At 75.6% G+C, this 57,671-nt stretch carries 43 protein-coding genes (1 of these 43 running past the window's edge); 9 read left to right on the top strand and 34 right to left on the bottom strand.

The genetic code is table 11. The features are described 5' to 3' along the window. The 17 genes from leuA to ACWFNE_RS07245 all read right to left on the bottom strand — a co-directional run. Positions 1 to 419, bottom strand: the 5' end (the start) of a protein-coding gene (gene leuA / locus ACWFNE_RS07325; RefSeq protein ID WP_452121767.1) for a 2-isopropylmalate synthase. 1,324 nt of this gene lie to the left of the window's left edge; 419 of the gene's 1,743 nt are visible here — the first part of the coding sequence; the start codon lies at positions 417 to 419; the stop codon falls past the left edge of the window. Between the two features lie 163 nt (positions 420 to 582). Beyond that, on the bottom strand, positions 583 to 2,055 hold the full coding sequence (locus ACWFNE_RS07320) for an outer membrane protein assembly factor BamB family protein (protein ID WP_452121766.1): 1,473 nt from the start codon (positions 2,053 to 2,055) through the stop codon (positions 583 to 585). A gap of 9 nt (positions 2,056 to 2,064) precedes the next feature. Next, positions 2,065 to 3,633: a hypothetical protein gene (locus tag ACWFNE_RS07315; RefSeq protein WP_452121765.1), complete on the bottom strand. Its 1,569-nt coding sequence runs from the start codon at positions 3,631 to 3,633 to the stop codon at positions 2,065 to 2,067. A gap of 15 nt (positions 3,634 to 3,648) precedes the next feature. After that, positions 3,649 to 5,208: an outer membrane protein assembly factor BamB family protein gene (locus tag ACWFNE_RS07310; RefSeq protein WP_452121764.1), complete on the bottom strand. Its 1,560-nt coding sequence runs from the start codon at positions 5,206 to 5,208 to the stop codon at positions 3,649 to 3,651. A 10-nt stretch (positions 5,209 to 5,218) separates the two neighbouring features. Continuing rightward, a complete protein-coding gene (locus ACWFNE_RS07305; RefSeq protein WP_452121763.1) occupies positions 5,219 to 6,415 on the bottom strand; it encodes an RDD family protein in 1,197 nt (398 codons plus the stop codon). After that, positions 6,412 to 8,799: a transglutaminase family protein gene (locus ACWFNE_RS07300; protein WP_452121762.1), complete on the bottom strand. Its 2,388-nt coding sequence runs from the start codon at positions 8,797 to 8,799 to the stop codon at positions 6,412 to 6,414. The genes ACWFNE_RS07305 and ACWFNE_RS07300 overlap by 4 nt, the downstream gene beginning before the upstream one ends. Further along, positions 8,799 to 9,947, bottom strand: coding sequence for a DUF58 domain-containing protein (locus ACWFNE_RS07295; protein ID WP_452121761.1), 1,149 nt, complete (start codon positions 9,945 to 9,947; stop codon positions 8,799 to 8,801). Before ACWFNE_RS07295 ends, ACWFNE_RS07300 begins: the two co-directional genes overlap by 1 nt. Positions 9,948 to 9,949: 2 nt before the next feature. Further along, on the bottom strand, positions 9,950 to 10,906 hold the full coding sequence (locus ACWFNE_RS07290) for an AAA family ATPase (protein WP_452121760.1): 957 nt from the start codon (positions 10,904 to 10,906) through the stop codon (positions 9,950 to 9,952). A 173-nt stretch (positions 10,907 to 11,079) separates the two neighbouring features. Further along, entirely contained in the window at positions 11,080 to 17,226 is a 6,147-nt protein-coding gene (locus ACWFNE_RS07285; protein WP_452121759.1) for an Ig-like domain-containing protein, read from the bottom strand. Further along, entirely contained in the window at positions 17,223 to 18,899 is a 1,677-nt protein-coding gene (locus ACWFNE_RS07280) for a serine/threonine-protein kinase (protein ID WP_452121758.1), read from the bottom strand. The genes ACWFNE_RS07285 and ACWFNE_RS07280 overlap by 4 nt, the downstream gene beginning before the upstream one ends. Next, positions 18,896 to 20,554, bottom strand: a complete 1,659-nt coding sequence (locus ACWFNE_RS07275) for an FHA domain-containing protein (RefSeq protein ID WP_452121757.1) — start codon at positions 20,552 to 20,554, stop codon at positions 18,896 to 18,898. Before ACWFNE_RS07275 ends, ACWFNE_RS07280 begins: the two co-directional genes overlap by 4 nt. After that, positions 20,551 to 21,384, bottom strand: a complete 834-nt coding sequence (locus ACWFNE_RS07270) for a PP2C family protein-serine/threonine phosphatase (RefSeq protein ID WP_452121985.1) — start codon at positions 21,382 to 21,384, stop codon at positions 20,551 to 20,553. Before ACWFNE_RS07270 ends, ACWFNE_RS07275 begins: the two co-directional genes overlap by 4 nt. A gap of 108 nt (positions 21,385 to 21,492) precedes the next feature. After that, entirely contained in the window at positions 21,493 to 23,001 is a 1,509-nt protein-coding gene (locus tag ACWFNE_RS07265) for an alpha/beta hydrolase family protein (RefSeq protein ID WP_452121756.1), read from the bottom strand. Positions 23,002 to 23,066: 65 nt separating this feature from the next. Continuing rightward, entirely contained in the window at positions 23,067 to 23,984 is a 918-nt protein-coding gene (gene era / locus ACWFNE_RS07260) for a GTPase Era (protein WP_258723689.1), read from the bottom strand. Further along, a complete protein-coding gene (locus ACWFNE_RS07255; RefSeq protein ID WP_452121755.1) occupies positions 23,981 to 25,294 on the bottom strand; it encodes a hemolysin family protein in 1,314 nt (437 codons plus the stop codon). Before ACWFNE_RS07255 ends, era begins: the two co-directional genes overlap by 4 nt. Then, complete coding sequence (ybeY, locus tag ACWFNE_RS07250) at positions 25,291 to 25,743, bottom strand: rRNA maturation RNase YbeY (protein WP_452121754.1); 453 nt, start codon at positions 25,741 to 25,743, stop codon at positions 25,291 to 25,293. The genes ACWFNE_RS07255 and ybeY overlap by 4 nt, the downstream gene beginning before the upstream one ends. Continuing rightward, positions 25,740 to 26,741 (bottom strand): PhoH family protein, encoded by a 1,002-nt coding sequence (locus ACWFNE_RS07245; protein WP_452121753.1) that lies wholly within the window; start codon positions 26,739 to 26,741, stop codon positions 25,740 to 25,742. Before ACWFNE_RS07245 ends, ybeY begins: the two co-directional genes overlap by 4 nt. 268 nt (positions 26,742 to 27,009) lie before the next feature. Between ACWFNE_RS07245 and ACWFNE_RS07240 the strand changes: the two genes are divergently transcribed. Then, positions 27,010 to 27,546 carry a Gmad2 immunoglobulin-like domain-containing protein gene (locus ACWFNE_RS07240; protein WP_452121752.1) on the top strand — a complete coding sequence of 179 codons (537 nt, stop codon included), beginning with the start codon at positions 27,010 to 27,012 and terminating at the stop codon, positions 27,544 to 27,546. A 131-nt stretch (positions 27,547 to 27,677) separates the two neighbouring features. Here ACWFNE_RS07240 and ACWFNE_RS07235 read toward each other — a convergent pair whose 3' ends face one another. The 4 genes from ACWFNE_RS07235 to ACWFNE_RS07220 form a co-directional block, all read right to left on the bottom strand. After that, positions 27,678 to 28,514: a 16S rRNA (uracil(1498)-N(3))-methyltransferase gene (locus tag ACWFNE_RS07235; protein WP_452121751.1), complete on the bottom strand. Its 837-nt coding sequence runs from the start codon at positions 28,512 to 28,514 to the stop codon at positions 27,678 to 27,680. 4 nt (positions 28,515 to 28,518) lie between these two features. Further along, entirely contained in the window at positions 28,519 to 29,646 is a 1,128-nt protein-coding gene (dnaJ, locus tag ACWFNE_RS07230; RefSeq protein ID WP_452121750.1) for a molecular chaperone DnaJ, read from the bottom strand. Between the two features lie 40 nt (positions 29,647 to 29,686). Next, positions 29,687 to 30,718, bottom strand: coding sequence for a heat-inducible transcriptional repressor HrcA (gene hrcA / locus ACWFNE_RS07225; RefSeq protein WP_452121749.1), 1,032 nt, complete (start codon positions 30,716 to 30,718; stop codon positions 29,687 to 29,689). Between the two features lie 280 nt (positions 30,719 to 30,998). Then, complete coding sequence (locus ACWFNE_RS07220; protein WP_452121748.1) at positions 30,999 to 32,138, bottom strand: EAL domain-containing protein; 1,140 nt, start codon at positions 32,136 to 32,138, stop codon at positions 30,999 to 31,001. A 200-nt stretch (positions 32,139 to 32,338) separates the two neighbouring features. On the opposite strand from ACWFNE_RS07220, the gene ACWFNE_RS07215 reads away from it, so the two are divergent. Then, positions 32,339 to 33,205 carry a DUF3097 domain-containing protein gene (locus tag ACWFNE_RS07215; protein WP_452121747.1) on the top strand — a complete coding sequence of 289 codons (867 nt, stop codon included), beginning with the start codon at positions 32,339 to 32,341 and terminating at the stop codon, positions 33,203 to 33,205. Positions 33,206 to 33,290: 85 nt separating this feature from the next. On the opposite strand, the gene ACWFNE_RS07210 is transcribed toward ACWFNE_RS07215, so the two are convergent. Continuing rightward, positions 33,291 to 33,995, bottom strand: a complete 705-nt coding sequence (locus tag ACWFNE_RS07210; protein WP_452121746.1) for a hypothetical protein — start codon at positions 33,993 to 33,995, stop codon at positions 33,291 to 33,293. A gap of 187 nt (positions 33,996 to 34,182) precedes the next feature. On the opposite strand from ACWFNE_RS07210, the gene ACWFNE_RS07205 reads away from it, so the two are divergent. Both ACWFNE_RS07205 and ACWFNE_RS07200 read left to right on the top strand, forming a co-directional pair. Then, positions 34,183 to 34,554 (top strand): DUF4870 domain-containing protein, encoded by a 372-nt coding sequence (locus ACWFNE_RS07205; protein ID WP_452121745.1) that lies wholly within the window; start codon positions 34,183 to 34,185, stop codon positions 34,552 to 34,554. Next, the gene (locus tag ACWFNE_RS07200; protein WP_452121744.1) at positions 34,551 to 35,045 is read left to right on the top strand and encodes a DUF4870 domain-containing protein; all 495 of its coding nucleotides are present in this window, start codon (positions 34,551 to 34,553) and stop codon (positions 35,043 to 35,045) included. Before ACWFNE_RS07205 ends, ACWFNE_RS07200 begins: the two co-directional genes overlap by 4 nt. 108 nt (positions 35,046 to 35,153) lie before the next feature. Here ACWFNE_RS07200 and hemW read toward each other — a convergent pair whose 3' ends face one another. Both hemW and lepA read right to left on the bottom strand, forming a co-directional pair. Beyond that, positions 35,154 to 36,392 (bottom strand): radical SAM family heme chaperone HemW, encoded by a 1,239-nt coding sequence (hemW, locus tag ACWFNE_RS07195; protein ID WP_452121743.1) that lies wholly within the window; start codon positions 36,390 to 36,392, stop codon positions 35,154 to 35,156. Next, complete coding sequence (gene lepA / locus ACWFNE_RS07190; RefSeq protein WP_452121984.1) at positions 36,389 to 38,257, bottom strand: translation elongation factor 4; 1,869 nt, start codon at positions 38,255 to 38,257, stop codon at positions 36,389 to 36,391. The genes hemW and lepA overlap by 4 nt, the downstream gene beginning before the upstream one ends. A 102-nt stretch (positions 38,258 to 38,359) precedes the next feature. On the opposite strand from lepA, the gene ACWFNE_RS07185 reads away from it, so the two are divergent. After that, on the top strand, positions 38,360 to 39,058 hold the full coding sequence (locus ACWFNE_RS07185; RefSeq protein WP_452121742.1) for a maleylpyruvate isomerase family mycothiol-dependent enzyme: 699 nt from the start codon (positions 38,360 to 38,362) through the stop codon (positions 39,056 to 39,058). A 226-nt stretch (positions 39,059 to 39,284) separates the two neighbouring features. Further along, a complete protein-coding gene (locus tag ACWFNE_RS07180) occupies positions 39,285 to 41,399 on the top strand; it encodes a putative bifunctional diguanylate cyclase/phosphodiesterase (RefSeq protein WP_452121741.1) in 2,115 nt (704 codons plus the stop codon). Positions 41,400 to 41,482: 83 nt separating this feature from the next. Here the strand turns inward: ACWFNE_RS07180 and ACWFNE_RS07175 are convergent, their stop codons facing one another. Genes ACWFNE_RS07175 through ACWFNE_RS07165 form a run of 3 tightly spaced genes read right to left on the bottom strand, consistent with a single transcriptional unit; the run spans position 41,483 to position 44,810 of the window. Next, the gene (locus ACWFNE_RS07175) at positions 41,483 to 42,319 is read right to left on the bottom strand and encodes a transglutaminase family protein (protein ID WP_452121740.1); all 837 of its coding nucleotides are present in this window, start codon (positions 42,317 to 42,319) and stop codon (positions 41,483 to 41,485) included. Then, on the bottom strand, positions 42,316 to 43,245 hold the full coding sequence (locus ACWFNE_RS07170; RefSeq protein WP_258723709.1) for an alpha-E domain-containing protein: 930 nt from the start codon (positions 43,243 to 43,245) through the stop codon (positions 42,316 to 42,318). The genes ACWFNE_RS07175 and ACWFNE_RS07170 overlap by 4 nt, the downstream gene beginning before the upstream one ends. Next, the gene (locus ACWFNE_RS07165; RefSeq protein WP_452121739.1) at positions 43,239 to 44,810 is read right to left on the bottom strand and encodes a circularly permuted type 2 ATP-grasp protein; all 1,572 of its coding nucleotides are present in this window, start codon (positions 44,808 to 44,810) and stop codon (positions 43,239 to 43,241) included. The genes ACWFNE_RS07170 and ACWFNE_RS07165 overlap by 7 nt, the downstream gene beginning before the upstream one ends. A gap of 409 nt (positions 44,811 to 45,219) precedes the next feature. Here ACWFNE_RS07165 and ACWFNE_RS07160 point away from each other — a divergent pair, with 409 nt between their 5' ends. Next, positions 45,220 to 45,600 (top strand): type II toxin-antitoxin system PemK/MazF family toxin, encoded by a 381-nt coding sequence (locus ACWFNE_RS07160; RefSeq protein ID WP_452121738.1) that lies wholly within the window; start codon positions 45,220 to 45,222, stop codon positions 45,598 to 45,600. Positions 45,601 to 45,741: 141 nt separating this feature from the next. Then, positions 45,742 to 46,002 carry a 30S ribosomal protein S20 gene (gene rpsT / locus ACWFNE_RS07155; RefSeq protein ID WP_183294413.1) on the top strand — a complete coding sequence of 87 codons (261 nt, stop codon included), beginning with the start codon at positions 45,742 to 45,744 and terminating at the stop codon, positions 46,000 to 46,002. Between the two features lie 284 nt (positions 46,003 to 46,286). On the opposite strand, the gene ACWFNE_RS07150 is transcribed toward rpsT, so the two are convergent. Together ACWFNE_RS07150 and ACWFNE_RS07145 are read right to left on the bottom strand one after the other, a co-directional pair. After that, a complete protein-coding gene (locus ACWFNE_RS07150; protein WP_452121737.1) occupies positions 46,287 to 47,615 on the bottom strand; it encodes a helix-turn-helix domain-containing protein in 1,329 nt (442 codons plus the stop codon). Positions 47,616 to 47,752: 137 nt separating this feature from the next. Then, complete coding sequence (locus tag ACWFNE_RS07145; protein ID WP_412871090.1) at positions 47,753 to 47,893, bottom strand: hypothetical protein; 141 nt, start codon at positions 47,891 to 47,893, stop codon at positions 47,753 to 47,755. A 210-nt stretch (positions 47,894 to 48,103) separates the two neighbouring features. On the opposite strand from ACWFNE_RS07145, the gene ACWFNE_RS07140 reads away from it, so the two are divergent. Continuing rightward, on the top strand, positions 48,104 to 48,844 hold the full coding sequence (locus tag ACWFNE_RS07140; RefSeq protein WP_452121736.1) for an EAL domain-containing protein: 741 nt from the start codon (positions 48,104 to 48,106) through the stop codon (positions 48,842 to 48,844). 87 nt (positions 48,845 to 48,931) lie between these two features. Here the strand turns inward: ACWFNE_RS07140 and holA are convergent, their stop codons facing one another. The 5 genes from holA to leuS all read right to left on the bottom strand — a co-directional run bounded on the left by holA (position 48,932) and on the right by leuS (position 57,567). Beyond that, positions 48,932 to 49,960: a DNA polymerase III subunit delta gene (holA, locus tag ACWFNE_RS07135; protein ID WP_452121735.1), complete on the bottom strand. Its 1,029-nt coding sequence runs from the start codon at positions 49,958 to 49,960 to the stop codon at positions 48,932 to 48,934. Between the two features lie 187 nt (positions 49,961 to 50,147). After that, entirely contained in the window at positions 50,148 to 51,539 is a 1,392-nt protein-coding gene (locus tag ACWFNE_RS07130; protein ID WP_452121734.1) for a ComEC/Rec2 family competence protein, read from the bottom strand. A gap of 481 nt (positions 51,540 to 52,020) precedes the next feature. Further along, the gene (locus ACWFNE_RS07125) at positions 52,021 to 53,010 is read right to left on the bottom strand and encodes a helix-hairpin-helix domain-containing protein (RefSeq protein WP_452121733.1); all 990 of its coding nucleotides are present in this window, start codon (positions 53,008 to 53,010) and stop codon (positions 52,021 to 52,023) included. 559 nt (positions 53,011 to 53,569) lie between these two features. After that, positions 53,570 to 54,538: a DegV family protein gene (locus ACWFNE_RS07120; protein WP_452121732.1), complete on the bottom strand. Its 969-nt coding sequence runs from the start codon at positions 54,536 to 54,538 to the stop codon at positions 53,570 to 53,572. Between the two features lie 68 nt (positions 54,539 to 54,606). Continuing rightward, positions 54,607 to 57,567, bottom strand: coding sequence for a leucine--tRNA ligase (gene leuS, locus ACWFNE_RS07115; protein ID WP_452121731.1), 2,961 nt, complete (start codon positions 57,565 to 57,567; stop codon positions 54,607 to 54,609). Positions 57,568 to 57,671: the final 104 nt, after the last annotated feature.

The raw sequence follows: 57,671 nt of genomic DNA, 5'->3' as shown, positions 1-57,671 counted from the left end.
TACAGGTGCACGATCGCCTGCTTGGCGCCCGCGATCGCCTCGTACGTGCGCTCGATCAGGTGCTCGCGCGCCTGCGTCAGCACCTGGATCACGACGTCGTCGGGGATGCGGTCCTCCTCGATCAGCATCCGCACGAAGTCGAAGTCGGTCTGCGACGCCGACGGGAAGCCGACCTCGATCTCCTTGAAGCCCATGTGCACGAGCAGCTCGAACATCTGCAGCTTGCGCTGCGGGTTCATCGGCTCGATCAGGGCCTGGTTGCCGTCACGCAGGTCGACCGCGCACCAGCGCGGGGCCTTCTCGATGCGGCGGTCCGGCCACGTGCGGTCCGGGAGGTCGACACGGATCTGCTCGTGGAACGGGCGGTAGCGGTGCACCGGCATCCCGGAGGGCTGCTGGGGGGCGTTCAGGGTGCTCATCGGGGGTCCTTCGCTCGGGTCGTCGGTGGGATAGCAGCCGGCACACCGAACACCGCGGCGAGGTTCCGGCCTAGAAGGCCTCGCCGCGGCGACGAAGGAGGAGGAGCGCACGCGAGAGCATGCCGTCACTCTACCCCGCGGCGCAGGGCCAGGTCAGCCGGTGTCACCGCAGCGCGACCACGAGCCGCGGGCCGATGCCGACGAGGTGCGTCCCGATCTGCTCGACGCGGGTCACGCCGGGCGGCAGCAGCACCTCCCAGGCGGTGCGCCCGTCGCGGACGCTCAGCGCCTCGAGCACCGTCCCGCGCCCGGGCTCGACGCGCGCGACGACGACGTGCTCGCCGTCGGTGAACGGCTGCTCCGACGACGTGAGCGTGACCTGCCGACGCCACAGCTGCTCGCCGTCCTGCGCGTCCACGCCCACCTCGAAGCCCGCACCGTGCAGCACCGCGACGCCGTCGAGCTCGAGCAGCACCCCGGCGGACGGGCCCGGCGACTGCCACAGCTCGAGGCCCGTGAGCCGGGAGACCGCCCGGACGCGACCGCCGAAGGGGCTCCCGGGCAGCGAGCTCCACGCGTAGAGCCGCTCCTCGGGCCGGTCCGAGACCCGCGGCTCGCTGACCGTGCCGCGCGTGGTGAAGCGCTCCCGGCCGCCAGGGTCGTAGACGGTCGTGCGGATCATGAGCGCCGAGCCCGCGGTGCCGTACGCGCCGACGAGCACGGACCCGTCCCGCAGGAGACCCACGTGGTCGCGCGGGCGGTTGCCGCGGTCCACGACCTGCACCGCCCGTCCCGTCGCCTGCTCGAGCACCAGCGACGTGCCCCCGGTCGCGACGAGCAGCGCGCCGTCCCCCAGGCGCAGGGCGACGCGCTGGGGCGGCACCGTGACCGGCGGGTCGAGCACCTGCGCGCGCCACACCGGGGTCCCGGTCCGGGCGTCGCTGCGCTCGACCGCGACCCCGGACTCGTCCGCGAGCGGCAGCACGAGGTCGCGCCCGAGGGTGACCGCACCGGCGACCGTGCCGCGGGCGTCGCGCCGGGCGACGACCCGGCCGTCGAGCGCGTCGAGCACGACGACGGGCCCGGCGACCGGTTCGGTGCGCACCGCGGAGCGCTCGGGCTCGGTCAGGCAGACGACCGCTGCCGCCTCGCCGGGTCCCGGGTCGACCGCGAGGCAGCGGCGCAGCGTGCCGAGCGGCCCGCCCGGCAGCGTGGTGCGCCAGCGGACCGCCCCGGTCACGAGGTCGAGGCCCTCGGCCGTGCCGTCCTCCACGTCGGCCGCGTAGACCACGACCGTGTCGCCCGCGAGCACGGTCCGGGGCGACCACGGTCCCCGGGTCGTCCACGCGACGGCCGGCGGACCCCCGAGCGGTCGGATCGCGCCCGGGAGCTCGACCGGCGCGGTGAGGACCCGCCGCTCGTGCGCGAGCGACCAGCGCGGCAGCCCGACGAGCACGGAGAGCGCGAGCGCCACGAGCGCGATCGTCGCGGCGCCGGCCCGCACCACGTGCCCCCGGCTCCAGCCGACGAGCGCGACGCCCGTCGCACGCAGGTCCGGCGTGGGCGCGAGCGCCAGCACGTCGTCCTCGTCGAGGACGACGTCCTGCATCGACGGCCGCTCCGCGTGCGGGGCCATCCCTGCACGCTAGTCCTGACCGAGCGCGACGACCTCCGTGGCGGTGCGGGCGAGCAGGCGGCGGCCGGACCGCTCGACCGAGCGCACGTCGGGCGGGAGCGCCGCCGTCCACGCCGCGCGGCCGTCGACGGGGCCGACCGCGACGAGCACGGGCGTGCCGTCGGCGAGCAGGAGCGGCACGAGGACGTGCTCCCCGTCGGTCTGCACGCGGCCCAGCGCCGTCGACGCGCGCGCCCGGAGCCACTCGGTCGCGTCGGCCGACCAGAGGACCTCGCCCGAGCGGGCGTCGCGTGCGGTCAGCGCGCCCGTCGCGTCGGACGTGACGACGCGGCCGTCGACGAGGACCACGGAGTCGGTGGCGGTCCGGGCCGACCAGCGTCCCGGGCCGGCGACCGCGCGCACGTCCGTGCCGTCGGGCGCCGGCCGCGAGACGAGCGCGAGCCCCGGCACCGACCCGTCGTCCCCGGTCGGCGCGACCGGCACGTCGGGCCGTGCGGCTCCCGCCGGCCACGCGTCGGCGGGGTCGCCGTCACCGTCGAGCACGCGGACCGCTCCCCCGTCGACCACGAGCAGCCCGCGCTCGACGCGCGTCACGGCCGGCTGCGGCCCGCGGGCGTCGAGCGCGCGGGCGTCCACGTCGGACGTCCACGCGTCGGTGCCGGTCCGGGCGTCCTCGCGCGTGACCCGCACGGCGCCACCGGGGACGGTGCGCGTGAGGACCAGATCGGGCCCGAGGGCCGTCAGCCCGACGTCGCTGCGGTCCGCCGGGTCGTCGCGCACGAGGTCGCCCGTCGCGGCGTCGAGCACCACGACCCGTACCTCGCCCCGCCGGCCGAGGCCGCCCCAGGCCTCCTTGCCGACGGCGGGCACGGCGACGCACGCGACGGTCCCCGCGGACGCGCCCGGCGCCGCGACCCGGTCGCCGGTCGTCAGCGCGCACGTCAGCTCGCCCTGGGGACCGACCGCGTCGACGACCGTGTCCCAGAGCGGCGCGCCGGTCGTCGCGTCGTAGGCGGCGACACCCCCGCTCCCCGCCCCGGTCACGCCGGTGGTGACGACGAGCCCCTCGCCGGCGACGAGCCCGTCGAGCGCCGGACGCCTCCACCGCTCGAGACCGCCGCCCTCCGCGGGGCGGACGGCGTCGAGGACCGCGGGCGCGATCGCGAGCGCCGCGGCGCGGGCTCGGTCGGCCCGGGCGTCCCGGACGGTCCCGACGGCGAGCGCCGCGGCGACGACGAGCCCGGCGGCCACGAGCCGCACCCGGTGGCGCCGCACGAACGCCGCCCCCGCACGCGCGCCGCCGCGGGGCCGGTCGGTCGCCCCGGCCGGTTCCTCGGCGGTGCGCCGACCACGGGTGCGGGAGTCACCTGTGCGGTCGCCGACGGCGCGGGCCTCGGCGTCGCGGGCGTCGGCTCCGCCGGCCCGCCCGTCCCCGGCGCCGGTGCCCTCGCCACGGTCGACGCCGGCGGTGCCCTCCCGCGCCCGTGCACCCGCGGTGTCCCGAGGCGCGCCCGGGCCGGACTCGACGAGCTCGACCGCGTGCATCTGCCGGCGCCCGCCGCGCGACGGCCGGCTCACCGGGCCGCCCCGGGCTCAGCCCAGCGCACGGTGCTCGTCCCGGGTGGTCAGCACGAGGTGGCCCGCGACGGCGCGCACGTGACGCGTCTCCGGCGGGACGGGGACCGACCAGTACCGCACGCCGTCGGGCACCCCGCGCCCGACGAGGTGCGTCGACCCGTCCGGGCCGAGCCCGGGGCCCAGCACGAGGGCGCCGTCCGTCAGGGGCGGCCAGGGCAGCGGTGCACCGAGCTCCTCGTCCCACACCTCCGCCCCGGTGCGCGCGTCCACGACGCCGTACCGGCTCGCGCCCGCGACGACGAGGCGGTGGTCGACGACGATCTCGGGGTCGAGCGCCGTCGTCACCCGCCACCGCCGCTCGCCCGTCGCGGCGTCGTGGGCCACGACCGCGTTGCCCACGTCCAGCACGACGAGGCCCGGCTCCGAGCCGTCGTCGACCGTGAGCGGCACCGGGAGACCGGGCACGGACGCGGTGACGGGCCCGGACGCGTCGTGCACGGCGCCGCCCTGGGCAGGCGACCAGGTCCCGAAGCCCGCGCGCAGCGGCACGACGCGCAGGAAGCTGAAGTCGGGGGCGGCCGCCAGCTCGGTGCCGTCGGCGACGTCGAGCACGCGCGTCGCGGACCCGGCCACCACGACGAACCCGTGCGTGACCGCGACGGACGTGAGCGCGCGCACGCTCGTCCCGCGGATCGGCACGGGACTGCGCCACCCCCACCGGACCTCCCCGGTGGCGCCGTCCCGCCGGGCGACCACGACGTGCTCGTCGCCGTCGACCGTCACGACGACGACGTCGTCCCCCGCGCGCCCCGCCGCCACGAGCTCGCCGAGCAGCGTCCAGGCCCCGAGCGTGGTCCCGTCCCGCGCGGACAGGGCGACGACCCGGGTCTCGGGGAGCGCGACCTCGACCTCGGAGAACGCCGCGACGTCCCCCGAGGCCACGGTGCCGTCCGGGTCGTCGGCGTACAGCGGCTCCGGCTCGGTCGCGAGGCAGACCACCACGGCGCCGACGTCGACACCCGGGTCCGGGCAGCGCACCGGTCCGGCCTCCATCGCCGCCTCGGCCGCCGGCGCCACGTCGACGGTCCACCGCGCCTCGCCGGTGCGGGCGTCGTGCGCCGTGGCGTGCCAGGCGTCGGTGCGGGGCTGCACCACGACGAGCAGGCCGCGGGCGACGAGGAGCTGGTCGCCGGGCGTCGCCGGCGCGGTCCACAGCACCTCGGGCGGCCCGTCGAGCGCGCGCACCACGCCCGGTACCGCGGCGAGGCGTTCCGCGCGCTCACGGTCGCGCTGCGTCCCGACGGTGCCCACCGCGGCGACCGCGACGACGAGCGCGACGGGCACGGGCCACCAGCGACGCAGGAGGTGCCGCACGTCCGGTGCAGGCGGCCCGGGAGGCACGGCGGGCGCCGGGGGCACGGGCGGCACGGCGGCGTCGTCCGTGCCGGGCACCGGCTCCGGGAGCCGGACCTCGGCGGGCGGTCGCGGGTGCCGTCGCCGCGCGCCCGTGCGCTCGACGTCCTCCTCGAGGACCTCGACGGGCTGCATCCTCGCAGCGGGCCGCACGGGCGCCATGAGGCCGACTCTAGGCCAGCCGGCGTTCCACCGGCGGGGGGACGACGCGCAGCCCGCAGTCGCCGAACGACACCGTCGACCCGAGCGGGACGCGGACCCGCTGCTCGACGCCGCACACGATCTGCTGACCGTCGGCGAGCGTGACCAGGGTCCCGTTCGTCGAGCCGCGGTCGGCGACCCACAGGCCGAGGTCGTCGACGCCGAGCTGCAGGTGCGTCTTCGACACCGAGCGGCCGGGGTCGACGACCCGCACGAGCTGCTCGGAACCGGTCCCCACGGGGTTGCGGCCGACGAGCACGGTCCCCTCGACCGTCACGGTCCGCCCGTCGCTCAGCTCGAGCGCGACGGCCCGCGGGTCGAGCGGCTCGGACGGTGCCGGGCGCTCGTCGGCGCGCAGGGGCGAGCGCCGGGTCTCCTCGAGCGCGGGGTCGAGAGCGAACACCGCGGGCCGCAGCATCGGGATCGCGCGCGTGTCGACGTCGGGCGCGACGCCGGGCTCGCCGAGCGGCGGGAGCACCAGCGACGGTCCGGCGCCGCGGCGCTCGGCGAGCAGCGCACCCAGCCGGCGGCTCCCCGAGTCCTGCGGGTCGGCAGGGCGGGCCGCCTCCACGGTCTCGGGCGCGGCGACGAGCGACCACTCCTCGTCGGGCGCCGACCGGGGTGTCACCAGGTGCGGGCGTGCCGGGCCGCCGGTGCGCGAGCGCGACCCCCGTCCGGCGTCGCGACGTGCGACGACCGGGCCCTCGGCCGTGCGCAGGTCGACGACCTCGCCGCCCGCGGCACGGTCGTGCCACCCGCGGTGGCGGCCCGTGCGGTCGAGCAGGGGCGACGCGAGCACCACGAACGACCCGAGGAGCACGACCGAGCCGGCGGCCACGACGAGGCTGCGCAGCAGCACCCGGGCGAGCCCCAGCGGGCGCCCGGTGCGGGCGTCGACCGTGCGCAGGTGCAGCACGCGCCGCCCGAGCGTCCAGCCGAGCGTCCCGTGGGTCCACCACTGCACGAGCGCCTGCGCGAGCAGCAGGGCCCACGCGCCGAGCAGGACGCCCGGCGAGGTGGGCGTCACCGCAGCGCCCGACCCGGCGTCCCGCGCCGCCCGGAGCGCGACGGCGAGGACCACGCCGCCGCCCAGCACGAGGGCCGCGGCCAGGTCCAGCAGGAACGCGGCGGCGCGACGTCCGAGCGTCGCCGGTGCGGGGTGGCTCATGAGCGGGGTCCTTGCTCGTGGGTCGTCGGGGTGTCCGGGGTCGCGCGCCGCCGGGCGCGGCGCAGCGGCCGTCCGGGCGGTCCGCCTGCGCGTGGCACCCGCCGGGAGCGACGCAGCGACGCCAGCGAGACCCGGGCGCGCACACGCCGGCCCCACGGCAGCGCGCCGTGCATCTCGGTGACCGCCTGCTCGACGCGCCGCCAGTACGCGGCGGCCTCCGCGAGCGTCGGCGTGCCCGGGCCGAAGACCGCGGCGTCGGCCTCGGCCGCGAGCCGGCCCACGACCGAGCCCGCCCGCTGCGCGGACCACGCGGCCCCCGCACCAGGGACCCCCGACAGCGCGCGGGTGAGCTCGTCGGCGGTCTCGCGCCGCGTCGCGAGCGGCGACGGCGGGTGGCGCAGGTCGCGCGCGGCGTCGAGCACCTCGTCCCAGCCGCCCGCGACGCGCACCACGGCGTCGGGGTGGTCCCGGCGCCGGCGCCGGCGCCGGGCCTTGAGCGCGAGGACGACGACGAGCGGGCCGAGCAGCACGACCAGCGGGACGGCCACGACGCCTGCCACGCGGGCGACGCGCAGCCACACCGCGCTGCCCCGGTCGCCGGAGTCCGGGTCCTCGGCCTGCGGCTGCTCGGTGTCGTCCTCGGGCGGGGTCACGGGCTCGGGCGGCGGGGGCGGCGGCTGCACGACCTGCGGCTCGGGGTCGGACGGCTTGGTCGTCGACTCCTCCTGCGGCGTCTGCGAGCGCGGCGGCGTCGGGTCGAACGGCACCCAGCCGTGGCCCGTGAACGCCACCTCGACCCAGGCCTCGACGTCGTCGCCCGTGACGGTCATCGACTCGGCGCCGCGCTCCTCCTCGCCGGGCACGAAGCCCAGCACGACGCGCGACGGCAGACCCATCTGCCGCGCCATGAGAGCCATCGCCGATGCGTACTGCTCGCCGTCGCCGACCATGAGCTCCGAGCCGAGCAGCGTCGTCAGCCGGTCGGCACCGTGACCGGACAGCGACGGCGAGTCGCCCGCCTCGGTCAGGCCGTGGCTGAAGAAGCCGCCCTCGGCGAGCGCCTTCTCGAGGCTCCGCGCGATCTGCACGGGCGAGCCGGCGTCGCGGGCGACGTCCGCCGCGGTCGCGCCGATCACGTCCGGAACAGCGGTCACGTCGGGGACGACGACCTGCCCGGGCGCCGCCTCGCCGACCGTCGCGTCGTCGGGCACCGGGGGCACGACCACGTCGAGCGTGTACCGCAGGCCCGGCTCGACGCCGCCTGTCAGCACGGCGGCGCCGGTCGCGTCGTTGTAGCGCAGGTCGCCCGCGACGACCGGGTCCTCGAAGCGCACCGCGGTCGCCTGGCCCACCGTCGGCAGCCACACGCCCGCGAGCTCCTCGAGCTCGATGGTGACCTGGGCGGGCTCGCCGCGCGTCGTGGTCTCGATGGTCTCGCCGACGCGCCGGAACTCCCCCGAGCCCTGCGCCGAGCCGTCGCCCGCGACGTTCCACACGACGCCGTCGAACCCGTCCATCGTCGCGAGGCGGACGCGCGCGCCGGCCGGCAGGCCGCTCACGGTGAACAGCGGGTCGTCCTTGGCCTTGACCAGCTTGCGGAAACCGGAGAGCGGGCTCGGGTACGCCCGCGGGTCGAACGGCGGGACGAGCTCGTCGCGCAGCACGTACCGCGGCGTCGACCCGGTCACGAGGGGTCCGCCGAGGACGCCGCACCCCGCGACGACCGCGACCAGGACGCCGAGGGCGACGAACCGGCGCGGCCGGACCCCGCCCGCGCGCCACGCCGCCCACCCGACGAGCACCGCGGCGAGCCCGAGGCCGGTCGCGACGGGCGCGACCACCTGACGCGTGCCCAGCAGCACCGCGCACACGAGTGCGACACCGGGGACGACCGCGGCGAGGGCCGCCCGGCCCGGGGTGCGCGCCCGCAGCGCGGTCGCGGTCACGGTCACGGAGCCGACGAGCGCGAGCAGGAACGGCACGGCCAGCAGCGCGCCGCTGGTCCCGACCGGCGGCTGGAGCGTGAGGACCTGCTTCCAGGACGCCGTCGCACCGACCGCGAGCTCGGTGAGCGTGCGCACGGTCGGGACGACGCCCCCGACGGTCGTGCTCGGGGCTGCGAGCGCGCCGCCCGCCAGGAAGTACGCGAGCACGACGAGCGCGACCACGACGATCGCCGGCCAGCGCCGGAGCGCCCCGAGCACGCCGGTCGCGGTGCCCAGCAGGAGCCCGCCGGCGAGGGCGGGGACGGCCGCACGCGCGCCGTAGACGGGGACGAGCGGCACGAGCGCGACGGCGAGCGCGCCGACGAGCAGCACGACGTCGACGACCGCGGGCCACCCGGCGCGCGGTGCGGCGTCCCGGGGGGTCCCGGCACCGGCCATCAGCTCACCACCCGGCGCAGGACGCGCGGCAGGTCGTCGAGCGTGCCCAGGGTCGCGAGGCTCAGGGCGCCCTGCGTCCGCACCTGGACCTCCTCGCCGGCCGTGCAGCGCATCACGACGGTGCGCGTCCCGACGGGCACGTGCCGCGCGCCGGCGCGCAGGTCGCCCGCGGAGGGGACCGAGCCGGTCACGAGCACCGCGACGGACGCCTCTGGGGCGTCGCGGGCGACGCGCCGGCCGAGCGCGGACATCCCGGTGCCGCCGATCGCGAGCTGGACGCCCGCGCAGTCGTCGAGCAGGAGCGGCGGGGTCTCGACGCGCAGGCGGCCCGCGCCGACCAGCACGGCGAGGTCGCGCTCCTCGCGCAGCGTCTGCACGCCGAGCGACGCGACGGTCGAGACGGCGAGCTCGAACTCGTCGTCGTCGGCGTAGTCGCGGGGGTCGGTCGAGAGCGCGAGCGCGGTCTGCGTGCGCCGCGTGTCCTCGAACTGCTTGACCATGAGCGCGCCGCGGCGGGCGGTCGTGCGCCAGTGGATGTAGCGGCGGTCGTCGCCCGCGACGTAGTCGCGCAGGGCGTGGAAGGACAGGTCGCTGTCGGACAGGTCGCGCGTCGACTGCCCCTCGAGGTCGCGCAGGAGCCCCGCGCTCGCGCCCGCGAGCGACACGAGCTCGGGGTGCACGTAGAGCTCGACGGGCTCGGTCCAGCGCACCCGCCGCCGGGCCAGGCCCAGCGGGTCGCCCCGCACCGAGCGCACGGGCCCGACGACGACGACCGCGCGCCGCGACGTGGGGATCGCGAAGATGTCGTCGTGCTCGACGCCCGGGCCGAGCGACGGCAGCGCGAGGTCCGCGGCGCCGGCACCCACGGGCAGCTCGATGCGGGCGGGGAGCGAGCGCCGGCGGGCGACGTTGCGCACCGCGAGCCGCCCGACCGCGCGCTCGCCGACGCGCACGCGCCGGTCCGCGAGGTCGAGCTCGACCGCGAACCGCTCGCGCCCCACCGTCATGAGCAGAGCGACCACGACGAGCCCGGCGAGCGCGGCTCCCCCGGCCGCGAGCTCGAGCCAGCCGAGCACCCGTCCGAGCACGAGGCCGACGACCGCGGCGACCGCGGCCGCCCAGCCGGCACCGGAGACGCGCAGGGCCACCGTCAGGCCGCCCGCTGCGCCGGAGGTGACGTGGACTCGACGATCCGCTCGATGACCTGCACCGCCGTCACGCCCGCGAACTCGGCCTCGGTGTCGAGCACGAGGCGGTGCGCGAGGATCGGCACGGCGAGCGCCTTGACGTCGTCGGGCACCACGAACCCGCGCCCGTCGGACGCGGCCCAGACCTTCGAGCAGCGCACGAGCGCGAGCCCGCCGCGCACGGACGCGCCCAACGACGTCTGCGCGTCCTCGCGCGTGGCCTCGAGCAGCCGGGCGACGTAGTCGAGCACCGCGGCGTCGATGTGCACGCTGCCCGCGAGGTCGGCCATGTCGGCGACCGCCTTGGTGGTGATCTTCGGCTGCAGACCCGACGTGCGGTCCTTGGCGCCCGCGAGGATCTCCACGGTCGACGAGCGGTCCGGGTACCCGAGCGAGGTCTTGATGAGGAACCGGTCGAGCTGGGCCTCGGGGAGCCGGTAGGTGCCGGCCTGCTCAATCGGGTTCTGGGTCGCGATGACCATGAACGGACGGCCGACGGGGTGCGTCACGCCGTCGACCGTGACCTGCCCCTCCTCCATGACCTCGAGCAGCGCGGACTGCGTCTTGGGCGACGCGCGGTTGATCTCGTCCGCGAGCAGCACCGAGGTGAAGACCGGTCCGGGGTGGAACTCGAAGCGCCCGGTCCCCTGGTCGTAGATGGTCACGCCCGTGACGTCGCTCGGCAGGAGGTCGGGCGTGAACTGGATGCGGTGGTGCGTGCCCTGGACGGTCGCCGCGATCGCCTTCGCGAGCGACGTCTTCCCGGTGCCCGGGGCGTCCTCGAGCAGCAGGTGCCCGTCGGACAGCATCGCCGTCAGCGCGAGGCGCACGGCGTGCTCCTTGCCGAGGACGGCACGGCCCACGTTCGCCACGAGCGCGCCGAAGGTCTCGGCGAACCACGTCGTCTGTTCGGGGGTCATCGGGGCTCGGGTCTCCTTGGTGGTGGCCGTCGTGGCCGTGGCGGCCGGCGCGGCGGTGGCCGTGGCGGCGGTCGGGCGGGTCGTCGTGCTGACGGGGCGCGAGGGCGGCCCGGGTGCGGCAGCCGGCTGCGCCGGTGGCGCGGGGTCGGCAGGTCCGTAGCGGGCGTCGGGGCTCACCCGCCACCCCCGGGCGCGGGTGGCGGCGGCGCAGGGGGTTCAGGGACGCTCGACGCGCCCTCCGCCCAGCCGGCGCTCTCGCCGTACTGGTTCGTCGCCTTGACCCGGATGCGCACCTCGGTGCCGGCAGCGACCGGCGCGCCCGGGAGGGCCTCGTTGATCGCCGACGACGTGACCGTCCCGAGCGCCGCCCACGACCCGTTGCCGACGCGCACCTCGACGACGTACCCGGTGAGGGGGACACCGCCGTTGTCGGACGGCGCGTTCCACGTCGCCTCGACGCGTGCCCCCGTCTGCTCGAGCGTCACGACGACGCGCGACGCGTCGCCCGGCTCGCTCGCCCGCTCGATGCGCTTGTCGGCCGACGCGGCACCCGACTCGCCCGCACCGGTCACGGCGGAGACGGAGACGCTCACGACGGCGGACCGGTTGCCGAAGCCGAACCGTGGCAGCCCGTTCGTCAGCGTGTCCGAGGTCCCGGTGACGGTCGTGTCGCGCACGACGCGCCCGTCGACCAGGAACACGACGTGGTAGCGCTGGTTGCCGCCGCCGCCCCACGACCCCGTCGCGCCCCACGAGGCGGTGATCGAGGTGGGCTGCCGGTTGTCGTCGCGCGTCGGGTCGCTCAGCGACACCGCGTCGGGGGCCACCGGCTTCGTGACCGGGGTCGCGGTCACGACCGCGCTCGGAGCACCACAGCCGGCGATGTTGCACGCGCGGACCTGGAAGGTCTGCTCGACCCCGCCCGGCAGGGCGCCGACCACGATCTGACCGCTGCCGGCCGCCACGACGGACGCGCCCTGGAGGACCTCGTAGCCGGTGATCGGCGACCCGTTCGCGTCGGCGCTGAACCCGCTGAGCGTCACCGTGCCCTGACCGGGCTCGGCCGTGCCCGAGCCGACCGCCCGCACCCCGCTCGTCGCCCCCGGGACGCCGTACGTCGAGACGGTCACGGAACCGGCGTCGGACCAGCCCGCCTTGTTCTGCGCCCGGACCCGGAACTCGTGCGCGTAGCCGTTGGCCGCCTGCGTGAACGCGTACGCGAGCGTGGACGCGCTCAGCGGGTACGTCCCGCCGCTCGGGCCGGAGATCGTGAGCTCGTACGCGCGCACCGCGTCGCCGCCGGTCGAGGCGGGCGGAGCCCAGCTCACGTTGATCTGCCCCCCGAGGGGCGTCTCGACGCGCTGCGCGGCGACCACCGGCGCGTCCGGCGCCTTCGCGGGCACGATCGTCGCCGACGACGGGCCCCACCCGCTCGGCTCGGGCGCCCGGTTCTGCGCGCGCACCCGCACCGTGTACGCGGTGCCGTTCTGCAGGCCGGTGAAGCGCTGCGTCAGCGTCGACGTCGTGACCGACGCCGGTCCGTTGGTGGGCGCCGGGGTGATCTCGAGCGTGTAGCTCGTGATCGGCGACCCGGTGCTGCGCGGGGCGTCCCAGCGCACGGTGAGCTCGCGGTCCCCCGTCGCGACCTCGACGGGCGCGCCGGGCGGGTCCGGCACGGCGTCCGGGCGGGCGGGCGCCGACGCGGGGCTCGGGTCGGACCAGTCGACGGCGTTCTGCGCGGCGACCGTGAACGTGTACTCGGTGTCGTTGGTCAGGTTGTCGATCGTGCACGTCGTGCTCGCGCACGCGCGCACCGCACCGCCGGGGTTGGCGACGACCCGGTAGCCCGTGACGGGCGCGCCGCGGTCCCCGGGGGCGTCCCACGCGAGGACGACCGTCCGGTCGCGGACCTCGACGACGCGCGGGGCCCGGGGGGTCTCCGGCTTGCCGCGCACGGAGACCGTGATCCGGCCCTCGACCTCGCGGTCGGGGTCGCCCGTGGCGTCGCGCACCCGGAAGCGCGTGACCATGGTGCCCTGGAAGTCGGGGCCGGGCCGCACGGAGACGGTGCTCGACGTCGCGCTCGTGGTGCCCGCGCCGGGGGTCTCGACGACCGCGCCCACGACCGTGAGCGGACCGTCGGGGAACGGGTTGACCGCGTTCTCGAGGACGTTCACGACCGTCTCGCGGCCCTGCACGCCGTCCGGGACCGTGCGGTCGAGCACGCGGGCGAGCGAGCGTGTGCTCGCCGTCACGCGCAGGTCGACCTGGGTGTCCATCGAGCCCGAGCGGCCGTAGCCGATCTTCACCGCGAGCGCCCCGAGCGTGCCCTTGGGGGTCGTGCGCGCCGCGGACACCCGCAGCGTGCTGCCCTCGAGCGCCGCGGTGAAGCCCGCCGGGACGGCCGAGGTGAGCTGGTAGGTGTACGGCGTCGTCGTCGTGGTCTCGCCCTCGGGGCCGCGCGTGAGCGCCCGGAGGTCCACCGCGAGCGGCGCCTCGCCCGGGCCCATGTCGAGCGTCGTCGGCTCGAACGTGGGCGGGTGGTCGTCGAGCGCGTAGACCGTGATCGAGAGCGTGATGACCGACGTCCGGCCGTTCGCGTCCCCGGCGCTGGTCCGGTCGGTGACCGGGACGGTGATCGACGCCGGCCCGGCGTACCCCGCGGCCGACTGGAAGCGCAGGGTCGTGGCGTCCTTGACGAGCGCCGTGCCGTCCGACTTGGTCGCCGTCACGGCGGCCGGGTCGGCGATGCTGGCGGTGCGTCCCGGCGCGACCTGCACCTGCTCGTCGAGCGGGATCTCGAGGGGCTCCCCCGAGGCGACCCGCAGCTCGGGCGCCTTGGGCCGCGGCGTCGGCGGGAAGAACCCGAGCGCGGGGACCGTGATGAAGGCGTAGGCCGAGACCCGGTCCGCCTGCGGGGAGACGTTGGTCAGCAGGTACGGCACGGTCTGGGCGTGGTCGACGAGCGTCACGACGACGTTGCCCTGCGCCGTCACGGTCGCGACCTCGGACGCCGAGCTCGGCACCGAGACCTCGAGGTCGCTCAGCGGGCCGCTCGGGTTCTGCGCGACCTCGAGCACGTCGACCTCGACGCTCTCGCGGCCGATCGTGTCGATGGGGGGCACGACGACGTCCTGCGCGATCGGCGGCAGCACCGTCGCGTCGCCCGAGACCGTCACGGTCAGCACCGCGGTCGCGCGGCCGCCACGGATGTTCGTCGCCGAGTAGACGATCTGCAGCACCCCGGGCTCGTCGGGCGCCTGCACCAGGATCCGGCGGCCCTCGACGCGTGCGTCGACCCCCTCCGCCATCTCGAGCTCGGTCTCGAGGCTCAGCTCGCCGCCGTTCGGGTCGACGTCGTTCGCGAGCACGCGCACCTCGACCCGCTCGCCCGGGCGGACCTGCACGGCGTCGTCGCGGGCCACGACCGGCACGGTCGTCGTCGGCCGCGGGCTGATCCCGACGCGGATCGTGGCGACCGCGCGCTGGCCGACCCAGTCCTCGACCGCGTACGTGAAGGTGTCGGTGCCGAGCTCGCCCGGCAGCGCCTCGTACTCGAGCCAGTCCGCCCCGACGTCGACGATCCGGCCCTTGGTCGGCGCGAGCGCGGCCCCGAGCAGCGTGACGCCGTCGCCGTCGTCGTCGATCCCGACGAGCGGCACGGGGATCCGGATCGTCTCGCTCTCGAAGACGCGGGCCGTCAGGTCGCGCGGGCGCGGCGGTGCCTTCGTGGTCGCGTCCGACTCGTGCACCCGCACGGTCAGCGTCGCCGCGGTCGTGTTGCCGAGCGCGTCCCGCACCGCGAACGTCGCGTGCGCGGTCAGCGCGGACTCGGGCGCCTGGTAGCGGAGCACGTCGCCGGACACGAAGAGCAGGCCCTGGCCGTCGCCGAGCGGCTCGGCGAGCTCCGGCACGAGCGTGAGGCGGTCGCCGTCGGGGTCGTAGGCGTCCTCGAGCACCGGGACGGTCACGACGCCGCCCGTGCGCACCGAGACCTCGACGTTCGCCACGACGGGCGGCTGGTTCGTCGCGGACGGCGGGACCGGGTGCACGGCGATCTCGCTCGTCGCGGACGTCGTCCCGTTCGACACGACGTAGCGGACGGACACCGGGGCGTCGAGCGTGCGCGTCGCCGAGATCTGCACGAGCTGGTGGCCGATCACGGCGACCCGGAGGCCGGAGTCCGCCGGGGCCTCGACCGACTGGACGACGAGCACGCCGCCCGCCGGGTCGATGTCGTTCGCGAGCGGGTCGACCGTGACCTCGCCACCCGCCGGGAGGTACGCACGGTCGCGCACGGCCACCGGCGGCTGGACCTCCGACGGCCACTCGCGCACGTCCACGCGCGCGAGACCCGTCGCCTGCTGCGGCGGCGCGGCGACGACGAACGGCACGTAGTACGTGCCGGGCCGCGCGGCGCTCACCGTGAACGTGCCGGCCGCGAGGTCGGTCGTGATGGTCAGGCCCGCGACCTCGTCGACGCCCGCGAGCCGCACGGGCTCGGCCGACGAGCTGCGCACCGCGGCGAGCGGCTGCACGAGCGCCGGCAGGTCGACGTACGTGACGACGTGCACCGGGTCGACCTGCGGCGCGAGCGAGCCGGCGGCGCGCACGTCGACCTCGAGCACGCCCTCGGCCGTCTCGACGCCGTCGGTCACCGTGAGGCGCACCTCGTTGCGGCCGAGGGCCCCGCCCTCCGCACGGAACGTGACCGAGCCGTCCTGCCGGAAGCTCACGCCGCCGCCGTCGGAGACCGCGCCGACGAGCACGAGGTCGTCGCCGTCGGGGTCCGCGAAGTCGGCGAGGGCGTTGTAGGTGGCCTGGGCGCCCTGCTCGACGCGCATCGAGCCCGTCCGGACCTGCGCCGGGGCCTCGTTCACGCCGTCGTCGCGCACCGTCAGCGTGACGCTCGCGGTCGAGGGGGCGCTCGTCCCGCGCCCGTCGGTGATCGTGTAGGTGAACGTCGCGCTGCCCGTGGCGTCGGGGGCGACGGTCAGCTGCAGCGAGCGCCCGCCGTAGATGGCCTCGAGGCGCCCGAACTCCTCGGGCACCGGGTCGAACTCGCTGACCGCGAGGATGCCGCAGTCCGACGACGAGTCGTTGTCGATGACGGGCAGGATCGTGGCGCGGCCCGGGCGGACCCCGAAGCCGTCGTCCTGCGCGGTCGGTGGCGCCGACTGCGTGCCGCACTCCGCGACGAGGTCCTGCGTGGTCTCGGTGCCGTCAGCGTCCTCCTGCTCCTCCTCGAGCTCCTCCTCGGGGACGATGTCCTCCCAGTTGGGCTCGCGCAGCGCGGTGTCCTCGAGCGGCATCCACACGCGCCCGCGGAGCGTGTCGTTGAGGACGACGGCGCCGCGGTTCACCCGGAACGTCAGCTCGTCCTGCGCGGACATGCCCTCGAGGTCCTCGACCTGGGCCCCGGAGCCGCCGCACTCGCGCAGGTAGCTGCCCGTCGCCGACGCCCACGCGGCGTGCGCGCAGTCCCGCACGCGCACCGGCGCGGCCGGACGTCCCGAGCCTCCGGTCAGGCGCTCGACGGGGTCACCGCCGCCGAGCGGGACCCGCAGGAGCGCCGTGCGGCTCGCGACCAGCGCGTCGTCCGCCGCCGGTCCCGGCTGCTGCAGCACGAGGTCGTCGCCGTCGAGCTCGACCTCGCCGCGCAGGGTCACGAGGGTCGAGCCGTCGAGCCCCACGGGCTCGTCGCCGACCGCGGTGAGCGTCTCGACGCCCGTCCCGAACGAGCCGACGGGCTCGACGACCGGCGTGCCCGCCTCGAGCCGCACGCGCGTGACGTCGCCGGTCGTGCCGTCGACGCCGAGCGCGACCCCGTCGCGGGTGACGACGACTCGGCCGCCGTCGCCGAGCTCGAGGTCGGGCTGGTCGGACGAGACGCGCAGCGCGTCGAGCGCAGCGAACGGCCGCACCCAGGCGTTCCCACCCGAGTCCAGGACGGCGACGGTCCCGCCGCCCATCGACGCGGACGCCCCGCCCGGCACGGGCACCTGCGCGACGAGGGTCACGCTCGCGGGGTCGACCACGGAGACGGTGCCGGGCTCGACGAGGAGCACGTCGCCCGCGTCCTGCAGCACGTCGAAGCGGGTGCCGGTCGTCACGAGGCCCGAGTTGAGCTCCTCGACCTGCGTGTTGAAGCGCCCGAGCTTGAGCTGGCTCGTCGCGGTGAGCCACACGCCGCCGTCGTTCAGGTCGACGCGCGCGAGCGGGAAGCCGGGGTTGACCAGCGCGAGCACCGCGAGGACCACGGGCACGGTCACGACGGCCGCGGCGGAGACGGTGCGCCGGCGGACGGAGCCGAGCCTCATGGCGTGCACCCCTCGGCGGGACGCGCGGACGCCCCGCGGTCGGCGCGCACGATCGACACCTCGACGCACACGGGGCTCGCGGTCGCCGCGGCGGCGGGCACCGTCACGGTCGGCTCCTCGACGAGCTCGAGGACGGGCTCCCCGGTCGCGGCGCGCACGCCCCACAGGTAGCGGTCGCCGTCGACGGGCTCGGGGTTGGTCCAGGTGAACACCACGGCACCGTCGGCCTGCCGGGCTCCCGTGAGGTCCGCGGGCGCCGGCACGGCCGCCGCGACGCCGCTCGCGGGCGGCTCGAAGCCGGTCGGGTCCTGCGTGGCGGGCGGCGCCGCGGAGTCGCCGAGCGTCAGCGCGACGACCACGACGAGCGCCGCGAGCACCACGCCCCCCGAGACCAGTCCGGCGACGAGGCGACCACGCCCGGCGGGGGCCGGGTCGGGCTGCGGGATGAGGATCTCGCGCGCGGCCGTCTCCGTGCCGAGCTCCTCGGCGGGCGCGCGCCGACCGGTCGTCGCGGCGGCGGGCACGGCCGGCGACGACGCGGACGTGGGCTGCGGGCCGGCGGCGGCCCGGAGGCGGTGCGCGACCGTCACGGCGGGGACCGGGGGCGCGGGGTCGGGCGAGACGCTCGTGACCGGGCGCAGCCGTGTGCCGTCGTCGTCGACCGCGCGCAGGGCACGCCGGGTGGCGCGGGCCGGTGCCGGGCCCGCCGGGTCGATGCTGACGACCGGGCGCAGGCGCGTCCGGTCGTCGCCGTCCTCGTCCTCGCCGTCGCGGACCGTGCCGGCGGCCGGCACGCGCGCCTCGTCGGTGAGATCCAGGGGCGTCACCGCGAACCCGAGCTCGGCCTCGACCTGCTGCAGCGAGCGCGCGAACGCGACCGCGCTCGGGTGCCGGCCCGCGGGCGACCTGCTCATCGCGCGCGCGAGCACCGCGTCGAGGCTCGCGGGCACGTCCTGGCGGCCCGTCGGCGGGACGGGCGAGCGCTCGATGCGGCCCACGAGGTCGGCCGCGCCGTTCGCGCCGCCCGGGACCTCGAACGGCGTCCGGCCCGCGAGCAGCGAGTAGACGGTCGCCGCGAGCGAGTACACGTCGGAGCGCGCGTCCCCGGTCGGGCGCTCCGCGAGCAGCTCGGGCGGCGACCACGGGATCGACATCCCGATCGCCACCCCGGCGCCGGCCCCGGTGGTCGCCGCGATGCCGAAGTCGGTCAGCGCGGGCCACCCGAAGTCCGTGGTCAGGACGTTCGCGGGCTTGATGTCGCGGTGCAGGATCCCGGCGCGGTGCGCGGTCTCGACGGCCGAGCCGAGCCGCACGCCGATGCGCAGCGCCTCCGCCACGGAGATGCGCTCGACGCGGTAGCGCTCCGCGAGCGCCGGCCCGGAGCAGTACTCCATGACGAGGTACGGGCGCCCGTCGGGGGCGATGTCCGCGTGGAAGATCGTGACGATCGACGGGTGGTGCGAGAGCTGGGCCATGAGGTTGGCCTCGCTCTGGAACCGCACCCGCAGGTCGTCGTCGAGCGAGCCGGCGAGCAGCACCTTGACCGCGACCGAGCGCCGCGGCATGTCCTGCTCGTAGAGGAAGACGTCAGCGAACCCACCGAGGCCGAGCACCCGGACGAACCGGTGCCCGGCGATCCTCGGCGGGTCAGAGGCGACGCGGCGTGCGGTCACGCACCCCGCTCCACGGTGAACGTCACGCCGTCCCCGAGGTCGACGACCTCGCCGGCGGCGACGACCGTCGCCTCACCGGGGTGCAGCCGCCGGGCACGCTCGCCGGGCCGGGACACCAGGATGCCGTTGGTGGAGTGGAGGTCCGTGACGAGCACGTCGTCGCCCTCGGCCCGGACCTCGGCGTGCGTGCGGGAGATGTCCTGCTGCGGGCTCGGGACGGTCACCAGGCGCGGGAGCTCGCGGTTCGTGACGCGCGAGACCTGCGGGGCGCGGCCGAGCAGCACCGAGCGGTCGAGGGAGACGACGAGCCCCGTCGACAGCACGAGCTTGGCGGTCGGGTCGACCTCGGGCGCGACGACCCGGAACGGCCCGGGGACCTCGTCGCCGGCCCACGAGGGCAGCTGGTCGCGGATCGCGACGAGGTCGCTCGACAGGATCGTGAGCCCGTCGTGGTCGTCACCGAAGTCGGGGTCCGCGTGCGCGGCGGCCTCGCCCTGGAGCACCGCCTCTGCGGCTGCCACGACGTCCGCGCCGTAGGTGTCGACGTCGTCGAGGTCCTCGTCGTCGGGGACCAGCCCGGGGGTCTCGACCGCGTACTCGGCGGGGCGCTCGGCCGCGGGCAGGACGGGTGTCGGCGTCGACCACGTGCGGGCGAGGTCCGCCGCCGGGTCACGGCCGAGGTCGGCGTCGTGCTGCTCGCGCGCGGGTGCCGGGGTGTCGACGGCCTGGAACGCGGGCATCGGCAGCTCGGCGACGTGCAGCGGAAGGACCGGCACCGCGGTCGCGCCGGGCGACGACCCCGCGGCACCCGAGGCGAGGGGGATCTCGGCGGAGTGCGGCGCCGGCTCGGGGCGGAAGCCGACGACGGGCTCGTCCGAGACCCCGACGTGGACCGGCTCGGCGTCGGCCGGGTCGGCCTCCACCGGCTCGGCGTGGGCCGGCTCGGCGTGGGTCGGCTCGGCGTGCGTCGGCTGGCCGTGAGCCCGCTGGGCGAGGTCGACGGCGCCCGCGGACTCGGGGTCGGCCTCCGCGGGTGCGTCGCCGGGCACAGGCGTGCCGGCGGCTGCGTCGACGGGGGTCTCGGCGGCGGGGGTCTCGGCGGCGGGCTCGGGCGTGGCCTCGTCGGGCTCGATCGCGTCGGTGGTCGACGCGGAGGGCCCGGCCGTCGCCTCGCCCGGCGCGGACCCCGCCCCCGGGGCAGCCGCGTCGTCGCGCACCGCGAGCGGGACCTGCACCGCGGACGAGCGAACGACGCCGCTCACGACCGGCAGCGCCTCCGTGGCCGTCCACGCGCCGGCACCGGCGACGCGCACGGTCACCACGTCGGCGCCCTCGGCGACCCGCTCGGACCACGTCGTGACCTCGCCCGCGGCGAGCACGGACGACCCGTCGGGCCCGCTGACCTCGACCTCGACGGGGCCGCGCAGCGCCGCGTGCACCCGCCCACCGGTGAGGTCGACGAGCGCGAACGGCTGGAGCCGTGCGATGCCGCCGGTCAGCAGCACCTCGAGCTGGTCCGCGAGCCCGCCGTCGGCCGGCACGGCGTCCCAGACGGCCCGCACCACGGAGGGCGGCGTGGTCGGCGCGAGCAGCGCCACGACCCCGCCTGCGACGACCGCGTGCCAGTCTCCGGGGGTGTACTCGGGCACGATCACGGCTGGACCTCCGTCGTCCTGGTTCGCGGCACGGTCGCACCGTCGAGCATCTCGTCCCACGCGCTCGGCGCGAGCTCCGCGCCCGCACGCGGCACGGTCACGTGCACGTCCTCGTCCCCCACCGCGGTCGCCACGTCGACGACGACGGCGCTCACGTTGTCGTGGCCGCCGGCCTCGACCGCGCGCTGCACGAGCTGCTGCGCGGCCTGCTGCGGGTCGCTGTGCTCGGCGAGGATGCCGGCGATCGCGGCGTCGTCGAGCTCACGGGTCAGGCCGTCCGAGCACACGAGGACCCGGTCGTGGGGCCCCGCGGGGATCAGCCAGTAGTCGGGCTCCGGGCTCGGGCCGGTGCCGAGGGCGCGCGTCAGCACGTGCCGCTCGGGGTGGGTGCCCGCCTGCGAGGAGCTGAGCTCACCCGAGTCGAGCATCTCCTGGACCACCGAGTGGTCCACGCTGATCTGCTCGAGGAGGCCCTCGCTCACGCGGTACACGCGCGAGTCGCCCACGTTGAACACGAGCCAGTACGAGCCGTCGTCGTGCTCCGCGACGGCGACGCCCGCGACGGTCGTGCCGCCCGCGCGTCCCTCGAAGGTGTCGCGGATGCGCTCGGCCGTGCGGGTGAAGCACGCGTGCACGTCGTCCGCGGAGGCGACGGTGCGCCCAGCGAGGTGCGCGAACTCCTCGACCGCGAGCCTGCTCGCGACGTCACCGGCGTCGTGGCCACCCATGCCGTCCGCGACGAGGAACACCGGGGGGTACGCGAGCAGCGCGTCCTCGTTGACCGACCGCACGAGACCGCGGTCGGTCGCGGAACCCCACGACGTGCGCACTCCCACCCCCGCTGCTCCTCGGGCGCGCGTCAGCCGCACCCACATGCTTGGTTATCGGCCACATCGTGCCCTACATGAGCAAGACAAGTGTAAAGATCCGCGGACGTCTCAGATGCCCAGCTGGTACACGCCCCAGTACGCGAGCACGACGAGGATCACGGCCGCGCCCGCGACCGAGGTCCACAGCTCGACCCCCGCGACGCGGCCGGTCGCGACCCGGTCCCCGGAGTCGCGCAGCCGGCGTGCACGGTCGAGCAGCGCGACCCCCGCGACGACCGCCGCGATGCCGAGCACCCGCACCCCGATCCACCCGCCCTGCACCACCCACGCGTTGCGCTCGTACCCGAGCGCGAGGCGCGCCACCGCGACCAGGTACCAGACCAGCGCCGCGACCGTCGCGACGACGAGCAGGCGCAGCGCGTCCGCCCTCCCCCGGATGCCCGCCCCGAGACCGTCGGGTCGCTCGGGCCGACCGCGGCGGCGGCGCACAGCCCGGTTCGCCGCCGTGCCGAGGTGCGTGAACGGGCCGACCACGAGCAGCGCGACGCCGCCGCCGACGGTCGCGAGCACGACGTCGCCGTCGCCGAGCCACCGCGGGGTCGGCACCGGCGCCGCCCAGTAGTCCTGGACCGGCTGCGCCCCGGCGATCCGCGGGCTCGTCCCCGACGTCCCCGGCAGCCCGCGGACCCAGCCCGTGAGGTCGCGCAGGAACTCCTCGAGAACGACCCCGCCCACGCGGATGCCGTGGCTCGCGCCCTCGTAGTACCGCACGGTGTAGTCGGCGCTGCCCGCGATCGCGGTGTCCCGGATGATCTGCTCGGCGCCCTGGACGAGCGGCATCGACGCGTCGCCCGTGCCGTAGACGACGAGCACGGGCTGGCGCATCTGGCGCTGGTACGGCGCGACGTCGAAGTCCGCGTACTCGAAGCCGCCGCCCGGCAGCGACATCCCGACCGCCCGCGGGATCGCCCGGAACACCCCGGTCGGGACCCCGGTGTTGCGCAGGTAGGAGTCGGTCGCGAACGCGGCCTGCTGGCGCGGGGGCACGACCGGCGCCGAGACGAGCGCGACGAACGCGAGGGACGGGTCCTGCGCGGCCATGACCGGCGCGATCCACGCGCCCTCGCTCTCGCCGTACAGCCCCACGCGCGCCGGGTCGACGTCCGCCCAGCCGCGCAGCACCTCGACCGACCGCGCGTAGTCCGCCGCCATCGCGACGTAGTCGCGGTGCCGGGCCGTGTAGGTGTCGAGCCGCTTGTCGGGGACCATCGCGACGACGCCCGACTCCGCGAGCGCGTACGCCTGCTCCTCGAACGCGGTCGAGAACTTCCCGGTGCCGGCGCCGTGCACGAACACCACCCCGGCGCGCTCGCCCGGGGCGCCGACCGGCTCGCTGATCTGCGCCTGCACCACCGCGCCGTCGAGCTGGACGCTCACGACCGTCGTGCGGACCTCGTACCGGACCGGCTCGGGCGCGCCGCCGATCGCGGTCGACCGGCTCTGCACCTCGAGCGGGTCGGTGAGCGGGACCGGGTCCCACTGCGGCCCCATGACGGCACCGAGCACGGCCAGCAGGATGATCCCCACGACCGTCCCCGCGGCGACCCGGTTCGGCATCCGGCGATTATCGCGCAGCCCCTGGTCCGCACCGGGAGCCACCCCGGGCCGCAGGGTGGTCGTCGTCAGAAGCCCATCCGCCCGAGCTGCTTCGGGTCGCGCTGCCAGTCCTTGGCGACCTTGACGTGCAGGTCGAGGAACACGCGCGTGCCGAGCAGCGCCTCGATGCCGCGCCGCGCCTCGGTGCCGACCTCGCGCAGCCGCGAGCCGCCGCGCCCGATGATGATGGCCTTCTGGCTGTCGCGCTCGACGAAGAGGTGCACGCGCACGTCGAGCATCGCGGGCCCCTGCGCGCCGTCGGCCTGGGGGCGCGGGACGATCTCGTCGACGACGACCGCGAGGGAGTGCGGGAGCTCGTCGCGCACGCCCTCGAGCGCCGCCTCCCGGACCAGCTCGGCGACCATGACGTTCTCGGGCTCGTCGGTCAGCTCGCCCTCGGGGTAGAGCGCCGGGCCCTCGTCGAGGTGCCCGATGAGCACCTTCTCGAGCTCGGCGACCTGGTAGCCCGACTCGGCGGAGACCGGGATGATGTCGGCCCACTCGCCGAGGGCCGAGACGGCGAGCAGGTGCTCCGCGAGCCGCGCCTTGCCGACGAGGTCCGCCTTGGTGGCGATGGCGACGACCGGCGTCCCGCGGCCGTCGCGAGCGAGCTCGCTCAGCTGCTCGGCGATGTACCGGTCCCCCGGGCCGACCTTCTGGTCCGACGGGAGGCAGAAGCCGACGACGTCGACCTCGGTGAGCGTGTCCTTGACGAGGTCGTTGAGGCGCTCGCCGAGCAGCGTGCGCGGGCGGTGCAGGCCCGGGGTGTCGACGAGCACGAGCTGCGCGTCGGGCCGGTGCACGATCCCGCGGATGGTGTGGCGCGTCGTCTGCGGGCGGCCCGAGGTGATCGCGACCTTCTGGCCCACGAGCGCGTTCGTGAGCGTCGACTTCCCTGCGTTGGGCCGGCCCACGAGGCAGGCGAATCCGGATCGGAAGGTCATCGGGTGGCTCCAGGGGTGGCGTCGGTGGACGCGTCGTCGACGACGTCCTCGGGGGTGTCGTCGGGTGCGTCGGCGGCGGCGCTGCGGCTCACGAGCAGCGTCGCGACCTGCTTGCGCCGGCCCTGCGTGCGCTCGGCGACGAGGTGCAGGCCGTGGATGTCGCCGGCCGAGCCGGGGATGGGGACCTTGCCGAGCGCCTTCGCGAGCAGGCCGCCCGCCGAGTCGACGTCGTCGTCCTCGACGTCGAGCTCGAACAGCTCGCCGAGCTCGTCCTTGCCGAGCCGGGCCGGCACGCGGAAGGTGCCGTCGCCGAGGTCCTCGACGACGGGGCCGCTCGGGTCGTGCTCGTCGGTCAGCTCGCCGACGATCTCCTCGAGCGCGTCCTCGATGGTCACGAGGCCCGCGACGCCGCCGTACTCGTCGACCACGATCGCCATGTGCGACGACCCGGCCTGCATCTCGCGCAGCAGGTCGTCGGCGGGCTTCGACTCGGGGACGAACACCGCGGGGCGCGCGATCGACGCCGCGGGCGCGTCGGCGGAGGCCGGGTCGTCGTGCTGTCGGCGCACGAGGTCCTTGAGGTACAGCACGCCGCGCACGTCGTCGACGGACTCCCCCACGACCGGCACGCGCGAGTAGCCGGAACGCAGCAGCAGGGACAAGACCTTGCGCAGCGGCGTTGCCGCGTCCGTCGTCACCATGTCGGTGCGCGGGACCATGACCTCGCGCGTGAGCGTGTCGCCGAGCTCGAGCACCGAGCGGAACATATCCCGCTCGTCCTCCTCGATGCCCTCCGACTCGCTCACGCGCTGCACCATCTCGCGCAGCTCGTCCTCGTCGAGCTCCGCGGTGCGCCCCGCGCCGGGCGACGCGCGAGCGACCCAGCCGACGAGCGCGTGCGTCGCGGCGAGCAGCGGCGCCAGCCAGAGGAGCACGGTCACCGGGTGCTGGCGACCGAAGGTGCGCGGGCTGACCCGCACGAGCAGGTAGGCGACGACCGCGCACAGCGCCCCCGCGACGAGCAGCACGACCCACCACGCGAGGGGGCGGCTCGCGACCACGAGCGTCAGGCACACGGTCGCGGTCATCTCGGCGAGCAGCCGCACGAACGCGGCCGACGACGCGACCTCGCCGGGTCGCTCGGTGAGCCGGTGCACGCGCGCGGCACCGGGGCGCCGCTCGGCGAACAGCTCCGTCACCGCGGCGCGCGTCACACGCACGACCGCGACCTCGCCCGCGCTGAGCGCCGCCGCGAGCGCGATCCCGACGACCGCGAGCACGACGAGCAGCCCGACGGGGATGTCGGTCATCGCCCGGCCAGGAACGTGAGCAGGAGCTGGCGCTGGAGCGCGAACATCTCCTTCTCCTCCTCCGGTTCCGCGTGGTCGTACCCGAGCAGGTGCAGGATCCCGTGGGTCGTGAGGAGCAGCAGCTCCTCCGCGGTCGAGTGCCCGGCGACGCGCGCCTGCTGCGCGGCGACCTCGGGGCACAGCACGACGTCACCGAGCAGGCCGGGCGGTGTCGGCTCGCCCTCGCGCCCAGGGCGCAGCTCGTCCATCGGGAAGGACAGCACGTCGGTCGGGCCGGGCTCGTCCATGTACCGCACGTGCAGGTCCGTCATGACCTGCGTGCCGACCAGGAGGATCGACAGCTCGGTCTGGGGGTGCACGTGCATCGCGTCGAGCACGTACCGCGCGAGCGCCGCGAACTCGGCCTCGTCGACCTCGGCACCCGACTCGTTGTTGACCTCGATGCTCACGTGCGGTCCCACCGTGCGTAGGCGTCGATGATGTCGCTCACGAGGCGGTGGCGGACCACGTCCGAGGACGACAGCCGGCAGAACGCCACGTCGTCGACGTCCGCGAGGATCGACTCGACGACCCGCAGGCCCGACGTCGTCGCCGACGGCAGGTCGACCTGCGTGACGTCGCCGGTCACGACGACCCTGGACCCGAAGCCGAGGCGCGTGAGGAACATCTTCATCTGCTCGGTCGAGGTGTTCTGCGCCTCGTCGAGGATGATGAACGAGTCGTTGAGCGTGCGCCCGCGCATGTAGGCGAGCGGCGCCACCTCGATCGTGCCCGCCTCCATGAGCCGCGGGATCGAGTCGGGGTCGACCATGTCGTGCAGCGCGTCGTACAGCGGGCGCAGGTACGGGTCGATCTTGTCGTTGAGGGTGCCGGGCAGGAACCCGAGCCGCTCGCCGGCCTCGACCGCGGGCCGGGTCAGCACGATGCGGTTGACCTCGCGCGCCTGGAGCGCCTGGACGGCCTTCGCCATGGCGAGGTACGTCTTGCCGGTGCCCGCGGGGCCGATGCCGAACGTCACGGTGTGCCGGTCGATCGCGTCGACGTACTCCTTCTGACCCGTGGTCTTCGGGCGGATGGTCTTGCCGCGGCTCGACAGGATGTTGAACGCCAGGACGTCGGCCGGGCGCGCCCCGGCGTCGGCCGCGAGCATCGCCACCGAGCGGGTCACGACGTCCGGCGTCAGCGGCGTGCCGCTCGCGGCCATCTCGACGAGCTCGTCGACGAGGCGCGCCACGAGGGCGACGTCGCCCGCCGGTCCGGCGAGGCTGATCTCGTTGCCGCGCGCGTGGATGTCGACGTCCCGGAAACCGGCCTCGACGGCACGCAGCACCTCGTCGCGCCGGCCGAGCAGCTCGGCCATCGAGATCTCCGGGGGGATCGTGATCCTGTGCTCGAGGTGGGCGGTCACGCCTGCGCCACCGCGCCGTGCGGATGTGCTGTCGGTCATGTGCTCGGCTCGCGCCTCGCGCTCCTTCGGTGCGGACCTTCTCCGTTCCCGGAACCCTCACCGGGCCCGGGGTCCCTGCGCTGCTGCGGGGACCCCACGAGTCTACCGAGGCTCGCGCCCCGATGGCCCGCGCACGGCGCGCGTGCTGCGCGAGGCCCGCACGGGTGCGGATCGGCAGCCGGTGGCGCGTCCTGCGGGGGACGTCGACGGACCGCGGGCACACTCGGGACGTGCGCCGAGCGGCGCGCCGGACGACGAGGGGGACGCGATGCACGGGAGAGCCGGACGAGACGGGCGGGCCACGGCCACCACGGTGCTGCTGCACGCGACGACGGCCGCGCTCGGGCTGGGCCTGCTCGCCGGCTGCGCTGGCACGAGCGGCGAGGAGCCGACCGCGAGCGCGAGCGCGGAGCCGTCGGCGACGCCCACGGCCTCGCCCACGCCGACGCCGACCGCCGAGCCGTCGGGGACCGCCACCCCGGGCGACGTCCCGACGAACGGACCCGTCGCCATCACGGCACCCACGTCCGGCGCTACCGTCGCCGGCCCGCAGGTCGAGGTGACCGGGACCGGGACGGCGTTCGAGGGCACGCTGCGCTGGGAGGTCGTGTCGGTCGAGACGGGCGAGGTGGGCGCGCAGGACTTCACGACGGGCGGCGCGAACGGCGAGATCGGACCGTTCGCGTTCACCGCGACCCTGCCCGCCGGGACGTGGACGCTGCACGTCTGGGAGCCCGGCATGGGTGAGGGCGACACGGCCGAGGGCCGCCGCAACGAGGCGACGGTGACGTTCACGGTGTCGTGAGCGTCGGCGCCCGGACCGCTGACGACCGCGGGCCGACCGTGCGGGGCGACGCCCTGACCAGCAGGGTGTGCGCCGCGGGCCGAGGGTGCGGGGACGCCGCGCCTCAGGGCTCGCGGCCGGGACGCCTCGCCTCAGGACCAGCGGCCGAGGCGCTCCGCGAGCAGCGCGAGCGCGACCGGGCCCGCGGTCGACGTCCGCAGCACGTGCGGCCCGAGCCGCACCGTGCGCGCACCCGCCTCGGTGAGGGTCTCGACCTCACGCTGGGAGATCCCGCCCTCCGGACCGACGACGACGAGCACCTCGACGGGGCCGGCGTCCGGCGCGAGCCCCTCGGGTTCCCCGGTGCCGACGCCGGCGCCGACACCATCGGCACCGGCCGGGCCGGGCGCCGGGAGCGCGACCGACGCGAGCGGGGTGCCGGCCTCCTCGTGCAGCACGAGCACGAGCCCCCCGCGCCGGGCCGTCTCCTGCACGCGTGCCACCAGTCCGCGGCCGTCGAGCGCCGTCCCCACCTCGGGGACCCAGGCGCGCCGGGACTGCTTCGCCGCCGCGCGGACGGTGCCCAGCCAGCGCAGCCGGCTCTTCGCCGCGCGGTCCCCCCGCCACACGACGACCGAGCGCTCGGCCTGCCACGGCACCACCGCGTCGACGCCCACCTCGGTGGCCGCCTCGATCGCGAGCTCGTCGCGGTCGCCCTTCGCGAGCGCCTGCACGAGCACGAGCGCGACACCGGGCGCCGGCTCCTCGACGCGCGCCTGCACGCGCAGCTGCACGCCCTCGGGGTGCGTGCCCTCGACGACGCACTCGAGGCGCACGCCCCGGCCGTCGACGACGTCGACCCGCTCACCGGGCGCCCGCCGCTGGACGACGCCCGCGTGCCGCCCCTCGGTGCCGCCGAGCAGGTGCAGGTCACCCGACCCGACGCCCGCGAGGCTCCCGGGCTCCGCGAGGAAGACCGGAGCGCTCACCGGCTCAGCGCCCCGCGAGCTTGTCGCGCAGCTTGGCGAAGACCCCGGCGTTCGCCGCCGAGAGCCGCCCCTCGGGGCGCTCCTCGCCGCGCAGCACCGCGAGCCGGCGCACGAGCTCGGCCTGCTCGTCGTCGAGCGACGTCGGGACCTGCACCTCGACGTGGACGTGCAGGTCGCCGCGGCCCCCGACGTGCAGGCGCCCGACACCGAGCCCCTTGAGCGTCACGACCTGGCCCGGCTGGGTACCCGGTCGCAGGTCGATCTCGCGCGGGCCGTCGAGCGTGTCGAGCACCAGGACCGTGCCGAGCGCGGCCGCCGTCATCGGGACCGGCAGCGTGCAGTGCAGGTCGTCGCCGTTGCGCATGAACGTCTCGTGCTTGCGCTCGCGCACCTCGAGGTACACGTCTCCCGAGGGCCCGCCGGCCGGGCCGACCTCGCCCTGGCCCGTGAGCTTGATGCGCGTCCCCGTGTCGACACCCGCGGGGACGTCGACGCTCAGGGTCCGGCGCGAGCGCACCCGGCCCTCGCCCGAGCACTCGGTGCACGGCTCGGGGATCACGGTCCCGAACCCGTGGCACGCGGCGCACGGCTGGGAGGTCATTACCTGGCCGAGGAACGAGCGCGCGACCCGCTGCACGCTGCCCCGCCCGCCGCAGACCTCGCACGTGCGCGGCGACGTCCCCGGGCGGCAGCACGTGCCCGAGCACGTGGGGCACACGACGGCGGTGTCGACCGCCACGTCGCGGTGCACGCCGAACGTCGTCTCCGCGAGGTCGAGGTCGAGGCGCACGAGCGCGTCCTGGCCGCGGCGCGCACGCGGGATCGGGCCGCGCTGGGCACCGGCGCCCGCCGCGGCCCCGAAGAACGTCTCGAAGATGTCCTGGAAGCCGAAGCCGCCGCCCATGCCGCCGCCGGGCGACGCGGGGTCCGCACCCATGTCGTACATGCGGCGCTTCTCCGGGTTGGACAGCACCTCGTACGCGCGCGAGACGTCCTTGAAGCGCTCGTCGGAGGCCCCCTCCGTCCCGGCGACGTCCGGGTGGTGCTCGCGCGCGAGGCGCCGGTAGGCCTTCTTGATCTGCTCCGGGCTCGCGTCGCGCGGCACGCCGAGGATCTCGTAGTAGTCGCTCACTGAACTCTCTCTGTGCTGGGGGGAACGCTGGGGTGAGGCGTCATCCGGCGAGGATCCGGGACAGGTACCGCGCAACCGCGCGGACCGAGGCCATCGTCGCCGGGTAGTCCATGCGCAGCGGCCCGATCGAGCCGATCCGAGCCACCGCCGTGCCGTCGTCGCGTGCTCCGCTGTAGCCGCTCGTCACGAAGCTCGTCTCGAGCAGGCCCTCGTGCTGGGTCTCGCGCCCGATGCGCACCGCGACCCCGCCCGAGTCCTCGGCCATCTCGCTGAGCAGCCGCAGCAGCACGACCTGCTCCTCGAGCGCCTCGAGGACCGGTCCGATCGTGTGCGTGAAGTCCGAGCCGGTGCCGCGTGCGAGGTTCGCGGTCCCGGCGAGCACGATGCGCTCCTCGATCTCCTGCCGCAGCGTCTCCTCGACGACCGCGACCACCGAGCGCACGAGCGGCACGTCGTGCGGGGCGAACGCGTCGGGGAGCTCGGCGAGCACCCCGTCGAGCTCGGGCAGGCGCCGGCCGGCGGCCGCGACGTTGAGCCGCGTCCGGAGCTGGGCCACGACGCCCTCCTCGACGTCCGTGGCGAGCTCGAGCGTGCGCTGCTCGACGCGACCGTTGTCCGTGATGATGACGACGAGCAGCCGCCGGTCGCCCACGGGCACGAGCTCGAGGTGGCGCAGCGCCGAGCGGCGCAGCGACGGGTACTGCACGACGGCGACCTGCTGGGTGAGCTGCGCGAGCAGCCGCACCGAGCGGTCGACGACGTCGTCGAGGTCGACCGCGTCCTCGAGGAACGACTGGATCGCGCGCTTCTCGGGCGCGGACAGCGGCTTGACGGTCGAGAGCCGGTCGACGAACAGCCGGTAGCCCTTGTCCGTCGGGACACGCCCGGCGGACGTGTGCGGCTGGGCGATGTAGCCGCCCTCCTCGAGGGCTGCCATGTCGTTGCGGATCGTCGCGGGCGAGACGCCGAGCGAGTGCCGCTCGACGAGCGCCCGGGAGCCGACCGGCTCCTTGGTCTGCACGTAGTCCTCGACGATCGCGCGCAGCACGTCGAGCTTGCGGTCCTCGCTCATCGCACCTCCTGGCCGTCGGACCTGTGGCGTGCCCGGGGGGCTCCGGCCGCCGGGTGCCCGACCACGGGACGGGCCGGACCGGCGCAGGCGTGGCACTCGGGCATCGAGAGTGCCAATTCTACCTGCCGGACGGCGCTGCCTCGCGGCGGGGCGGGCGCACGTGACGCGTGCCACGGCCCGGCGTCCGGACGACGGCGGGCGCGCCCCCGCGCGACGGTGGCGGCCGTGGGTGTCCTCGCCGCCCGTGGACGCGCTCCCGCGGCTCGGGCGAGGAGTCCGGTCAGGCGGCGGGGACCCGCTGCACGAGGTGGTCGACGAGGTCGCCGACGTCGACCGTCCCCAGCACGATGCCGCTCGCCTCGACGCACACGACCGGCGCCCCGCGCCAGATCACCGAGCGGGCCGTCGCACGCCGCAGCACCTCGAGCGGCGCTGCGGACGGCGTCACCACGAGCGCGGGTGCGAGGTGGGTCCCCCCGGCGGGGTCGCGGACGACGACGCTCGCGGGACGGTTGCGGGCGTCGAGCACGACGGCCCCCGGCGCCGCGCCGGTCGCGTGGCGGGCCATCGTCGCGGGCAGCACCTGCGCCACGCGGACGAGGCCGACGACGTGCTCGCCGCGGTCGGTGCTCGCCGCGGTCGTGCGCACGAACGCGGTCATCTCGTCGTCCATCCCCGTCCACCCCGACGCGGGGCGGCCCAGCGCGTAGCCCTGGACGAGCGGGACACCGAGGTGGATGAGGGCCGCGAGCTCCTCGCGCGTCTCGACGCCCTCGGCGACGAGCCAGGCGTCCATCTCGCCCGCGAGGTCGCCCAGCATGCGCACCGTGGCGCGCTGCACCGGGTCGGCGTGCACGCCCGTGATGAGCGCGCGGTCGAGCTTGACGATGTCGGGCCGCACGCGCAGGAGCTGCGTCAGCCCCGAGTGCCCGGTCCCGGCGTCGTCGATCGCGACGAGCCCGCCGCGCGCCCGCACCTCGGCCAGCACGTCGCCGAGCGCCTCGTCGTCGTGCGCCGCGACGTGCTCCGTGAGCTCGACCACCACACCGTCGAGCCGGCCGCGCTCGAACAGCGCCCCGCGCACGACCGGCTCGGCCATGAGGTGCGGCTCGACGTTGATCGAGCAGAAGCCGTCGACGACGCCCCGGCCGCGCAGCTCGTGCATCTCGTGCAGCACGATGGCCGTGAGGAGCGCGTCGATCCCCCGCCGCCGCGCGGCGGCGAACCACACGTCCGGGCTCGCCGACGGCGGACCGTCGAAGCGCGAGAGCAGCTCGTACCCGCCGACCCGCGCGTGCGTCACGTCGATGATCGGCTGCGCGACGAGCCGCACACCTTCCCCTGCGAGCACCCGGTCGAGCGCGTCGTCCCACACCGGGTCGTCGAGCTCGTCCGTCGTGCGCGTCACGACCGCCGTCATGCCTCCCCCTCGCCCGTAAGTCACAGCCGCCTTGTCCATCGGTTGTCCAGGTCCGCGGCATGAGCCCCGGGACCCGACGTGTTTTCGCTGGTCACGCGCGGGCGCCTCACCCACCGGGACGGAGTAGCGGCCCGTCACCCGGACGCGCCGTCGCCACGCGGCGCCGCGCCCCTCCGTGGTGCCGCGTCTACGCTGCCCGGGTGACCCACGACCGCTACGGGAACGACGTCCTCGGGAGCACCCGGCCGGCGTCCTCGCACCACCGCGCCCCCCGCACCTCACGCCCGCAGGCCGCCGAGCCGGGCCTCGTCGTCGAGGAGGTCATGACGGGCTGGGTCGGTGCCGTCGTCCGCGTCGAGAAGTCCGGCGGCCAGCACGTCGTGGTGCTCGAGGACCGGCGCGGCAGGACGCGCACGTTCCCGCTGGGTCCCGGCTTCTGGGTCGACGGCGAGCCCGTCGACCTGCGTGCGCCCGCGGGCCCGGCGGCGCCCGCCGCACCGACGCGCACCGCCTCGGGCTCGGTCGCCGTCCCGCACGCGAGGGCCCGCGTCGCGCGCGGCAGCCGCATCTGGGTCGAGGGCAAGCACGACGCCGAGCTCGTCGAGAAGGTCTGGGGCGACGACCTGCGGCTCGAGGGGGTCGTCGTCGAGCTGCTCGACGGGGTCGACAACCTCGCGGACGCGCTCGCCGACTTCGGGCCGACGCGCGAGCGGCGGGTCGGCGTCCTCGTCGACCACCTCGTGCCGGGCTCGAAGGAGCGGCGGATCGCCGACGCGGCGATGCGCACCGTCCCGGCCGGCACGGTGCTCGTGCTGGGCCACCCCTACGTCGACGTGTGGCAGGCCGTGCGCCCCGAGCGGATCGGTCTCGCCGCGTGGCCGACGATCGAGCGCGGCACCGAGTGGAAGCACGGCATCCTGCGCGAGCTCGGCTGGCCCGCGGACGAGCAGGCCGACGTCGCGCGGGCGTGGCAGCGCATCCTGCGCTCGGTGCGCTCCTACGCGGACCTCGAGCCGTCGCTGCTCGGGCGCGTCGAGGAGCTCATCGACTTCGTGACGACCGGCTGAGCCGGCTGGTCGGCGCGAGCCACCTGGTCCGCGCGAGCCGCCCGAGCCGGCTGGGCCGCGCGAGCCGCCCGAGCCGCCTCCCCCGTCACGCGGCGACGGGGCGGCCCAGCAGCGTCCGGTACAGGTGCGTCTGCGCGACCACCACGAGCGGCGCGGCGAGCACCACGCCCACGCCGCACACGAGCACCCCGACGAGGCACACGAGCAGCGCCACGACGGCGAAGCCCGCGCAGACCCCGAGGTTGCGCTGCACGAGCGCCGCGCTCGACCGCAGCGCCGCGACCGGCCCCAGGCCGGTGTCGAGCACGAAGAGCAGCGTGAACTGCGCGTAGAGCACGACGGCGAGCACCGGCAGGTAGCACAGCAGCGTGCCGAGCCCCCCGAGCGCCGCGACGAGCAGGGCCGCGAGGACCACCTGACCGGTCCGCCCGCCGTGGGTGAACGTGCGCGCCGTCGGCGCCCGGCCCTCGGTCACCGCGAGCGCGCCCCGCGTCAGCACGGCCTGCACGAGCCCCGCGAGCAGCATCCCCGTCACCGCGAGCAGCAGCACGAGGCAGGCGAAGCCCGCGACGCCGAGCACGCGGACCGCGGACGCCCCCTCGCCGGCGACGGCGTCGACGAACCGCGCGACCCCCCGCCCGACCGCGAGCGTCACGAGCAGCTGGACCAGCACGGCCCCCGCCGTCGCGGCGAGCGACGCGAGGAGGAACGGCCCGGCGTGGTCGCGGACCGTGCGGGCGGCGTATCCGTAGGCGTCCTCGACGCCCCTGTCCAGCATGGGGTCGCTCATCGTTCTCCTCGGCTCGGGTGCGGCACCATCCTGGCTGCACGACGGTCCCGGCACCCGTCCGGCCGCGCCCGACCACGTCGGGTGGGCGGATTTTCCCGGGTTCGTCCCTGCGCCGCACGCCGGACGACTAGTGTGCGGCGCATCGGCGCGTCCGCCGCGCCGAACCCCCTGACGCGAAAGGCTCGACATGAGTGACCACCCGCCCGCGGGGCACACCGCCGCCCCCCTCACCGACGCGGAGACCCGTCAGTGGGCCGGACTGGCCCACCTCGGTGGGATCCTGTGGATCATCCCGGGCCTCATCATCTGGCTGGTCTTCCGGGCGCGCAGCGCGTTCGTGGACCAGGAGGGCAAGAAGGCCGTCAACTTCCAGATCACGCTGCTCCTCGCGTCGATCGTGCTGAGCGTCGTCCGCAGCGTCCTGCCGTTCGACGCGCTGTGGAACCTCGCCCAGTTCGCCCTCTGGGTCGTCTCGATCATCTTCTCGATCCAGGGCTACCTCGCCGTGCAGCGCGGCCAGGCCTACCGCTACCCCTTCTCGCTGGAGCTGATCAAGTGACCACGAACCCTGAGCACCCGCAGCAGCCGTCCGGCGCGGTCCCGCCGCCGCCCGCCGCGGGCTACGGCCAGCCCGGTGCCGTCCCGCCCCCGCCCGCCGCCGGCTACGGCGCACCGCAGGGCGGCTACCCGCCCGCCGGCTACGGTGCCCCGGGCGTCGGCGCGCCGCTGAACGACTCCGACCAGCGGCTGTGGGCGATCCTGTCGCACGTCGGCGGCATCCTCTTCTCGTTCGTCGCGCCGCTCGTCATCTGGCTCGTCTTCAAGGGCCGCGGCCCGTTCGTCGAGGACCAGTCCAAGGAGGCGCTGAACTTCCAGATCACGGTGCTCATCGCCTACATCGTCGGCGGCGTCCTGAGCGTCATCGGGATCGGCCTGCTGCTCGTGCTCGCCGCGTGGGTCGCGACGCTCGTGTTCGGCATCATGGGCGCGGTCGCGGCCAGCTCGAACCAGTACTACCGCTACCCGGTCACGCTGCGCCTCATCAAGTGAGCTGACGCCGGCACGACGACGCCCCCGCTGCGCCCCGCGCACCGGGGGCGTCGTCGTGTCCCGGTGGCCGCGGCTCGGGTGTGCGGCGTCGCCGCCGCAGCGGCGCCGTCAGTCCGTCAGCGTGCGCACCACGGCGTCCGCGAGCAGCCGCCCGCGCTGCGTGAGCAGCACCCGGCGCTCCCCGTCCGCGCCGAGCGCGGCCCGGCCGTCGACGAGCCCGTCCGCGACGAGCCCGGCGACCCGACCGCGCGCCGCCTCGGTCAGCGCGCCGAGCCCCAGCCCGTCGGCGAGCCGCACCCCGAGCATCACGCGCTCGAGCTGCGCCGCGTCGTCGGCGACGGTCTCCCGCCCCGCGGCCGGGCTCAGGCCGCGCGCGAGCCGGTCGGCGTACGCGCGCGGGTGCTTGACGTTCCACCACCGCACGCCGCCGACGTGGCTGTGCGCGCCGGGCCCGACACCCCACCAGTCGTCCCCGCGCCAGTACGCGAGGTTGTGCCGGCAGCGGTCGGCGTCCGTGCGGGCCCAGTTGCTGACCTCGTACCAGCCGAGCCCCGCGGCGGTGAGGAGCTCGTCGGCGAGCTCGTACTTGGCGGCCAGGTCGTCCTCGGTCGGCAGCGCGAGCTCGCCGCGGCGGACCTGCACGGCCATGCGCGTCCCGGTCTCGACGACCAGCGCGTAGGCGGAGACGTGGTCGACGCCCGTGGCCAGCACGGCGTCGAGGCTCGCGCGCCAGTCGCCCAGCGACTCCCCCGGCGTCCCGTAGATGAGGTCGAGGGACACGCGCAGGCCGGCGTCCTGGGCCCAGCGCACGACGTCGGGGATGCGCCGCGGGTCGTGGGTGCGCTCGAGCGTCGCGAGCACGTGCGGCACCGCGGACTGCATCCCGAACGACACGCGCGTGAACCCGGCGGCGGCGAGCTCGGCGAGCGACCCCGGCGTCACGGAGTCCGGGTTGGCCTCGGTCGTGACCTCGGCGTCCGGCGTCAGCCCCCACGCCGCGCGGATGCCGTCGAGCAGCCGGACGAGGTCCCGCGCGGGCAGCACCGTCGGCGTGCCGCCGCCCACGAACACGGTCGAGACGGGCCGCGCGGGCAGGGCCGCGTCGCGCAGGACCCGCGCCGCGAGCGTGATCTCGCCGAGCGCGGTCGACGCGTACGAGGCCTGGCTCGCACCGCCGCCGAGCTCGGTCGCGGTGTACGTGTTGAAGTCGCAGTAGCCGCACCGCACGGTGCAGAACGGCACGTGCAGGTACACCCCGAGCGCCCGGTCGTGGGCGCCGTCGCAGACCGACGCCGGCAGGGCGCCGTCGCCCGGCGCGGCGTCGCCGTCCGGCAGCGCCGGGCTCACTTCTTCTTCGCGTCCTTGTTCACGCTGCTGCCCGCGGCCTCCGAGGAGAGCGCGGCGATGAAGGCCTCCTGCGGCACGTCGACCCGGCCGATCGTCTTCATGCGCTTCTTGCCCTCCTTCTGCTTCTCGAGCAGCTTGCGCTTGCGCGTGATGTCGCCGCCGTAGCACTTCGCGAGGACGTCCTTGCGGATCGCGCGGATCGTCTCGCGGGCGATCACCCGCGCGCCGATCGCGGCCTGGATGGGCACCTCGAACTGCTGGCGCGGGATGAGGTCCTTGAGCTTGCCGACCATCATCACGCCGTACGCGTACGCCTTCTCCTTGTGCACGATCGCGCTGAACGCGTCGACCTGCTCGCCCTGCAGGAGGATGTCGACCTTCACCAGGTCGGCGGCCTGCTCGCCGCTGGGCTCGTAGTCGAGGCTCGCGTACCCGCGGGTCTTGGACTTGAGCTGGTCGAAGAAGTCGAACACGATCTCGGCGAGCGGGAGCGTGTAGCGCATCTCGACGCGCTCCTCGGACAGGTAGTCCATGCCGAGCAGGTCGCCGCGCCGGGTCTGGCACAACTCCATGACGGCCCCGATGAACTCGCTCGGGACCAGGATCGTGGCGCGCACGACCGGCTCGCGGACCTCCATGATCCGCCCGCCCGGGTACTCGCTCGGGTTCGTGACCGTGACGACGCTGCGGTCCTCGAGCGTGACGTCGTAGACGACGTTCGGCGCGGTCGAGATGAGGTCGAGGTCGAACTCGCGCTCGAGGCGCTCGCGCACGATCTCGAGGTGCAGGAGCCCGAGGAAGCCGACGCGGAACCCGAAGCCCAGCGCGACCGACGTCTCGGGCTCGTAGACCAGCGCGGCGTCGTTCAGCTTGAGCCGGTCGAGCGCGTCGCGCAGCACCGGGTAGTCGGTCCCGTCGAGCGGGTACAGACCCGAGAAGACCATGGGCTTCGGGTCGCGGTACCCGCCGAGGTCCTGCGACGCCGGCTTGCTCGCGTTCGTCACCGTGTCGCCGACGCGGGACTGGCGCACGTCCTTGACGCCCGTGATGAGGTAGCCGACCTCGCCCACCCCGAGGCCCTTCGTGACGACGGGCTCGGGCGAGATGACGCCGATCTCGAGCAGCTCGTGGGTCGCGCGCGTCGACATCATCGCGATCTTCTCGCGCGGGTTGAGGTTGCCGTCGACGACGCGGACGTACGTCACGACGCCGCGGTAGGTGTCGTAGACCGAGTCGAAGATCATCGCCCGCGCCGGGGCGTCCGCGTCGCCCGTCGGGGCCGGGATGAGCTCGACGATCCGGTCGAGCAGCGCCTCGACGCCCTGGCCCGTCTTGCCCGAGACGCGCAGGCAGTCCTCGGGGTCCCCGCCGATGAGCTTCGCGAGCTCCTCGGCGTACTTCTCGGGCTGCGCGGCCGGCAGGTCGATCTTGTTCAGCACCGGGATGACCTGGAGGTCGTTCTCCATCGCGAGGTACAGGTTCGCGAGGGTCTGCGCCTCGATGCCCTGCGCGGCGTCGACCAGCAGCACGGCCCCCTCGCACGCTGCGAGGGAGCGCGAGACCTCGTACGTGAAGTCGACGTGCCCGGGGGTGTCGATCATGTTGAGCGCGTACGGCTGCACCGCGCCCGAGGAGTCCGCGACGCCCCACGGCATCCGCACGGCCTGCGACTTGATCGTGATGCCGCGCTCGCGCTCGATGTCCATGCGGTCGAGGTACTGCGCGCGCATCGCCCGGGCGTCGACGACGCCGGTGGCCTGCAGCATGCGGTCCGCCAGCGTCGACTTCCCGTGGTCGATGTGCGCGATGATGCAGAAGTTGCGCAGGAGCTCGGGCGGCGTGGCCGCCGGCTGGATGCGCTGCATGCCCGCGGCGGCTGGGATCGGGGACAACTCGGGTTCGCTCCGGCTTCGACGGGGGGCTGGGTTCGGGCCCCGGTGCTCGACCGGGCCCGCCACCATGGTCCCATGACCGACGCGGACCTCGACCATCTGGCGCTCCTCGAGCTCGTGCAGCGCGAGCTCCACGCCACGATCGACCTCGTCGCCGCGGACGCGCCGGTGCCCTCGTGCGGCCCCTGGGTCGTCGCGGACCTCGTGGACCACCTCGCCGGGATCCACCACTGGGCCGCCGCGATGGCGCGCGGGGAGGACGAGGAGCCGCTCGAGCGCGGGCCGGTGCCGCTCGCCGAGCACTACGCGCGGTGCGCGCGCGAGGTGGCCGCGACCCTCGCCGCCCTCGGCCCCGACGCACCCGGCCGGACGCTCGACGGCCCCGGGCCTGCGTCGTTCTGGCGCCGGCGCCAGCTCCACGAGACGCTCGTGCACCTGTGGGACCTGCGCACCGCGGGCGGGCTCGGCGTCGAGGCCGCCCCCGAGGTGTGGGCCGACACCGTCGACGAGGTCGTCCACGTGATGCAGCCGCGGCAGGTCCGCCTGCGGCGGATGCCGGCGCTCGACGTCGCCGTCGACCTCACGGCGCTCGACGCGGGCCGCACCTGGCGGCTCGGACCCGGCGGCGTCCCGCCGCGCGTCGCCGTCGCCGGGTCGGCCGAGTCGCTCGCGCTGCTGCTCTGGGGCCGGCGCACCCCCGGCGGGCCGCTCCTCGAGGTCACCGGGGACGCCGCCGCGCTGGACGGGGTGCTGGGCCAGCCGCTCGTCCCCTGAGCCCGTCCCGGACAGGTGTCCGTCGGGCCGGGCCCCGCGCGTGCGTCATGATTCTCGGTGTGCCGCGCGCGACCAGGTCGCTGCGCGGCGCACGGGGGAAGGGGAGCACGACGTGCCGAACACGGCGCCAGCACCGGACGACGCTGCCGGGGACCACCACGCGAACGGATCTGCTCACGCGGCGCGTCCGCCTGCCGATGGGGAGGCGACCCTGTCTGGAGGCAGCATGCTCGGCACCAACCCACCGCGACCCGTGTCGCTCGGTGGCGTCCGCCTGCCCGACGCGATGGTCGACGCGCTCCAGGAAGGCGTCCTCATCTGCGACGCCCGCGGGGTCGTCGTCGACATCAACGAGGCCGCGGGCACGATCCTCACGCTCGACCGCGACCAGCTGCTCGGGCTCGACCTCGCGTCGCTCGTCTACGACGCGGTCGGACCCGACGGGGCGGCGCTCCCGAGGGACGACCTGCCGGTCGCGCTGGCCCGTCGCACGAACCAGCCGGCGTCGAGCACCATCAAGGTCAGACGCGGCTCCCCCCACCCGCTGTGGCTGCGCGCCACGGCGATCCCGTTCGTACCCGTCGAGGACGAGGTCTGGTGCATGGTCACGCTCACGGACGTCACCGGAGAGCAGCACGCGCAGGAGCGGCTGCGGCACAGCGAGGAGACCTTCCGGCTCACCTTCGAGGACGCCCCGATCGGCATGGCGATCGTGTCGCTCGACGGCCGCTACGTCGAGGTCAACCGGGCACTGACCGAGGGCCTGCAGCGCACCCGCGAGGAGCTCGTCGGGGCGTCGTTCGAGGACATCACCCACCCCGAGGACCTCGAGACGGACCTCGCGCACGGCGCCCGCCTGCTCGACGGCAGCCTCGACTCGTTCCAGGTCGACAAGCGCTACCTGACGCCCGGCGGCGACACGATGTGGGCCCGGCTCACGGTCTCGGTCGTGCGGGACTCCGACGGCTCGCCGGTGCACTTCGTCAACCAGATCGAGGACGTCACCGAGATGCGGCTCGCCCAGGAGCAGCTCGAGCGGCGCGCCCTGTACGACCACCTCACGGGGCTCGCGAACCGCAGCCTGCTGCTCGACCGGCTCGCGCACGCGCTGACCCAGCACGCACGCTCGGGGAACCTCGTCGCCGTCGCGTTCGCGGACCTCGACCACTTCAAGCGCCTCAACGACTCCCTCGGGCACGACGCGGGCGACCGCATGCTCAAGGCCGTCGCGGAGCGGATGACCGGCGCCGTGCGCCCGGGCGACACCGTGGCCCGCATCGGCGGCGACGAGTTCGTCGTGGTCCTCGAGGGCGTCGACTCCGCGGAGCACGCCGGCGCGCTCCTCGACGATCTGCTGGCCGCCGTCGAGCTGCCGCTGCACATCGACGGCCACGAGGTCGTGCCGCGCCTGAGCGCCGGGCTGACCGTCAACGACGGGACGGGGGTCGCGGAGGAGGTCCTGCGCGACGCCGACACGGCGCTGTACGTCGCCAAGGACGCCGGGCGCTCGCGCTGGGAGGTCTTCCACGACGTCTACCGGCGCGACGCGCTGCGCCGCCTCTCGGTCGAGACCGAGCTGCGGACCGCGATCGAGCGGGGGCAGTTCCTGCTGCACTACCAGCCGGTCGTCGAGCTCGACACCCGCCGGACCGTCGCGTACGAGGCCCTCGTACGGTGGATGCACCCCCGTCGCGGCCTGCTCCTGCCCGGCGAGTTCGTGCAGATCGCCGAGGAGTCGGACCTGATCAACGGGATCGGCGGGTGGGTGCTGCGGGAGGCCGTGGAGTTCCTCGCCCGCCACCCCGAGCTGCCCGGCAAGGTCTACATCAACGTCTCGCCCCGGCAGCTCGGTCGCGGCACGCCCGCGACCGACGACCGGGGGGCGGGGCTCGCGCCGCTCGTCGCGCAGGTGCTGCGCGAGAACGACGTCCCCGCGTCGCGGCTCGGCATCGAGATCACCGAGAACGGCGTGCTGCAGGCGACCGAGCAGACGCGCGAGGACCTCGAGCAGCTGGCCGCGCTCGGCGTGGAGCTGATGCTCGACGACTTCGGCACCGGCTTCTCGGCGCTCACGTCGGTGCTCTCGACGCCCGTGAGCGGCCTCAAGCTCGACCGCTCCTTCACGGTGCGGCTCGGCGACGGGGCTGCGTGCGACCGGATCAGCACCGCGATGGCCGCGCTCGTCGACTCGCTGTCGAGCCACGGCGTGGTCGAGGGCATCGAGACCGAGAAGCAGTGGGCGCTCGCCCTCGGCCACGGCTGGACGCACGGCCAGGGCTGGCTGTTCGGCCACGCGGTCGCCGAGAGCGCGATCTTCCCGGTGCTCGACACGGCGTTCTGACGGGGCGCGGTGCGGTCCGGCCCTCGCCGTGACCGCACCGCCCACCCGCGCCCGCGTCGGCGTCTTCCTCGGCCTCGGCGCTGTCAGGCCTCCTGCGTGATCCGCACCTGCACGTCGAGGTCGATCGTCCCGGCACCTGCGTAGATGCCCCGCAGCGGCGGGACGTCGTCGTACGAGCGACCGCGCGCGAGCACCACGTGCCGCTCGCCCGCGACCGTGCGGTTCGTCGGGTCGTAGGGGTGCCACTCGCCGGACCACCACTCGACCCACGCGTGCGACTCGCCGACGACCGTCTCGCCGATCGCGTCCGCGACGGGGTGCAGGTAGCCGGAGACGTACCGCGCCGGGATCCCGATGCTGCGCAGCGCCCCCGCCGCGAGGTGCGCCATGTCCTGGCACACGCCCGTGCGGGCCGCCCACGCCTCGCTCGCCGGCGTGTGCACCGCGGTCACGCCGGGCACGTACTCGAGCTCGTCCCGCAGCGCCGCGCACACCGCCACGGCGGCCTGCGACGGCTCGAGCCCCTCGGCGACACGCGCCGCGAGCTCGGCGACCTCGGGCGGCGCCTGCGTCGTCGCGGTGTCCGCGAGGAACTCCGCGAGGTGGTCGCGGAGCTCGGGGCTGCGCAGGTGGTCCCACGTCGTCTCCGAGCGCACGTCGCGCCGCGGCGCGATCTCGACGCGGTGCTCGGAGGTGATCACGAGCGACTCGTGCGGGGTGAGCACCTCGAACACCGTCACGTGCGCGCCCCAGTAGTCACGGTGCTCCGACACCCACGTGTGCGGCTGGACGTCGAGCCGCGTCTCGAGCACGGACTGCCCCGGCTGCGACAGCGGGGTCATGCGCGCCTCGTTGTACGACGCCGTGACCGGGCTCGCGTACCGGAACGACGTCGTGTGCACCACGTGCAGCCGGCTCACAGCGCCTCCCCCACCCAGTTCGTCACGTGCCCCGACGGGAAGTAGCGCGCGCGGATCGCGTCGCTCGCCGCCGAGCACGCGCGCTGCACCCGCTCCATCTCCTCGGGCAGCCCGTCGAGCACCTCCATGAGCGGGCGGTACTCGAGGCTCGCGCGCGCATGACCGAGGTGGCGCAGCGCGTCGTCGACGCTCGCGCGGCTCGTGACCGGCTCGAGCGCCGTCAGGCACGACTCGGCCTGCCCGAGCGCGAACACGAGCGAGCGCGGGAACAGCCGGTCGAGCAGCAGGAAGCCGGCGGCGCGCTCGTCGGACGCGATCCCGCGGTAGGTCCGCAGGTAGGCCTCGTGCGCGCCGCACGAGCGCAGCAGCGTCTGCCAGCTCGGCCCGGTCGCGCCCACGAGCGCACGGGTCGTCAGCAGGCGCGCGGTCATGTCGACCCGCTCGATCGAGCGCCCGAGCACCATGAACTGCCACGTCTCGTCGCGCGACGTGACCGAGTCCATGAGCCCCGCGACGACCGCCGCGCGCTCGCGCACCCACGTGAAGTAGTCGTGCGGCCGCGCGGGGCGCATGTGCGACGGGAGCTGGTTCCACGTCGTGTTGAGGCACTCCCACAGGTCCGTCGAGATGATCTCGCGGGCCCGCCGGGCGTTCTCCCGGGCGGCGACGAGCGACCCCGCGATCGCGCTGGGCGCCCGCCGGTCGTAGGCGAGGATGTCGAGCACGCTCTCCCGGCCGACCGCGACGCCCGCCGGCGGCGCGGGGCGGTCCATCACCGAGAGCAGCGAGCGGCACGCGAGGTCCTCCTCGGCCCACGGGTCCTCGAGCAGGCTCTGCACGTGCACGTCGAGCAGCCGGGCGGTGTCGTCCGCGCGCTCGATGTACCGGCCGATCCAGAACAGCGACTCCGCGATGCGGCTCAGCACGTGCCCACCCCGTCCTGCGCCTGTTGCTGCTGCATGACCTGCGCGCGCAGGTCGTGCGGGTTCGCGTCGATCGGCACCGACGACGGCACGGTCTGCGGCGCGGTGTCGCCGGCCGGCTGCGCGCGCCGCGGCAGCGCGCCGCCCAGCACCCACGTGTCCTTCGAGCCGCCGCCCTGCGAGCTGTTCACCACGAGCTGCCCCTCGGGGAGCGCGACGCGCGTGAGGCCGCCCGGCAGCACCCACACGGAGTCGCCGTCGTTGACCGCGAACGGGCGCAGGTCGACGTGCCGCGGCCGGAGCCGGTCCTCGATGAGCGTCGGGACGGTCGAGAGCTGCACGACCGGCTGCGCGATCCATCCGCGCGGGTCGGCCAGGAGCCGCTCGCGCAGCGCCGCGAGCTCGGCGCGCGACGCGCTCGGCCCGACCACGAGCCCCTTGCCGCCCGAGCCGTCGACGGGCTTCACGACGAGCTCGTCGAGACGGTCGAGCACCTCCTCGAGCGCCCCCGGGTCCTCGAGCCGCCAGGTGTCGACGTTGGCCAGCACGGGCTCCTCACCGAGGTAATAGCGGATGAGCTCCGGGACGTAGGTGTAGACGAGCTTGTCGTCGGCGACGCCGTTGCCGACCGCGTTGGCGATCGTGACGGTGCCGGCCCGCGCGCAGGTCATGAGCCCCGGGCTGCCGAGCAGCGAGTCGGACCGGAACGCGACCGGGTCGAGGTACTCGTCGTCGACGCGGCGGTAGATGACGTCGACGCGCCGGCGACCCTGCGTGGTGCGCATCCACACGCGCCCGCCCGCGCAGAACAGGTCGCGGCCCTCGACGAGCTCGACGCCCATGGACCGCGCGAGCAGCGAGTGCTCGAAGTACGCGCTGTTGTACACGCCCGGGGTCAGCACGACGACGGTCGGGTCGTCGACGCCGTGCGGGGCGGCGGCAGTGAGCGCGGCGAGCAGCCGCCGCGGGTAGTCCTGCACCGGGCGGATGCGCAGGGCCGCGAACAGCTCGGGGAAGGTCTGGGCCATCGCCCGGCGGTTCGAGAGCACGTAGCTCACGCCGCTGGGCACGCGCACGTTGTCCTCGAGGACCCGGAAGCCGCCGACCTCGTCGCGCACGAGGTCGATCCCGGAGACGTGCACCCGCACCCCGTTCGGCGGCTGGATGCCCCGGGCGGCGCGGTGGAAGTGCGTCGAGGAGACGACGAGGCCGCGCGGGACGACACCGTCGGCGACGGCCTTCTGCGGCCCGTAGACGTCCGCGAGGAACGCCTCGAGCGCACGCACGCGCTGCGCGACCCCCGGCGCCACGTGGTCCCACTCGGCCCCGGTCAGCACGCGCGGCGCGACGTCGAGCGGGAACGGCCGCTCCTCGCCCGCGAAGTCGAAGGTGACACCCTGCGCGAGGTACGAGCGGGCCAGGGTGTCGGCGCGTGCGCGCAGCTCGGTGGCGGAGAGCTGGGCCAGCGACGAGTGCACGTGCTCGTACGCGGGCCGCACCCCGCCCACGCCGTCGAGCATCTCGTCCCAGGCCGCTCCGGCCGGGTAGTCGTCGAACACGTCCGCCATGATCCGGACCCTAACGGCGCCGTGCGTCCGGCGCGTTACGGACGGCCCCGCGCCGCGCCGCGCCGGCGGGTAGGGTCCCCCCGTGCGCGGACGGACGTGGGTGCGGGTGCTCGACGCGGTGCTGCGCGCCGTGACCTCCGGCGGCAGAGCAGGGGCACGCGGTAGCGGGTCCGGCGGCGCAGGGGCACGCGGCAGCGGGTCCGGAGGCGCAGGGGCACGCGGCAGCGGGTCCGGAGGCGCAGGGGCACGCGGCAGCGGGTCCGGCGGCGCCGGGTCGACGACACGGGCCCCGGCTCGAGGGACGTCGGCCGCCCGGGGCGCCGGGACCGCCGAGCGTGGCGCGCGACCCGCAGCGCGCCCCCGGCCCGCCCGCACGCGCTCCGGGGCGCGTGGGGACTACGCCGGCATCGTGCGCCCCCAGTACTCCCCCGACCCCGACGGCAGCGCCGACCCGGGCGAGATCGTGTGGACCTGGGTCGCCTACGAGGACGACCCGTCGCAGGGCAAGGACCGCCCCGTGCTCCTCGTCGGACGCGACGGGCCGGACCTCCTCGGGCTCATGCTCACGAGCAAGGACCACTCGCGCGACGCGGCCGACGAGGCGCGCTGGGGCCGGGCGTGGCTCGACATCGGCGCCGGCGACTGGGACGCCCGGCGCCGCCCGAGCGAGGTGCGCCTCGACCGCGTCCTGCGGGTCGACCCGGACGCCGTGCGACGCGAGGGTGCCGTGATGGAGCGCGCACTGTTCGACCGGGTCACGGGCTCGCTCGCCGAGCACCACGGCTGGTAAGATAGTGAATCGCGTGTCCGCCCAGGTCGGCGGGCACTGGTCCAGTTCCTCTCCGCGGGTGTCCCCACGCCCCAGTCCCGGAACCAGACGGGCCCTCTACGACCTATCCGACGCTCAGGCGACACACCAGAAAGTCCACACGTGGCAAACATCAAGTCCCAGATCAAGCGCATCGGCACCAACGAGAAGGCGCGCCTGCGCAACAAGGCCGTCAAGTCGGAGCTCAAGACGCACGTGCGCCGCGTCCGCGAGGCCGTCGCCGGTGGCGACAAGGAGGCCGCCTCGGTCGCGCTGATCAGTGCGTCGAAGAAGCTCGACAAGGCCGCCTCGAAGGGTGTCATCCACCAGAACCAGGCAGCGAACAAGAAGTCCGCTCTCGCGAAGGCCGTCGGCTCGCTCTGACACCTCGCGCTCAGCGCACCGTACGACGAAGGCGCCGCCCGTCCAGGGCCGGCGCCTTCGTCGTACCCGGGACACTGCGGCAGCCACGTCGTCTCCGCGGGACACGGAGCTCGCCCTCCCGGGACGGGAGACGTCCGCGCCGTCCCGGGCCGTGCGCGTGGCCGCACCGTGCACGTGGGAGCATCGCCGCGCTCCTCGAGGCCGCAGCACCCGCGCCCGGACGCGACGAAGGCGTCACCCCCCCTGCGGGGCGACGCCTTCGTTCTCTTCCGACCCTGCGGCCCTCAGCCTGCTGCGGCGGTCCATGCCTCCCGCAGCGTCGCGGGAACCGTGGGTCGGAAACCTGCCTCGCGCAGCGCGCGGTCGAACGCGTGCGCGGCGCCGGCCACGTCCCCGTGACCGAGGAAGCGGTCGCCGAGCTCGCGCCACGCCGCTGCCGACTGCCGGGTCGCGGACATCATGCCGAGCATGTCCGCCGCCCAGCGGTACGCCCGCGCCGCGCCGGCGACGTCCTCCCGGGCGTGCAGCGCGTCACCGAGCGCGAGCTGGGCGACCGCGGTCTCGAGGCGCGGCTGGTCGCCGAGCCGACGCAGCGCCTCGCGGGCGCTCGCCTCGGCCACGTCGACGTCCCCGAGCACGAGGTGCGCGCGGGAGCGCTCGACGTCGACGCGCGACAGCTCGATCTCGGAGCCGATCGCGAGCAGGTCGGGCAGCGCGCGGTCGAGCTGGCGCAGCGCCTCGTGGGGCTCCGCGGGCTCGCTCCGCAGCAGCAGCCACGCGTAGTTGAGCCGCAGGCGCGGGAGGTCACGGCCGAGCTCGCCCTCGCCCAGCAGCGCGAGCGCACGCTCGGTGTACCGCTGCGCGAGGGGGTAGTCGCGGCGCTGCTCGGCGACCAGCGCGGCGTTCCAGTACACGCTGCCGCGTCCGCGCGGGCTGCCGAGCGCCTCTGCCTGGCGGACGAGCTCCGCGGCGCGGTGCGTCGCGTACAGGAGGTCACCACGCTCGACGTACGCCCACAGGACGGTCGACGCGAGGCGCAGGTGCTCGTCGGTGCCGGACATCCCGCCGGCCTCGAGCTCGCTCAGGATGCGCTCGCCGACCTCGACGGCGCGGTGCATGTCGCCGCCCTCGAGGTACGAGGCGACGAGTCCGGTCGCGATGGCCGCGGAGTCGAGGTTGTGCGACCGGGCACGGGCGTCGTCGAGCAGCGGCTCGAGGATCGCGACCGCGGACTCGAGGTCACCGAGGGCCTCGTGCGCACGTGCCAGCGTCATGAGCGCCTCGACGCGGACGGCGTTCGTCACGCTCGTCAGGTCGATCGCCGAGATGCGCGTGCGGGCGCCGGCCGGCTCGCCGGCGCTGAGGTCGAGCTTGGCGTAGTCGATCTCGAGCCGGGCGCGCGCCTCGTTCGGGCCGTCGTCGCCGTGCTTGAGGTACTCGACCGTCGACCCCAGCCGCTGCGCGAGCACGGTCAGCGCGGAGTCCGTGGGCTCGCGGCGCCCCGCCTCGATCAGCGAGATGTAGCTGGGCGAGAAGGAGTCGCCCGCCAGCCCGGTCTGGGAGAGCCCCGCAGCGAGCCGCGCCTGCCGGACGCGGTCAGCGATCGTCGTCATAGTCGGTCACTGTACCTGTGACGAGCCGGAATTACCGCCCCTGACAGCGGGCGAATTTCCGACCACGTGGTAGCGGACGATGGGGCGCCCGCTACCACGCCGGTCGCTGGCTCAGCCGGCGAGACGGCGTGAGCTGCTCAGTTCATGTTCATGCGGCAGCAGCCGGTGGCGCCGCCGGACATGAGGCTCACCTCGGACGCGTGCGCCGACGCCGCGGCGGAGAAGGACAGCACGGTGGCGAGGGCGAGAGCGGCAACGGCCTTGAGCGAAGACGACATGGGAAGGCTCCTGTCATAACGGATTGACTGCGTGTCACGTCTATCATGACCGATCGCGGACCCCGAGTCGCCCCTTTCACAGGGCTCTGGCACAGCTCCGCCCAATCGAGTGACCCGCCCGAATCGAGCGGCGCGAATTCCCCGACGTCGTTGCAGTTCAGCCGATCGGAGGAGTGTCATGCCGGGGATGCTTATGGTGTCATAGTCGTCATGACCGGAGACAAGGACGCACTGGCGGCACAGCTCGCCGCCGCGGTGGACGACGCGATCTCCGACAGCGCCCGCCACGACTGGGCCCAGCACCTCGCCCGGGAGCGCGTTCTCGTCGGGCGCCAGGGGATCTTCTCGCCGCGGCTGCGGCCCTTCGCCTACCAGCTCTCGTTCCGGCCGCCCGGCACCAGCGGCCAGGCGGCGCCGCACCACGCGACGTGGACCGAGCTGCAGCACGAGCGCGCCACGGCACACGTCCTGCGAGCGACCTTCGGCCGCGCCGACCTGGAGCAGGTCGCGCACGGGCGATGGATGTTCGTGCGCTTCCCGCGCGCCTACCTCGTGCAGGACCTGCCCGTGCCGGCGCGCCCCGACCGCCTCGTCATCGAGATCGCCGACAACGTCGAGGTCGACACCGAGGTCATCGCGGGAGTGCGGCGGCTGCGCGAGCGCGGGTTCCGCGTCGCCATCCCCGGCTTCGTGAGCCGGCCGGGGCAGCGCCGCCTCCTCCCCCACACCGACTTCGTCAAGATCGACGTGCGCGACCTCGACGTCGAGGGCCGCCCGGTGGTCGAGCTCGCCCGGTCGTACGGTGCGCTGCTCGTCGCCGAGTACATCGAGCACCCGTGGATGCTGCACCAGAGCCGCGACCTCGGGTTCGACCTGTTCCAGGGGAACCTGCTGGAGCCGTCGGCCACGCTGGACCGCTCCGCGGCCCGGCTGCTGCGCCCCGTCGGCTGACCCCCGCTCGAGCGCCGACCTCCGGCGCCGCCGGACCGGGCGCCGCGGTGCGACGACGGGCACAGGAGCGCCCGACGCGCGCTGCTGTCAGCGCGAACCTGCCGAGGCCACCCGGAGCACCGCCCGCTCGACCGCGAACTGAGGGTCCCGGCTCTCACCCTTGACCTCGGCGTCGGCCTGCGCGACCGCGCTGATCGCCACCGCGAGACCCTCGGGGGTCCAGCGCGCGAGGTCCCGCTGCGCACGCTCGACCTGCCACGGCGCCAGCCCCAGGTCGCGAACCGCCCCCGACCCCCGACCCCGCACCGCCGCGACCTTCGCGAGCGTGCGCAGCTTGGCCCCGAGTGCCGCGACGATCGGCACCGGGTCGACACCCGTCGCGAGCGCGTGCCGCAGGAGCGCGACGGCGTTCCCCGCGTCGCCCTCGATCGCCGCGTCGGCGACCCGGAACCCCGTCGCCTCGATGCGGCCGCCGTAGTACCGCTCGACAGCCGCCTCGCCGATCGTCCCCGTGGTGTCGGCGACGAGCTGGGCGCACGCCGCGGCCAGCTCACGCAGGTCGCTGCCGACGGCGTCGACCAGCGCCCGCACCGCCTTCGCGTCCGCCCGTCGCTTCGCCCTGCGCAGCTCCGCCGTGACGAACGCCGACTTCTCGGAGTCCTTCTTGAGCGCCTCGCACGCCACGACCGGCCAGCGCCCCGCCCGGACGGTGTCGAGGAGCTTCTTGCCGCGCTGGCCGCCGCCGTGCCGCAGCACGAGCACCACGTCCTCCTGCGGCGCGGCGACGTACGCGAGGGCGTCGGTGAGGAGCTCGTCGGTCGCACGCTCGACGGACTCGACGACGACGACGCGGTCCTCGGCGAACAGCGACGGGCTCGTCACGACGCCCAGGGAGCCCGTGCCGTAGTCGGCGGCGTCGAGGCGCGTCACCTCCACGCCGGCGTCCCGGTCGCGCGCGAGCCCGACGAGCCGCTCGACCGCCCGGTCCGCGAGCAGGCCCTCGGGGCCCGACACCAGGACGACCGGCGCCAGCTCGACCTCGTCCCAGCCGATGCCCGGTGCGGCGCCACGTCCGCCGGAGGTCGAGCGGGTGCTGGAGCGGGTCGGGGTCGGCACGCGCCCAGCCTGCCATGCCGGACCCACGTCCCGGCGCGGCGTGCGGCAAGGGCCGGCAGCGAGCTGGGGGCGGCCGGCGGCACCGAGGAGGGGCACGGGAGAGGCGCGACGCTGGGTGCGAGGGCGCGCGACGGCGGCGCGAGGTGCGGGACGTCGTGCGCGAGGTGAGCACACGCCTCGGGTGCGGTCAGGCGAGCGAGCGGCGACGGCGGCGCACGCGCTCCGCTGCCGTGCCGACCCCGTGGCCGGCGTCCCCCGGTGGGCGGCCGAGGAGCAGGGCGAGCCCGGCGGTGGTCCCGGCGACGAGCAGGACCACGCCGAGCGCACCCGGTGTCCACGCGACCTGAGCGCCGGGTAGCGACGCCGCGACGCGGGCCACGATCGCGATCCACCAGCACGCGAGGCCGGCGAGCTCCGCGAGGACCACGCCGGCGGCGTGCCACCACGGCGACACGAGCGCCGCAAGGAGGCCCAGCACGGTCGCGGGCGCCACCGCGGGCGCGACGAGCACGTTGGCCGGGACCGCGTAGAGCGCGACCGTCGGGCTCAGGAGCAGGACGACGGGCGCGCACACGCTCTGCGCGGCCACCGGGACCGCGAGCGCGTAGGCGACCGGTGCCCGCGCCGAGCCGGACCACCGGCGCGCGAGGGGTCCGGCGAGCAGGACGAGCCCGGACGTCGCGACCACGGACAGCACGAAGCCGAGCTCGCGCGCGAGCCACGGGTCCGCGACGAGGAGCACGACGACCGCCGCCGCGAGCGCAGGCACGGCCCGCGCAGGTCGGCCGAGGACGAGCGCCCCGAGCCCCACCGCGCCCATCGCCGCCGCGCGCAGCACGCTCGGCCCCGGGTGCACGAGCACCACGAACCCGAGCATCACCACACCGACCACCGCGGCACGTCCCCGGCGCGGAAGTCCGGCGGCGCCGGTCAGCACGAGCACCCCCGCCCCGACGATCGAGAAGTGGGCGCCCGAGACGGCGGTCACGTGGGTGAGCCCGGAGTCGCGCATCGCCTGGTCCAGGTCGTCCGGGAGCGCGGTCGTGTCACCGACGGCGATCCCCGGCACGAGCCCGCGCGCGTCCGCACCCAGCCCGGCGCTCACGTCGCGCAGCCCGGACCGCACGGCATCGACCGCGTGGAGCGTGACACCCGGGGGCTGGACGAGCGTGGCGGTCCCGCCTGCCTGGAGCAGCGCCGCCGCGCGACGCCCGGGCGTGCTGGGCACCACCCGACCGCGCACCTCCACCCGGGCACCGTACGAGACGCCGGGCCACGGGGAGCCGGTCAGGACGGTCACCGGCGCCGACGCCGCGCGGTGCTCGCCCCGGGTCTCGACGTCGTCGACGGCGATCGTCGCCCGGTACCGCGGTGGGGCGTCGGGTGGTCCGGACCGGACGCGAGCGGGCTCGGACGTGAGCGTCCCCGTGAGCGTCACGGTCGCGCCGGACGCTGCGAGTCCCGCCAGGTCGCCCACGTCCCGGGCGGCGAGCTGGCTCGCACCGGCGAGCAGCACGCCCGCGACGACACCGCACGTCAGCACCGCCTGCCCGGCGCCGCAGCGAGACCGGTGCGGCACGCCAGGGGCAGCGGTGGAGTCACGATGTGGCCGGGTCTGACGTCTAGCGACAGGGCCACGCTGCGGTCGGGTGCGACGTGCGGCAGCGCCAGGGCTGGGGTCGGGCGCCCTGGTGCGGTCGGGCGACCCGGTGCGGTCGGCCGACCCGGGGTCGGGCGACCCGGGTCGGTCGACCGACCCGGGGTCGGGTCGCGGATCCGGGCGACCGGCGACCTCGCGGCGCCCGGCCGGCCCGGACCGACCGGGCCGGACGGCGCGCCCAGCCAGCCCGGCCCGTCCAGCCCGCCCGGCCAGCTCGGCCCGCACGCCTCGCACGGCCCGTCGGGCGCGCAGGGCATGCACGGCGACGCCGAGCGGCACGGCGCCCGCCGCGATCCCGGCGGCGAGCACCCACGGCGCGGGCAGCACGACGAGGACCGCTGCCGCCGACCACGCCGCGAGCGCCGCCGGGACGAGCCGCAGGTCGAGCGGGACCCTCACGTCACACCCGCACCGAGGGTGCCAGGCGCTCGACGAGCGCGGGGCCGATGCCCTCGACCTCGGCGAGCTCCTCGAGCGTCCGGAACCGCCCGTGCTCCTCGCGCCACGCGACGATGCGTCCCGCGAGCACCGGGCCGATGCCCGGCAGCGCGTCGAGGGCGGCTGCGTCCGCGGAGTTGAGGTCGAGCGGTCCCCCGGGCGCCGCCGCGTCGGCGACCGCGCCGGGTGGCGCGGCAGGCGCCGGCTCCCCCACGGCGGAGACCGCGACCTGCTCGCCGTCGAGGAGGACCCGCGCGAGGTTGAGGGCGGCGAGGTCGGCGGAGGACGAGGGCCCACCGGCTGCCGTCAGGGCGTCCGACACCCGGGAACCCTCGGGCAGCTCGACGATCCCCGGCTGTGCCACCTGGCCCACCACGTGCACGACGACCCGGCCAGAGGCTGCGGCGGATCCGGCGGCTGCGGGCTCCGCGCCTGTCGGGGCGCCGGCTCCGGTGCCCGGATCGGCACCGACCGGGTCCGAGGTCGCGCCCGGCGCGCCGGTGACCTCGGGGAGCTCGACCGCAGGACCTGACCTCGGGACGAGCACGGAGGCCGCGCGTGCGACGACGACTCCCGCGACGAGGGCCACCGCGAGCGCCACGACGAGCCCGACGCGGGTCGGCACGGCCCAGCGCCGCACGGCCCGTCCCGAGGCGACCTCGTGCTCGCGCTCGAGCGGCGAGCCGTAGCGGCCCGCGTACTCGTCCCGAGCACGCGCGAGCCCTCCCGGCGCCATCCGGCGGACGACGTCCTCCACGTCGGTCACGGCGCCGTCGTCCCCGAACCGCTCGGCCGGAGCCCACATCACCGGCACGGGCCCCGACACGGACCCGGACACGGCCCCGGACGGGAGCTCGGGCTCCGACTCGGACGTGGGCTCGAAGATGGACGGGAGCTCGGGCTCCGACTCGGACCCGGACGTGGGCTCGGGCTTGGGCTCGGGCTCGGTCACGAGCGCACGATCGGACTCAGCCCAGGTCCCGGCCCGGGGATCGCGCACGCCCGTCGCTCCGCCCACGCGCGTCGCCCGACCGACGTCCGGGTCGGCCCGTCCGGGCCCCAGGTCGGGCGCGCCGCCCTGCCCGCTCGCGCGGCGCGAGCCGGGTTCGTCCACGTCGCGCAGCTCGGGCCACCGCGGTCGCACGGCGTCGAGCGCCGGGGGTGGGTCGTCGGATGCCACCCGTGCGACGCGCGGCACGGGCGACGTCGGCGTCCGGAGCTCGTCCGCGCGGCGGACCGTCCCGGGCGCCGAGACCGGCACCCGCGGCGGGGCACCCACCGTGCCGTCGGTCGGGCGCGCCGGGTCGCGACGACCCGGTTCGGCACCGGGTGCGCGCTGCGGCGTCCAGCGCCGTGGGTCCGCGAGATGCGGCGCCGGCGCCGGGCTCAGTGCCTCGAGCCGGCGTCGGGCGGTGTCGGAGGGGTCGGGGGCTCGGACCATGCCGCGACCGTAGGGACGGCCGGGTCGCCGGTCTCGCGCACCCGCGGCGCCCGGAGCGCCCCAGGTGCGGTCAGGCGGCTGGGGGTGCGTCGGCGTCGGCGACGACCAGCGCGAGCACCCCAGGCCCCGCGTGCGCGCCGAGCACGGCGCTGACCTCGCACACCTCGACGGTGCACACGCTCCCGGCGAGCCGCGACCGCAGCGACTCGGCCACCTCCGCGCCGAGCTCCGGCTGACCGAGGTGGTGGACGGCCACGCGCGCGTGCCCCCGGCGCTGCACGTCGGCGACGACGAGCGCCTCGAGGCGCTCCCGGGCGGCCCGTCGCGTCCGGACCTTCTCCGCGACCTCGATCCGGCCGGCGCGCATCGCGAGGATCGGTCGCAGCCCGAGCACGGTGCCGAGCGCGGCCGCTGTCGCGCTGAGCCGGCCCCCGCGGCGCAGGTGGTCGAGCGAGTCCACGAGGAACCAGGCGTGCGCGTCGGACGCGACCTGACGTGCGCGCTCCGCGACCACGGCACCGTTCGGCAGCGGTGCGGGTTCCTCGCCGACAGGTGCGGAGGGCCGGTCGCGCCGCCGCCCGAACGGAGCGTGCCAGGTGCGCGAGCCCGGGACCGTCGGGGTCGGCTCCCCCGCGTCCAGCGGCACCCCGCCGCGCGCGAGCCGCGCGGCCGAGAGGACCGCGAAGCCGAGCCCCATCGCGACCGAGCGCGAGTCGACGACGTGAACCGGGAGCGGCGCTGCGAGCGCGGCGAGCTGCGCGCCGCGCACGGTGCCCGAGAGGTCGCCCGAGAGGTGCACCGACACGATCTCGCGTGCTCCCCCGGCAGCCGCACGCGCGTACGCGTCGGCGAACGCGGCGGGCGACGGCTGCGAGGTCGTGACGCGCTGCCCCGCGGCGAGAGCCGCCGTGAGCGCGGCCGGGTCCAGGTCACGCCCCTCGTGCAGGCGCTCGCCGCCGAGGACGACCTCGAGCGGCACCACGACGACACCCCACCGCTCGAGCTCCTCTGCGGGCAGCGACGCCGTCGAGTCGGTCACGACGGCGACCGGCGACGGCACGGGCTCGGTACGGCCCGGGCCGCGCCGCGTGCGGTCCGGCACGGCGGTCAGGCCGGGACGACGTTGACCAGGCGCGGCGCCCGGACGATCACCGTGCGGACGTCCCGCCCGGCGAGCGCCCGCTGGACGCCCGGGTCGGCGAGCGCGATCTCGCGCAGCGCGTCCTCGGTGACGTCGGCGGGCACCTCGGCGCGGCCGCGCACCTTGCCCTGCACCTGGAGCACGCACGTGACGGTGTCCTCGACGAGGTGCTGCGCGTCGGCGACGGGGAACGGCGCGTGCGCGAGGGACTCGTCGTGGCCGAGACGCGACCACAGCTCCTCCGCGATGTGCGGCGCGATCGGCGCGGTCATGAGCACGAGCGGCTCGATCGCTGCGCGCGGCACGGCCGGCAGGCCCGTCAGGTGGTTGTTGAGCACGATGAGCTTGGCGATCGCGGTGTTGATCCGCATCGCCTCCATGTCGGCGCGCACGTCGGTGATCGTGCGGTGCAGCACGCGCAGCGTCTCGGTGGACAGCGGGTCCTCCGTGACGACGAGCGCACCGGTGGTCTCGTCGACCACGTTGCGCCACAGCCGCTGCAGGAAGCGCTGCGCGCCGACGACCGCCCGGGTCTCCCACGGGCGCGAGAGGTCCAGCGGACCCATCGACATCTCGTAGACCCGCAGGGTGTCGGCGCCGTACTCGGCGTACATCTCGTCGGGCGTGATCATGTTCTTCTTGGACTTGCCGATCTTGCCGTACTCGCGGTGGACCTCCTCGCCCTGCCACGAGAAGCCGCTCGGCACCGACTCGTCCTCGACGACCTCGGTCGCCTCGACGTAGGCGCCCCGCCCGTCGCGGTACGCGTACGCCTGGATGTAGCCCTGGTTGAACAGCTTGCGGAACGGCTCCCGGCTCGACACGTGGCCCAGGTCGTAGAGCACCTTGTGCCAGAACCGCGCGTACAGCAGGTGCAGGACGGCGTGCTCGACGCCGCCGACGTAGAGGTCGACGCCGCCGGCGCCGTGGGTGTCCGCCGGGTTGTGGCCCGGGCCCATCCAGTACTGCTCGAGCGCCGGGTCCACGACCTGCTCGGTGTGCGACGGGTCGAGGTAGTGCAGGTAGTACCAGCACGAGCCGGCCCAGTTGGGCATCGTGTTGGTGTCGCGCCGGTAGGTGCGCGGTCCGTCGCCCAGGTCGAGCGTGACGTTCACCCAGTCCTCGTTGCGGCCCAGCGGCGCCTCGGGCGAGGACTGGGCGTCCTGCGGGTCGAACGTGCGCGGCGCGTAGTCGGGCACCTCGGGCAGGTTCACGGGCAGCGACGCATCGGGCAGCGCGATGGGCAGGTCGTGCTCGTCGTAGACGATCGGGAACGGCTCGCCCCAGTACCGCTGGCGGCTGAACAGCCAGTCGCGCAGCCGGTACGTGATCGTGCTCTCGCCGAGCCCCTCGGCGACGAGCCAGTCGACGATGGTCCGCTTCGCGGTGGCGACGTCGAGACCGTCGAGCGAGACCGTGTCGTTCGACGAGCCGATGATCGCGCCGTCCCCGGTCCACGCGCCGCCCTCGAACCCTGCGGGGGGCTCGACGGTGCGCACGACCGGCAGGTCGAACGCCTGCGCGAAAGCGAAGTCCCGCTCGTCGCCGCCCGGGACGGCCATGATCGCGCCGGTGCCGTAGCCCATGAGCACGTAGTCGGCGGTGAAGACGGGGATGCTCGCGCCGTTGACCGGGTTCGCCGCGCGGATGCCGGTGAACACGCCGGTCTTGCGGCCGGCGTCGGCCTGGCGCTCGATCGCGCTCTTCGCGGCCGACTCGCGCCGGTACGCCGCGACGGCCTCGGCCGGCGACGCGTGGCCGCCGGTCCAGCCGTCCTTCGTCCCCTCGGGCCACTCGGCGGCGACGTCGTCGAGCAGCGGGTGCTCCGGCGAGACCACCATGAACGTCGCGCCGAACAGCGTGTCGGGGCGCGTCGTGAACACCTCGACCGACGTGCGCTCCGCACCGTCCGGGCCCGGCACCGGGAATCGCACGCGGGCACCCTCGGAGCGGCCGATCCAGTTGCGCTGCATCGAGGCGACCTTCTCGGGCCAGTCGATCAGCTCGAGGTCGTCGATGAGGCGGTCGGCGTACGCGGTGATCCGCATCTGCCACTGCCGCAGCGTGCGCTGGAACACGGGGAAGTCGCCGCGCTCCGAGCGGCCCTCGGACGTGACCTCCTCGTTGGCGAGCACCGTGCCGAGGCCCGGGCACCAGTTCACCGGGGTCTCCGACACGTACGCGAGCCGGTGCGCGTCGACGACACGACGGTGTGCGACCGCGTCCAGCTCGGCCCACGACGCGCCCGCGGGGACGCCCTCGATGCCACCCGGGACGGCGCGGGCACCGGACTCGATCGCCTCGACGAGCGTCGACACGGGGCGCGCGGCACCTCGCCCGCCGTCGGGCCGCACCGCGTCGGCGTCGTACCAGGACTCGAAGATCTGCAGGAAGATCCACTGCGTCCACCGGACGTAGCCCGGGTCGATCGTCGCGAACGTGCGGCGCGGGTCGTGGCCCGTCCCGAGACGGCGCAGCTGACGCGCCATGATCTCGATGTTCGCCTCGGTCGTCGTGCGCGGGTGCTGGCCCGTCTGCACCGCGTACTGCTCGGCGGGCAGGCCGAACGCGTCGTACCCGAGAGCGTGCAGCACGTTGTCGCCGAGCATGCGGCGGAACCGCGAGACGACGTCGGTGCCGATGTACCCGAGCGGGTGGCCGATGTGCAGACCCGCGCCCGAGGGGTACGGGAACATGTCCATCACGAAGAACGGGCGCCGCCCCGGCTCCGCGTGGCGGCCCTGCGCGTCGGTCAGCGGGCCCGTCGGGTTGGCCGCGTAGAACGTCCCGCGCCGCTCCCACTCGTCCTGCCAGCGGAGCTCGAGCTCGTCGGCCACCGCCGCGGTGTAGCGGAAGGGCACGTCGTTGGGCACGTCGTGCGGTACGGGAGCGTCGGGCGCGGGGTGCGAGGGAGCCTGCGAAGTCACCTGCACAGGCTACCGGCGGGCGGGAGGGGGAGGAGGGGAGGGAGATAGCCCGACCCAAACGTTGGCGGAATCGGGATTGGAAGGGCGCACCGCCCACCGCCCCC

Source organism: Cellulomonas sp. NPDC055163, from assembly GCF_053607065.1.
This window is presented reverse-complemented; position numbering and strand designations above follow the sequence as displayed.

Coding starts and splice junctions, on each gene's coding strand:
- lepA (WP_452121984.1), bottom strand. CDS start 38,257: ATGCAGCGCATCCAGCCGGCGGCCACGCCGCCCGAGCTCCTGCGCAAC.
- ACWFNE_RS07150 (WP_452121737.1), bottom strand. CDS start 47,615: ATGACGACGATCGCTGACCGCGTCCGGCAGGCGCGGCTCGCTGCGGGG.
- ACWFNE_RS07300 (WP_452121762.1), bottom strand. CDS start 8,799: ATGGCCGGTGCCGGGACCCCCCGGGACGCCGCACCGCGCGCCGGGTGG.
- era (WP_258723689.1), bottom strand. CDS start 23,984: ATGACCTTCCGATCCGGATTCGCCTGCCTCGTGGGCCGGCCCAACGCA.
- ACWFNE_RS07245 (WP_452121753.1), bottom strand. CDS start 26,741: ATGACCGACAGCACATCCGCACGGCGCGGTGGCGCAGGCGTGACCGCC.
- ACWFNE_RS07290 (WP_452121760.1), bottom strand. CDS start 10,906: ATGACCCCCGAACAGACGACGTGGTTCGCCGAGACCTTCGGCGCGCTC.
- ACWFNE_RS07185 (WP_452121742.1), top strand. CDS start 38,360: ATGACCGACGCGGACCTCGACCATCTGGCGCTCCTCGAGCTCGTGCAG.
- ACWFNE_RS07255 (WP_452121755.1), bottom strand. CDS start 25,294: ATGACCGACATCCCCGTCGGGCTGCTCGTCGTGCTCGCGGTCGTCGGG.
- ACWFNE_RS07145 (WP_412871090.1), bottom strand. CDS start 47,893: ATGTCGTCTTCGCTCAAGGCCGTTGCCGCTCTCGCCCTCGCCACCGTG.
- ACWFNE_RS07320 (WP_452121766.1), bottom strand. CDS start 2,055: ATGGCCCCGCACGCGGAGCGGCCGTCGATGCAGGACGTCGTCCTCGAC.
- ACWFNE_RS07265 (WP_452121756.1), bottom strand. CDS start 23,001: ATGCCGAACCGGGTCGCCGCGGGGACGGTCGTGGGGATCATCCTGCTG.
- hrcA (WP_452121749.1), bottom strand. CDS start 30,718: ATGAGCGAGGACCGCAAGCTCGACGTGCTGCGCGCGATCGTCGAGGAC.
- ACWFNE_RS07285 (WP_452121759.1), bottom strand. CDS start 17,226: ATGAGGCTCGGCTCCGTCCGCCGGCGCACCGTCTCCGCCGCGGCCGTC.
- ACWFNE_RS07210 (WP_452121746.1), bottom strand. CDS start 33,995: ATGAGCGACCCCATGCTGGACAGGGGCGTCGAGGACGCCTACGGATAC.
- ACWFNE_RS07140 (WP_452121736.1), top strand. CDS start 48,104: ATGACCGGAGACAAGGACGCACTGGCGGCACAGCTCGCCGCCGCGGTG.
- ACWFNE_RS07310 (WP_452121764.1), bottom strand. CDS start 5,208: ATGGCGCCCGTGCGGCCCGCTGCGAGGATGCAGCCCGTCGAGGTCCTC.
- ACWFNE_RS07305 (WP_452121763.1), bottom strand. CDS start 6,415: ATGAGCCACCCCGCACCGGCGACGCTCGGACGTCGCGCCGCCGCGTTC.
- ACWFNE_RS07240 (WP_452121752.1), top strand. CDS start 27,010: ATGCACGGGAGAGCCGGACGAGACGGGCGGGCCACGGCCACCACGGTG.
- ACWFNE_RS07220 (WP_452121748.1), bottom strand. CDS start 32,138: ATGACGGCGGTCGTGACGCGCACGACGGACGAGCTCGACGACCCGGTG.
- ACWFNE_RS07165 (WP_452121739.1), bottom strand. CDS start 44,810: ATGGCGGACGTGTTCGACGACTACCCGGCCGGAGCGGCCTGGGACGAG.
- ACWFNE_RS07205 (WP_452121745.1), top strand. CDS start 34,183: ATGAGTGACCACCCGCCCGCGGGGCACACCGCCGCCCCCCTCACCGAC.
- ACWFNE_RS07180 (WP_452121741.1), top strand. CDS start 39,285: ATGCTCGGCACCAACCCACCGCGACCCGTGTCGCTCGGTGGCGTCCGC.